Origin of the sequence: Janthinobacterium sp. CG_23.3 (genome assembly GCF_046115965.1) — a bacterium.
In the GTDB taxonomy this organism is placed as follows: Bacteria; Pseudomonadota; Gammaproteobacteria; order Burkholderiales; family Burkholderiaceae_D; genus Janthinobacterium.
Map to the genome: position 1 here is coordinate 1 of NZ_JBJXIB010000032.1, position 44,793 is coordinate 44,793.

A 44,793-nucleotide genomic window follows, 5' to 3' on the forward strand; every position below is an offset into this window, starting at 1 on the left:
GGAATCGCCAGCAAACGCTTAAAGGCAGGATGGAGCGCCGACTATCTTGCCAAGGTCTTGGGGCTGCCGGCCTGATTCTTCATGCAATCGCCCTGCGTCGCCGGGGCGGCAATCCGTGAGCGCATGGAAAAAGCTTTATAATTCAGGGTTTTGATGATTTTTGCGGAGTTTTGAATGCCGATTTACGCTTACCGCTGTGACGATTGTGGTTTCGCCAAAGATGTCTTGCAGAAGATGTCCGATCCAGTGCTGACGGTTTGTCAGTCGTGCGGCAAGCCTACGTTTAAGAAACAATTGACCGCCGCCGGCTTCCAGTTAAAGGGCACCGGCTGGTATGCGACCGATTTCCGCGGCGGCACGCCGCCGAGCACGGCGCTGCCGACCGGCCCGGCCGACGCGGCGCCGGCGAAGGACGCCGCGCCCGCCGCAGCGGCAGCCGCGCCCGCCGCCGAGGCCAAGAGCGCCGCGCCGGCCAAGGCCGACTGAGGTTTTACCACGGCGGACGGCGCGAGCCGCCTGCCCGTCACCAAGAACAGAGAGACCGATGCGTAAATATTTCATTACCGGATTGCTGATTTTGGTTCCGCTGGCAATCACGGCCTGGGTCTTGAACCTGGTGATCAGCACCATGGACCAGTCCCTGTTGCTGGTGCCCGGCAGCACCCAGCCGATGACGTTGTTCGGCCGCGACTTCCCGGCGCTGAGCACGATTCCCGGCCTCGGCACGGTGTTGACGGTGTTGATTGTGTTCGTCACCGGCTTGCTGACCAATAACCTGGTCGGCAACTACGTGGTGCGCGTGTGGGAAAAGCTGTTGCAGCGCATTCCCATCGTCAATTCCTTGTATTCAAGCGTCAAGCAGGTTTCCGACACGCTGTTTTCCTCGTCCGGCAACGCCTTCCGCAAGGCCGTGCTGGTGCCTTATCCGCACCAGAACTCGTGGACCATCGCGTTCCTGACCGGCGTGCCGGGCGGCGACGTGCGCAACCACCTGGTGGGCGACTATGTCAGCGTGTACGTGCCGACGACGCCGAATCCGACCTCCGGTTTCTTCCTGATGATGAAGCGCGGCGACGTCGTCGAACTCGACATGAGCGTCGACGTCGCCCTCAAGTACATCGTCTCGATGGGCGTGGTGGCGCCCGAACCGGCGCCGCCGGCCAAACATTAAACCGACAATAAACGGGCACGCGTCCGCGAAGCAGGGCGCGGCCATCTGAATAATCTAACCTGGACTGAGAAATTTATGTCAATGCGTACACATTACTGCGGCCTCACCACCGAAGCCCTGCTTGGACAAACCGTCAACCTGTGCGGCTGGGTGCATCGCCGGCGCGACCACGGCGGCGTCATTTTCATCGACTTGCGCGACCGCGAAGGCCTGGTGCAGATAGTCTGCAACCCCGAGCAGGCTGAAGTCTTCAAAGTGGCCGAAGTGGTGCGCAACGAGTATTGCCTGCGCGTCACCGGCGTCGTCAGCAACCGCCTCGAAGGCACCGTCAACAACAACCTGAAGTCGGGCAAGATCGAAGTGGTCTGCTCCAACCTGGAAGTGTTGAACGCCTCGGTCACGCCGCCGTTCCAGCTGGACGACGACAACCTGTCCGAAACCACCCGCCTGACCCACCGCGTGCTGGACCTGCGCCGTCCGCAGATGCAAAACAATCTGCGCCTGCGCTACAAGGTGACGATGGAAGTGCGCAAGTACCTCGACGAACTGGGCTTCATCGACATCGAAACGCCGATGCTGACCAAGTCGACCCCGGAAGGCGCGCGCGACTACCTGGTGCCGTCGCGCGTCAACGCCGGCAACTTCTTCGCGCTGCCGCAATCGCCGCAGTTGTTCAAGCAGCTGCTGATGGTCGCCAACTTCGACCGTTACTACCAGATCGTCAAATGCTTCCGCGACGAAGACTTGCGCGCCGACCGCCAGCCTGAATTCACCCAGATCGATTGCGAAACCTCGTTCCTGTCGGAACAAGAGATCCGCGACCTGTTCGAGAACATGATACGCATCGTCTTCAAGAACACCCTCGACATCGACCTGCCGAACCCGTTCCCGGTGATGGACTTCGCCACCGCGATGGGCCTGTACGGTTCCGACAAGCCGGACATGCGCGTCAAGCTGGCCTTTACCGACCTGACCGCCGTCATGAAAGACGTCGACTTCAAGGTCTTCGCCGGCGCGGCCAACATGGAAGGCGGCCGCGTGGTCGGCCTGCTGGTACCGGGCGGCGCCAAGGAAGGTTCCGGCATGCCGCGTTCGGAAATCGACGCCTACACCCAGTTCGTCGCCATTTACGGCGCCAAGGGCCTCGCTTACATCAAGGTCAACGAGAAGGCCAAGGGCCGCGACGGCCTGCAATCGCCGATCGTCAAGAACCTGCACGACGCCGCGCTGGCGCAGATCGTCGAGCTGACCGGCGCCCAGGACGGCGACTTGATCTTCTTCGGCGCCGACAAGGCCAAGGTCGTCAACGACGCCATCGGCGCGCTGCGCGTGAAGATCGGCCACAGCGAATTCGGCAAGAAAGCCGGCCTGTTCGAGGACAGCTGGAAGCCGTTGTGGGTGGTCGACTTCCCGATGTTCGACTACGACGAGGAAAACGACCGCTGGACCGCGACCCACCATCCGTTCACGGCGCCGAAAGACGGCCATGAAGACATGCTGGAAACCAATCCGGGCGCCTGCATCGCCAAGGCCTACGACATGGTCTTGAACGGTTGGGAGTTGGGTGGCGGTTCGATCCGCATCCACCGCGAAGAAGTGCAGAGCAAGGTGTTCCGCGCCTTGAAAATCGACGCCGAGGAAGCCCAGTTGAAGTTCGGCTTCCTGCTCGACGCGCTGCAATACGGCGCGCCGCCGCACGGCGGCCTGGCGTTCGGCCTGGACCGCATCGTCACGATGATGACCGGTTCCGATTCGATCCGCGACGTGATCGCCTTCCCGAAAACCCAGCGCGCGCAGTGCCTGTTGACCCAGGCGCCGTCCGAAGTGGACGAGAAGCAATTGCGCGAACTGCACATCCGCCTGCGCGCCGCCGAGCCGAAAGTCGCTTAACCGTCGTCCGGCCCGCCTGCACGGGGGGCCGCATGCTGTGAAAAAAGGCGCGGGAGACTGCGCCTTTTCTTTTAATATGAGCCATAAAATCCCCGAATCCGTCCTGGTCGTGATCCACACCGCCGCGCTGGAGGTGCTGCTGCTCGAGCGCGCCGACCGGCCCGGCTTCTGGCAATCCGTGACCGGCTCGCTCGACGCGCCCGACGAGCCGCTGCTGGCCACCGCCGCCCGCGAGCTGTTCGAGGAAACCGGCATCGTCGCCGACGCCGCGGCGCTCCGCCTGCGCGACTGGCAGTTGTCGAACATCTACGAAATCTACCCGGTCTGGCGCCACCGCTACGCCCCCGGCGTCACGCACAACACCGAGCACGTGTTCAGCGTCGAGGTGCCGCGCGACATCGCCGTCACGCTCAGCCCGCGCGAACATCTGCGCCACGTCTGGCTGCCCTACCTGGAGGCGGCCGACCGGTGTTTCTCGTCTTCCAACGCGGAAGCCGTGCTGCAACTGCCGCAGCGCTTGAAATAGCCCCGGCCCACGAAAACCGCGCGCGCTTAAACGGTATTGCGCCGCCGCGCGGGCGCCGTTGTGGCGGCGATGCGAAGCTTTCACCGCCGCACAATTGAAGTCGTGCGGAAATGGCGGCTATGGGGTTAAAATCAAGCCATGAAAATCCGCGTAGCAACTTATAACATCCACAAGGGCGTCTCCTCGATGCGCGGCCAGCCCCGCGTACACGCCTTGAAACAGGCGATTGCCCTGTTCGAGGCCGACGTCGTCTTTTTGCAGGAAGTCCAGGGCCGGCACGACCGCAACGCCGCCCAGTTCGGCGCCGAAAGCCACGGCCACAAGCACTGGCCGGAGACGGCCCAGCACGAGTTCTTCGCCGGCGCCTCGCACCATTCGGCGTACGGCATGAACGCCGTGTACGACCACGGCCACCACGGCAACGCGCTGCTGAGCGCGTTTCCGATCGGCTCCACCCGCAACCACGACGTCTCCGACCACGCCTACGAGCAACGCGGCATCCTGCACTGCGTGCTGCAGACCGAGGGCGTCGACGTGCATTGCTACGTGGTCCACCTGGGCCTGTTCGAGGCCGGCCGCGGCCGCCAGACCGAGGCGCTGATCGAGGCCGTGATGGCGTCCGCGCCGCACGGCGAGCCGGTCATCATCGCCGGCGACTTCAACGATTGGCGCAACAACCTCAGCGACAAGCTGCGCAACGCGCTCGGCGTGGTCGAGGTGTTCGACCAGCGCGCGTCGAATTCGGCGATCGGCGACCTGGTGCGGCAACTGGCGCGGCGCAAGGCGGCGACGCCAACGCTGACGCCGGCGCGCACCTTCCCGGCGGCCCTGCCCTGGTTCCGCCTCGACCGCATCTACGTGCGCGGTTTCCAGGTCGAAACGGCCCAGGTGATGCACGGCACGCTGTGGGCCAAACTGTCCGACCACGCACCCATCGTCGCCACGTTGAAACTGGCGTAGACTGGACCCATGCGATCCGTCACCTATATAGCCGATAACGACATCACACTGCTGCATTGCGGCACCGACTATTTCCCCGCGCTGATCGCGGCGATCGACTCGGCCCGCTACGACATTTATTTCGAAACCTATATCTTCGCCGACGACGACACCGGCAACGCGGTCAAGGCCGCGCTGATACGCGCCGCCGGCCGCGGCGTGCAGGTGTTCATGATCACCGACTGGTTCGGCACCGGCAACGCGCGCGCCAAGCGCATGCACGCCGAGTTGGAGGCGGCCAAGGTGCACCACCGCATCTTCAACCCCTGGTTCCGCCGCGGCGTCACGCGCACCCACCGCAAGATCTGCGTCGTCGACCGCGACGTGGCGCTGGTCGGCGGCATCAACATCAACGACGACATGTTCTGCGACTACGACCACCGCATCGCGCTGTCGGCGCCGCGCTGGGACTTCGCGGTGCAGGTGCGCGGCCCGCTGGTGGGCGCGATCCACCAGGAGGCCCAGGCGCAGTGGGCGCGGCTCGGCAAGATGGGGCTGCTCAAGCGCATCCACCTGTACCGCGAGCTGCGCGCCGTCAACAAGGCGCAGGCGCGCAGCGTCGTCAAGGCCGGCTTCGTGGTGCGCGACAACCTGCGCAACCGCCGCACCATCCAGCGCGCCTACCTGCAGGCGCTGGGCCAGGCCAGGCACAGCGTGCTGTTGGCCAACCCGTATTTCGCGCCGGGGCGCAAGTTCCGCGAGGCGCTGGCCTCGGCCGCGCTGCGCGGCGTCGAGGTGGTGCTGTTGATCGGCGTCGGCGAAATCTGGCTGCAGGACGCCGTCGCCCATTCCTTCTACCCGAAGCTGCTCGACGCCGGCGTCAAGCTGGTCGAATACCACAAGACCCAGTTGCACGCCAAGGTCGCGGTGGTCGACGACGACTGGGCCACGGTCGGTTCGAGCAACGTCGACGGCCTGAGCCTGTTCCTGAACCAGGAAGCCAACGTCGTCGTCAAGGACGCCGCCTTCGCGCTGGCCCTGCGCGGCCACATCGAGCGCGCCATCGCCGACGGCGTGGTGGTGCACAAGGACGATTTCGCCCACGTCGGGCGCTTGCGCCGGCTCGGCTACGAAGCCGCCTTCATCCTGTATAAACTGGCGATGCGCGTGTTCGCGATGGGTAAATACGCTTGAAGTAGTGCGTTTAAATGAGTACGCTTACATCAGTGCGCATAAACCAGTGCGCTTAACCGTCCCGTCCAACCATCACGCTGAAACCACCATGACCGACACCGTACGAATCGACAAATGGCTGTGGGCCGCGCGCTTTTTCAAGACCCGTTCGCTGGCCACCGACGCGGTCGACAACGGCAAGGTGCGCGTCGGCGGCGAGCGCGTCAAGCCGGCGCGGCCGCTGCGCCTGGGCGACGAGCTGCTGGTCGACAACGGCGCCGACAACTGGGAGCTGCGGGTGCTGGGCCTGTCGGACCAGCGCGGCAGCGCCCCGGTGGCGCGCCTGCTGTACGCGGAAACGCCGGCCAGCATCGCGCGCCGCGCCAACGAGGGCGAGCAGCGCAAGTTGTTCCGCGAGCCAGGCGCCGCCATCAAGGGCCGCCCGACCAAGCGCGACCGGCGCCAGTTGAGCAAGGCCAGCGGTGCCGACTAGGCGGCAAACCGGGCGCGCCCGGAACAAAATCCCCGATGCTGCGTTGCAGCAATAGAACCTCGCCTCTAATGTTCCCGTTTGACTTTTATGCCCCGGTGGATAATAGTACGAGCGTTCGGAATTCTTTTCAACTGAAGTGGGTTCACATCGTTGCCGACGTACTGTTCCTGTGAATTCGAAACTAGCTTTGAACGGAAATATCATCAATACATCAATTAAATTCATGCGCAAAGGCGAGTTGACCCGCGCGGCCATCCTCGACGTGGCGTTGGACTTGTCCAGCCGCGACGGGCTGGAGGGCCTGACCATCGGCCTGCTCGCCGACAGGATGAACATGAGCAAATCGGGCGTGTTCGCGCATTTCGGCTCGCGCGAAGACCTGCAGATGGAGGTGTTGAAGCTGTACCACCATCGTTTTGAGCAGGAAGTGTTTTTCCCGAGCATGAAGGAGCCGCGCGGCATCTTGCGCCTGAAATCGATGTACGCGCGCTGGATCAAGCGCGTCAGCGTTGAAATCGCCTCCGGTTGCATCTACATCAGCGGCGCGGTCGAGTACGACGACCGGCCCGGGCCGATCCGCGAGGAGCTGGTCTCGATGGTGCGGGCATGGCAGGGCGCGTTGTTGCGCTGCGTCCAGCAGTCGATCGAAACGGGTGATTTAAAACCCGACACCGACCCGCAGCAGCTGGTGTACGAGATGTACGGCCTGATTTTGGGCTTGCACCACGATGCGCGTTTCCTGCGCATCCCCGGTAGCGTGGAACGGGCCCGGCTGGGCTTCAACCGCCTGATCGACAATTACCACAACCCGCGGCCGGGCGCCGCGCCGGCCGCACAGAAGACTTCGTAAGCCGTTGCGCGCGCCGCCTGCGCGCAACTTGAGAATCACATTTAGAGCTATTTAGCCGCCAGGAGAAAAATTATGGGTCAATACGTCGCGCCAATCCGGGACATGCAATTCGTGCTGCACGAGTTCCTGCAAGTTGAGCAAGAGTTGAAACAAATGCCGCACTACGCTGAAGTCGACGCCGACATCATCAACCAGGTTCTGGAAGAGGGCGGCAAGTTCACGTCCGAGGTGTTGTTCCCGTTGAACCACTCCGGCGACCGCGAAGGCTGCCGCCACGACAACGTCGCGCACACCGTGACGACGCCGAAGGGCTTCAAGGACGCCTACAAGCAGTACGTCGACGCCGGCTGGGGCGCGCTGTCGTGCTCGCCGGAATACGGCGGCCAGGGCTTGCCGCTGGTGCTGAATAATTCGTTCTACGAAATGCTGAACTCGGCCAACCAGGCCTGGACCATGTACCCTGGCCTGTCGCACGGCGCCTACGAGTGCCTGCTTGAGCACGGCACCGACGAACAAAAACGCCTGTACCTGCCGAAGCTGGTCTCGGGCGAGTGGACCGGCACCATGTGCCTGACCGAAGCGCACTGCGGCACCGACCTGGGCATGCTGCGCTCGAAAGCGCTGCCGCAGGAAGACGGCTCGTGGTTGATCACCGGCAGCAAGATCTTCATCTCGGCCGGCGAGCACGACATGTCGGAAAACATCCTGCACCTGGTGCTGGCCCGCGTGCCGGACGCGCCGGAAGGCTCGAAGGGCATCTCGCTGTTCCTGGTGCCGAAGTTCCTGCCGAACGCCGACGGCAGCGTCGGCGCGCGCAACCCGATCACCTGCGGCGCGATCGAAGAGAAAATGGGCATCCACGGCAATTCGACCTGCCAAATGAACCTGGACGGCGCCCGCGGCTGGATCATCGGCCAGCCGAACAAGGGCTTGAACGCCATGTTCGTGTTCATGAACGCGGCCCGCCTGGGCGTGGGCATGCAGTCGCTCGGCCTGACCGAAGTGGCTTACCAGAACGCCCTGGCCTACGCCAAGGACCGCATCCAGATGCGCAGCCTGTCGGGCGTCAAAGCCCCCGAAAAAGCCGCCGATCCGATCATCGTGCATCCGGACGTGCGCCGCATGCTGCTGACGTGCAAGGCCTACGCCGAGGGCGCGCGCGCCTTCACCTCGTACGCCGCGTTGCAGATCGACCGCGAACTGCACCACCCGGACGAGGAAGTGCGCAAGGAAGCGGCCGACGAAGTGGCGCTGCTGACGCCGATCATCAAGGCGTTCATCACCGACAACGGCTGGATCGCCACCTCGGAAGCGATGCAAGTGTTCGGCGGCCACGGCTACATCGCCGAATGGGGCATGGAGCAGTACGTGCGCGACGCCCGCATCAACCTGATCTACGAAGGCACCAACACGATCCAGTCGCTCGACTTGCTGGGCCGCAAGGTATTGATGGACAACGGCGCCAAGCTGCGCAAGTTCGGCGCCAAGATCCAGGCCTTCGTCGAAGAGAACGGCACCGACGAGGCGATGAGCGAATTCGTCACGCCGTTGGGTGAGCTGGGCGCGAAAGTGTCCAAGCTGACCATGGAAATCGGCATGAAGGCGTTCCAGAACCCCGACGAAGTCGGCGCCGCGGCGGTACCTTACCTGCGCGTGGTCGGCCACCTGGTCTACAGCTACTTCTTCGCCCAGATGGCGAAGATCGCGCTGGAGAAGGAATCGTCCGGCGACAATTTCTACAAAGCGAAACTGGCCACGGCGCGTTTCTACTTCGCCCGCCTGCAACCTGAAACCGCCACCCTGATCCGTCAGGCGCGCTCCGGTTCGGCCAGCCTGATGGCACTCGACGCCGACTTGTTCTAAGAGATAGAGGATTATTATGACCAATTTCATCGTGAAAAAAGTAGCCGTGCTCGGCGCCGGCGTGATGGGCGCGCAAATCGCCGCCCATTGCATCAACGCCAAAGTGCCGGTCGTGCTGTTCGACCTGCCGGCCAAAGAGGGTGCCAAGAACGGCATCGTGCTGCGCGCCATTGACAACCTGAAAAAGCTCAGCCCTGCGCCGTTCGGCAACAAGGACGACGCCGCCCTGATCCAGGTCGCCAACTACGAGGACAACCTGGACCTGTTGGCCGGTTGCGACCTGATCATCGAAGCCATCGCCGAGCGCATGGAATGGAAGCACGACCTGTACCAGAAGGTCGCGCCGCATATCGCGCCGAACGCGATCTTCGCCTCGAACACCTCGGGCCTGTCGATCAACAAGCTGGCCGACGGCTTCGACGACGAACTCAAGGCGCGCTTTTGCGGCGTGCATTTCTTCAACCCGCCGCGCTATATGCACCTGGTTGAACTGATCCCGACCACCTCGACCAAGCCGGAGATCCTCGACCAGCTGGAAGTGTTCCTGACCACCACGCTGGGCAAGGGCGTCGTGCGCGCCAAGGACACCCCGAACTTCATCGCCAACCGCGTCGGCGTGTTCGGCATGCTGGCCACCATCTACGAAGCCGAAAAATTCGGCCTGTCCTGCGACGTCGTCGACGACCTGACCGGCGCCAAGCTGGGCCGCGCCAAGTCGGGCACCTTCCGCACCGCCGACGTGGTCGGCCTGGACACGATGGGCCATGTCATCAAGACCATGCAGGACAACCTGGCGGAAGACCCGTTCTTCGCCATCTACAAGACCCCGGCCGTGCTGGCCAAGCTGGTCGAAGCGGGCGCGCTGGGCCAGAAGTCGGGCGCCGGCTTCTACAAAAAAGTCGGTAAGGAAATTCAGCGCCTGGACTTCGCCACCGGCGAATACGTCGCCGGCGGCGGCAAGGCCGCCGACATCGTCGCCCGCATCCTGAAGGAAAAGGACCCGGTCAAGAAAATGAAGGCCTTGCGCGAATCGACCAATCCACAGGCGCAGTTCCTGTGGGCGATCTTCCGCGACGCCTTCCACTACATCGCCGTGCACCTGGACACGGTCGCCGACAACGCCCGCGACATCGATTTCGCGATGCGCTGGGGCTTCGGCTGGAACGTCGGCCCGTTCGAAACATGGCAGGCGTCGGGCTGGACCCAGATCGCCACCTGGATCAACGAAGACATCGCCGCCGGCCACGCGCTGTGCAACGCGCCGCTGCCGGCCTGGGTGCTGGAAGGCCCGGTCGCCGAAAACGGCGTGCACACGCCGGCAGGTTCGTACTCGGCCGCCTCGAACAGCTTCGTGCCGCGTTCCAGCCTGGCCGTGTACGAGCGCCAGCAGTTCCGCGCGCCGGTGTTCGGCAGCGGCGCCATCGACGGCAAGACCTTTGGCACCACCGTCTTCGAAGACGACTCGGTACGCCTGTGGCACAGCGACGACGAAGTGCTGGTGATCTCGCTGAAAACCAAAATGCACGTGATCGGCGAAGGCGTCATCAACGGCCTGAAAATGGGCCTGGCCGAAGCCGAGAAGAATTTCAAGGGACTGGTGATCTGGAACGCCGACGCCGCCGACGGCGGCGCGTTCTCGGCCGGTGCCGACCTGCAAGCTGCCTTGCCATTGTTCATGCAAGGCGGCGCGAAAGCGATGGAGCCGGGTATCAAGCTGCTGCAAGATACCTTCATGGCGATGAAATACTCGAACGTGCCGGTGGTCGCCGCGGTGGCCGGCCTGGCCCTGGGCGGCGGTTGCGAGCTGGCGCTGCACGCGTCCAAGCGCGTCGCCTCGATCGTGTCCTACATCGGCCTGGTGGAAGTGGGCGTCGGCCTGATTCCCGCCGGCGGCGGTCTGAAGGAAGCGGCGGTGCGCGCGGCCAAGGAAGCCCAGGGCACCGACATCCTGCAATTCCTGAAAACCGGCTTCACCAACGCGGCCACCGCCAACGTGTCGAAATCGGCGCTGGAAGCCAAGAAAATGGGTTATCTGTCGGCTTCCGACGTCATCGTCTTCAACCCGTACGAGTTGCTGCACGTGGCCAAGGTGGAGGCGCGCGCCATGTTCGACGCCGGCTTCCGTCCGCCGCTGCAGACCCCGGTCGCGGTCACCGGCCGTTACGGCTGGGGCACCATCAAGGCGCAGCTGGTGAATATGCGCGACGGCGGCTTCATCTCCGCGCACGACTTCAAGCTGGGCGAGATGATCGCCGAGATCGTCTCGGGCGGCGACGTCGACCAGGGCAGCCTGGTCAACGAACAGTGGTTCCTCGACATGGAGCGTAAAGCCTTCCTGGAACTGCTGAACCACCCGAAAACCCAGGAACGGATCATGGGCATGATGCAAACCGGCAAGCCGGTACGCAACTAAGCCGGGTCGATACGGAAAGAGCGCCGCAAGACTGGCCCCGGGACGCCGAGCGCGGCATCGCCGTCGCCGCAACAACCCCGGGGTCGGGTCTCGCTACGACGGTCGTTCCGAAGCACCGAACTTCGATCAAAAATTTTTGAAAGAACACAATGAGCAAACAACTTCAAGACGCCTACATCGTCTCCGCAACCCGCACCCCGATCGGCAAGGCGCCGCGCGGCATGTTCAAGAACACCCGCCCGGACGACCTGCTGGTGCGCGTGCTGCAATCGGCCCTGGCGCAAGCGCCGGGCCTGGACCCTTCCTTGATCACCGACGCCATCATCGGCTGCTCGTTCCCGGAAGCGGAGCAGGGCTTCAACATCGCCCGCCAGGCCGTGCTGCTGGCCGGCTTGCCGAAAACCGTCGGCGGCGTCACCGTCAACCGTTATTGCGCCTCGGGCATCACCGCCATCGCCATGGCCGCTGACCGCATCCGCGTCGGCGAATGCGACGCCATGATCGCCGGCGGCATCGAGTCGATGTCGATGGTGCCGATGATGGGCCACCACCCGTCGATGAACCTGAACATGTTCACCGACGAAAACGTCGGCATGGCCTACGGCATGGGCCTGACCGCGGAAAAAGTCGCGACCCAGTGGAAAATCTCGCGCGAAGCGCAGGACGCCTTCGCCGTCGAATCGCACCGCCGCGCCATCGCCGCGCAGCAAGCCGGTTTCTTCAAGGACGAGACCACCCCGGTTGAAATCATCACCCGCACGCCCAACCTGGCCACCGGCAAGATCGACGTCAGCACCCGCGTCGTCGACACCGACGAAGGCGCGCGCGCCGATTCGAGCGTCGAATCGCTGGCGAAACTCAAGCCGGTGTTCGCCGCCAAGGGTTCCGTCACCGCCGCCAACAGCTCGCAAATGTCGGACGGCGCCGGCGCGCTGCTGATCGTCAGCGAAAAATTCCTGCGCGAGCACAACCTGACCCCGCTGGCGAAGTTCTCCTCGTTCGCGGTGCGCGGCGTGCCGCCGGAAATCATGGGCATCGGCCCCAAATTCGCCATTCCCGACGCCTGCAAGGCGGCCGGCATCACCCAGGATCAACTCGACTGGATCGAGCTGAACGAGGCGTTCGCCGCGCAAGCGCTGGCCGTCATCGGCGACCTCGGCCTGGACCCGTCGAAAGTGAACCCGATGGGCGGCGCGATCGCCCTCGGCCACCCGCTGGGCGCCACCGGTGCGATCCGCGCCGCGACCGTGATCCACGGCCTGCGCCGCAACAACCTGAAATACGGCATGGTCACCATGTGCGTCGGCGCCGGCATGGGCGCCGCCGGGATTTTCGAACGCATGTAATCTTGAGTTAACATTAACATCAAAGGGCGCGCCAGGAATTCCTGGGCGCCCTTATTTACATTTGGAGACAGCATGGATATTTTGTGCAGCAAGGCCGACGGCGTCCTGACGATTCAATTCAACCGCCCGGAGCGCAAGAACGCGATCACCACGACGATGTACCAGGCGATGGCCGACGCCATCAACGACGGCGAGCAAGACGCCGCCGTGCGCGCCATCCTGATCATCGGCCAGCCGGAGATTTTCACCGCCGGCAACGACCTCGACGATTTCGCCAAGACCGCGCGCCCGAGCGCCGGCGAAGTGTTTGAAGAGCGCCCGGTGTTCCGCTTCATGCGCGCGCTGAACGGCGCCAGTAAGCCGGTGGTGGCGGCCGTCTCCGGCGCCGCGGTCGGCATCGGCACCACGCTGCTGATGCATTGCGACCTGGTCTACGCGGCCGACAACGCCAAGTTCTCCATGCCTTTCGTGCAACTGGGCCTGTGCCCGGAATTCGCCTCCAGCCTGCTGTTCACGCAACTGGCCGGCTACCCGCGCGCGGCCGAAAAGCTGATGCTGGGCGAAGCCTTCCTGGCCGACGAGGCGCTGCAAATGGGCCTGGTGGCTAAGGTGCTGCCGCTGGCCGAATTGCTGCCGTTCGCCCGCGGCCAGGCCGCCAAGCTGGTGGCGTTGCCGGCGGCGTCGATCCGCGCCACCAAGCAATTGATGAAAAACCACCGCGCCGCGCCCATCGTCGACACGATGGCCGAGGAAAACAAGCTGTTCGGCGCCATGCTGCTGGCGCCGGAGGCGAAAGAGGCGTTCACCGCCTTCTTCGAGAAGCGCAAGCCGGACTTCAGCAAGTTCGCCTGATTCCGCGTGCACGGCGGCGCGCTGGAAAACGGTTGTTAAATACCGTTTGACGCGCGCATCGACTTGTCGCAGAATCGCGTCTCTGAAGTTTGACGAACCCTACTTTTTATGAAAGGACCGAGCATGCCACGTACGGCTATCAGCAATGCGCACCACCCATAGCCTCGGGCATGACTGCCCGGGGTCGTCGGCCATCGTTGCCGATCCCGAGCCGGTCGTTCCATACTTGAACCCCGGTGAGGAAACTCGCCGGGGTTTTGCGTTTCCGGGCACGTTTTCCGCGTGCCGCGCCCACCCCGGCATAACAAACCATGAAAGAAATTGTTATGCCAACCAAGATTAAAATCACATTGCCGAAGCCGCGCAACCCATTGGCGGTGGCGGCCAAGAGCCGGCGCGCCGGTTCGCACCAGGGCGAGCAGCCGCAGCGGCTGGCGCGCCGCGCCGAAAAGCACCAGTTGCATTTGCTGCTGGCGGGGCGCAAAGGGGCGGGCGGCGACGACGCGTGACGTCAGTAAAATCGGCGGCGTAAGCCAAAGGGCAGACCCTCGGGGTCTAGCCCTAATGCCGCCAAGTGAAGATTGCGTAGGTCGGATGAGCGGAACGCGTAATCCGACGACGAGCCGCTGCCGACGGATGGTTGCTGCGCCCGGTACGGCCCTTGGCTTATTTCCAAATTGTATATACAAGCTGGTTTTAATTCGTTCGTGGAATGAAAACCGGCCCTTATAGTGGTTTCTCCCTGGCATTACCCGTGCCCCCGGTCCACAAGGCCGGATGGCGCCCGTACGCCCCCTTTACCCAAAAGGGGGGCTTCCAATCCCAACAAGAGGAACCCATGTTCAAACCACTCAGTATCAGTCTGGCCATCGCCGCCGCCTTTCCCTCGTTCGCCGCCGCCGCCGACACGCTGGAGCGGGTCGTCGTGACCGGCTCGAATATCCGCGTCACGCAAAAGGAGGGCGCCAGCGCGGTCCAGGTGATCAGCGCCAAGGAACTCAGGGCCAGCGGCAAGGCCAGCATCGCCGACGTCATCCGGTCCATTTCCGCCAACAGCGGCAATAGTTACAACGAGCAGTACACCGGCAGTTTTTCGGCCGGCACCGCCGGTTTGTCGCTGCGCGGCATCGGCCAGAAAAACACCCTGATCCTGGTCAACGGCAAGCGCGTCAGCAGCTACGCCACCGCGCAGGATTTACAAGAGACCTTCGTCGACCTGAACAGCCTGCCGATGGCGGCGGTGCAGCGCATCGAGATCCTGAAGGACGGCGCCTCGTCGGTCTACGGCTCGGACGCGGTGGCCGGCGTGGTCAACATTATTTTGTACAAGGAATTCAGCGGCACCAAGCTGGGCGCCCAGGCCGGCGTGTCGACCGAAGGCACCGGCCAGAACGAGCGCAGCGCCAGCCTGCAAACCGGCTTCGGCACACTGCGGGACGACGGCTACAGCGTGGTCTTGTCGGTCGACGCGCAGCAGCGCGACAAGTTGCAGCAGAGCGATGTCGGCTGGATGCGCGCGGCCGACTTCCGCGGCCAGAACGGCGGTACGCTGTCGTGGCCGGTCACCAATTACACCGGCGGCCAGCCGACCCAGTTGCTGGGCGGGGCGCAGGGGCCGCTGCAATTGACGCCCTACGACAGCATCAATCCGGACAAGAGCGGCACGGTGCTGGCCTACAATCCGGCGCCCTACAGCACGCTGATCCCGGGCATCAAGCGGGTCCACTCCTCGCTGCGCGGCACGCTGCGTCTGGACGCCGACAGCGAGGCCTACGCCGAGCTGCTGCACAGCTATTCGCGCGCCGACCAGACCTTCGCCGCGCCGCTGTCGGTCAGCAGCAGCCTGCGCGCGTGGAACCAGGACCGCCAGGCGCTCGATACGATCCCGACGGTGCTACCGGTGGGCCATCCGAACAATCCCGGCGCCACGCCGCTGCCCTTCGTCGCCACGCTGTTCGACCTCGGGCCGCGCCTCAAAAGCGACCAGGTCACCTTTTACCGTGCGCTGGCCGGCGCCAAGGGCAGCCGCGCCGGCTGGGACTGGGACGCCTCGCTGGGCCGCTCCGGCAGCCGGCTGGAGGAGACGGTGCAAAATTTCGTCAACCGCTATGCGTTCGAGAAGGTGCTGGCGGATGGTAGCTACAATTTCGCCGACCAGTCGCACAACAGCGAGGCGCTGCGCCAGCGCCTGCGCCTGTCGACGCTGCGGCCGGCCGCCTCGACCCTGAGCACGCTCGACCTGTCGGCCTCGAAAGATTTGCTGGCGTTGCCGGCCGGCCCGCTCGGCTTCGCCGCCGGCGCCCAGTGGCGCCGCGAACGGATGGATTCGCAGACCTCGACGGCGGTGTTGTCGGGTACCGAGTTGCGCCCGGCGCTGAACATCATCGACGGCAGCCGCGACGTCACGGCCCTGTTCGCCGAGTTCAACGTGCCGGTGGTGGCCAAGCTGAACCTGAACCTGGCCGGGCGCGCCGACCATTACAGCGACTTCGGCCGGGCCTTTTCGCCGAAGGCGGCGCTGCGCTACCAGGGCGCCGACTGGCTGCTGCTGCGCGCCACCGTCTCGCGCGGTTTTCGCGCGCCGTCGCTGCCGGAAATCACCAACAGCAGCGCCGTCAGTTACACCAGCGTGCTCGATCCGCGCGACCCGATCTCGCCGACCCAGACCCGCGGCGTGACGCAGATCAGCAAGGCCAACACGGCGCTGCGGCCGGAGCGCTCGAACAACCTGAACCTGGGCGTGGTGATCGCGCCGAGCGGCAACAGCAGCGTCGGCGTCGACTACTACCGCATCAAGCAGCACGGCATCATCGGCACCGAGCGTTCCGACACCATCATCGCCAACGAGGCGCGCTTCCCGGCCCAGATCGCGCGCGACCCGCAGGGCCGCATCAGCACCTTGTACGTGCAATACGGCAACCAGGGCGACCGCGACGTGTCCGGCCTCGACATCGACCTGCGCCAGCGCTTCCTCGGCGGCGCTTGGGGTAATTTGACGCTGAACGGCCAGCTCAGCCGGGTGCTGCGCTTCGCCGCGCCCTTGTCCGAGGGCGAGGCGCCGACCAACGGCGCCGGCAACAACCACTTCGGCTCGATCCCGACGTGGCGCGGCGTCAGCGGCGCCACCTGGGACATCGGCGCCTGGTCCAACACGCTGACCTGGAACTACGTCGGCGCCTACCGCCAGGGCAAGCGCCCGCGGGAGCGGGTGGCGGCGTTCAGCACGCTCGACGCGAATCTTGCGTGGAAGGTGACGCCGGCGGCCAGCGTGAGCTTCATCGTGCAAAACCTGGGCAACAAGCGGCCGTCGTGGGACAGCTCGACCGACTTCTTCGACTATACCCAGGCCGACCCGCGCGGCCGCTTCGCCTCGGTCAAGTTGAACTACAAGTTCTGACGCTTGTCGTAGGTCGGATGGGCGCAGGGTAATCCGACGCGGAGCCGCTGCCGGCGCCAGTCGGGTTACGCCGTTGCGGCTAATCCGACCTACGCAAAGCGCGCCAACTGCACCGCATTAAGTGTTGGCGGCGCTTTCCTGCTCGGCCAGTTGCTGGCGGTAGGCGCTGGGCGTGACGCCCGCTTTGCCGCGGAAGGCGGTGGCGAAGTTGCCGGCGTTGTTGAAGCCGACCAGCAGCGCGATATCCTGCACCTCGATGTCGGTCTCGCGCAGCAGCGCCATGCTGCGCTCGATGCGCGCCTCGCGGATAAAGGCGAACACCGTCATGCCGGTCTGGGCGCGGAACATTTGCGACAGTTTTTCGCGGTAGGTGCCGACGCGGCGGGCGATTTCGGCCAGGTCGGGCAGGGTCGCCAGGTTGTCCAGGATCAGGCGCTTGACGGCGTTCACGTAAACCTCGTCGGGCTCCTGCACCGGCGCCGGGGCGGCCGGGCGCGGCGGCTCGACGCGCAGCATCAGGTTCAGGTGCACATGGATGCGCGCGGACAGCTCGGCCGGCGTAAACGGCTTCGACACATAGTCGACCGCCCCCACCGACAGGCCCATCAGGCGTTCCTCGTCGGCGTCGGCGCCGCTCAGGAAGATCACCGGGATGTCGTGCGTGCGCGGATTCGCCTTCAGCAGGCGGCAGGCGGCGTAGCCGTCCATCTCCGGCATGCGCACGTCGAGCAAGATCAGGTCGGGGCGGGTGCCCAGGGCCAGCTGGTATCCCTGGAAGCCGTTGAAGGCCACGCTGGTGCGGTACGGCCCTTCGCTGAGCAGGTCGACCAACATGCGCTGCTCGAACGGCGAGTCGTCGACAATCAGGATGTTCTTTTCGCTGGTGGCGTGTGCCGTATGCATGGTTTGCTCAATACAGATGCGCGATGTGGTCATTATGCCTTTGTTTTTATTGTTTTATGCTTTTCTGTCGCCGGAAAATCGTCGCTTCGGATTGGCGCCCGATCTTAGATGTTTTTTTTGCACATTTTCTCGTCTTTCAAAAGCTTTTCCGCCGCAAGTAAAGGCGCGCATTTTTTAGATGCCTAATAATCGGCCCATGCATGTGTGGCGTACGCCCGAAAAAAAAGAGTCGGCGCCAAATCATGTCAATCTTGGAGGGGCTTATGAAACATACGGATTTCGGCAGCATGCCTTGCCCGATCGCGCGCAGTCTGGGCCGGGTCGGCGAGTGGTGGAGCATCCTGATTTTGCGCGAGGCTTTCTATGGCAAGACGCGTTTCGACGAATTTGAAAAGAGCTTGAAGATCGCGCCGACCATCCTGACGCGGCGCCTGGCCGATCTGGTCGACGGCGGGCTGATGGCGCGCCGCCTGTACTGCGCCAAGCCGCCGCGCTACGACTATGTGCTGACCAAGTCCGGCTTGTCGTTCAAGCCGGTCCTGCTGGCCTTCATCGCCTGGGGCAACGAGCAATTCGCGCCCGAGGGCGCCAGCCTGGTGATCGCCAGCCGCGACACCGGACTGGCCGCCGATCCGGTGCTGGTGGACGCCATGACCGGGTTGCCGATCAACGACGAATACTATGGCTTCGCGCCGGGGCCGGCGGCCAGCGACAGCATGCGCCGCATCATCTCGGACGCGGAAAAAGGCCACGCCGCCTAAATCCGGCCCGGCGCTAGCGCCGCACGCAATAATGGCTGAGCGGTTCCGCGGCCAGCTGGGCGGCGATGCCGGCCCACGCGCCGGACGCCACCACGCGGCCGATATGGGCCTGGTGCAGCGCCGCGCTGTCCCACTCTTCCAGCAGCGTGAACAGGCAAGGATCGCCGGCCCCGGCGAACACCTGCACGCCCCTGCAGCCTTCCACCTCCGGTAAATCGCGCTGCACCTGCGCCAGCAAAGCCGAAAAACCGGCCGCCGCTTCGGCCTTGGTTTGAAACGTGACGATGACGTGAATGCCGCTCATATAGTGCCTTGCCTTATGCAGTTGGGGAGCACAAAGTGTAGCGGCGCGCGCATGCCGCCACAATGACGCGCCCTGCGGCAACGTTGATCACCACTGCGGATCGGCGGCGGCCATGCGGCGTTGGTACTCGCCCGGGGAGAGTTCGAAGCGGCGCCGGAACTCGCGCGTGAAATGCGCGCTGCTGTCAAAGCCGGCCCTGGCCGCCGCCTCGCTGGGGCGCGCGCCGGCGCCCAGCAGCAGCGTGCGCGCCAGGTCGAGGCGGGCGTCGCGCACATAGCGCATCGGACTCACGCCGGCGACCGCGCGAAAGCTGTGCGCATAGTGGGACGGGCTCATCGCCGCCTGCCCGGCCAGCTGCGCCACCGACAAGGGCCGCGCCACATGCGCCTGGATGAACTGCATCGATTGCTGGATGCGGATCGCCGAGCGCGTGACGGCGGCGGCGTCGCGGATCGCCGCCGCCGCGCCGCCGCGCAGCAGGCGCACGACGATTTCCTCCACCACCAGCGGCGCCAGCATGGCGCGGTCGAGCGCCGCGTCGGTCGCCGGCAGCAGACGCGCCAGCGCGTCGAGCAAGTCCGCCTCCAGCGGCGCGACGTAGTGTTCGCGCAGCGGCCGCGGCGCCCCTGCGGCCTGCCGCTCCAGCGCGATCAGCGTCTTGACCAGCATCTCGGGCGGCAGGTCGAGGTGGATGGCGAGATAGGGCAGCTCCGGGCTGGCCTGCACCACCGTGCCGTGGCAGATGGCCGCGCCGCCCAGCACCAGGCACTGCATCGCCGCGTAGGTGAGCGCGCGGCCGGCCAGCTCGATGGTCTTGCGTCCTTGCAGCACGACGACGACGCCCGGCACCAGCAGCTGGGTCTTGCGGTACGCGGTCGGCGTGGAAAAGCGGTAATAGCGCAGCCCCGGATAGGGCGAGTCGGTGCGGCCTTCGGCGCTGGCGCGGGCGGCGACCCGCGCGCGCAGCTCGGCCCCGGCCGATTGCGCGGCGCCGGTGGCGGCCGAAGGGGAGGGCACGGCGTGGTCAGGTATCAAGGGAGATGGGACAGTAAGTGCCGGCGCGTTCAACGTTGGAGTATAGCGCAGCGCCGGCGCGAAGATGTCGCTGCGCATATGCGGCCAAGCGGGAGCCACTGAACTTGTCATTCCGGCGCCGGTCAAATTGGTGCGGGCGCGGCGGCATGGGCCGCCACGCATTCATTCCATTTATCAGGAGAAGCAAGATGACTAAAGCGAGAATAGGCCAGCGGCTGTTCGCGGTGGCGGTGGGGGTGATGCTGTTTGGCGCCGCCGCGGCGCGGACCCCAGCGGCCGCGGCGCCGATCGGCAAGGGCGACCAGGCGCTGCTGATTCAAATGGCGCAGGCGAACCGGGCGGAAATCGACGCGGCCAAACTGGCGCAGGGGAAAACCCAAAACCAGGAGGTGAAAAATTTCGCCCAGAAAATGATCGACGACCATACCGCGGCGCTGCAAGAGGTGCAGCAACTGGCGCAGGCGAAGGGCGTCGGCCTGCCGGCCGAGGCCGACGGCAAGCACAAGAAAATGGAGCAAAAGATGAGCGCCTTGTCGGGCGACGCGTTCGACCGCCGCTATATGGCGCAGGCCGGCGTCGCCGACCACCAGAAAACCCATGCGCTGCTGCGGCGCGTGCAGACGCGCGCCAAGGACGCGGACGTCAAGGCGCTGGCGGCAAAGCTGCAACCGACGGTCGAGGAACATTTGAATTCGGTGCGGCAAGTGAACGCCGCGCTCGGCAAGGGCGCCGGCACCGCTTCCGGCAACTCCGGCACGGCGGGCAGCCAAGGCAGCGGCAACACCGCCCCCGCCACCAAGCCCAAGACCGGCGGTTGAGCGGCGGCCATGCCCGGGGCGCAAACCGAAGAAACATTCTGATCGGCGTCATGCCGGAGTCATAATATTTTTTTATCATCGCTGATTCTTTCTTATTGGAATCAGCCAGATGAGCACTCCACATTCACGCCGCCAGTTCATCCGCGGTTTTGCACTGGGCACCGCCGCGGTGTCGCTGGCCGCCTGCGGCGGCGGCAACGGCGCGACCTTTTCCGCCAGCTTCGCGCATGGCGTCGCCAGCGGCGATCCGCAGGCCGACCGCGTCATCATCTGGACCCGCGCGACGCCGTCCGAGCTGCGCGATTTCGAGGTGCGCTGGGAAGTGGCCAGCGATGAGCAATTCGCCGGCGTCGTCAAAAGCGGCAGCGTCAACACCGGCGCCGCGCGCGACTTCACGGTTAAGGTCGACGTCACCGGGCTGGGCGCCGGCAGCGTGTATTTCTACCGCTTTTGGGTCGGCGACAGCCGCTCGCCGACGGGGCGTACCAAGACGCTGCCGTCGGGCAAGGTCGAGCAAGTCAAGCTGGCCGTGTTCACCTGCTCGAATTATCCGGCCGGCTACTTCAACGTCTACGCCGAGGCGGCCCGGCTGAACGACATCGACGCCGCCGTGCACCTGGGCGACTACATCTACGAATACCCGCGCGACGGCTACGCGTCGAAGGACGCGGCGGCGCTGAAGCGCGAGGTCGAGCCGAAAAACCAGATCGTCACACTGACCGACTACCGCAGCCGCTACGCGCAATACCGCGGCGACGCCGACCTGCAGGCGCTGCACGCCAAGCTGCCATTTATCGCCGTCTGGGACGACCATGAATTCGCCAACGACACCTGGACCGGCGGCGCCGAAAACCACAATCCGGCCACCGAGGGCCCGTTCAGCGCGCGCCGCGGCGCCGCCTTGCAGGCCTACCACGAATGGATGCCGATCCGCCTGCCGGACGCGGCCCGGCCCGACCGCATCTACCGCTCCTTCGACTTCGGCGCCCTGGTCTCGCTGCACATGCTCGACACCCGGGTGATCGGGCGCGACAAGCAACTGAGCTACAGCGACTACACCGGCGCGGCGGGTTTCGACGCGGCCAGGTTCGGCGCCGACATGGCCGATCCAGGCCGCCAGTTGATGGGCGCGGAGCAAACCGCGTGGTTGCAACAGCAGATGCGCGCCTCGACGGCGACGTGGCAAATCCTCGGCCAGCAGGTGCTGATGGCGCGCATGCACATTCCGGCGCCGCTGGCGCTGCAACAGATCGGCTTCGGCGACTACCTGGCGCTGGCCGGCAAGGCGCAACAGGACCCGGCCAGCCTGACGCCGGCGCAACGGCTGATGCTGGCGCAGCCGTCGGTGCCCTACAACCTCGACGCCTGGGACGGCTACGGGGCGGCGCGCGAAACCGTGCTCGGCATGGCCAGGGCGATGGATAAAAACCTCATCACCTTGGCCGGCGACACCCACAACTCGTGGGCCAGCGACCTCGCCGACATGCACGGCAAGGCGGTCGGCGTCGAATTCGGCGTCACCTCGGTGACGTCGCCGGGCTTCGAGTACATCTTCCCGAACGAGAGTCCGGCCACGGTGGCGGCGGGACTGGAGCAGGTGATCGGGCCGCTGGTGTACGCCGAAACCGAGCACCGCGGCTTCATGATCGTCACCGCCACGCAGTCGCAGGCCTGGGCCGAGTGGCGCTACGTCAGCACGGTCAAATCACAGACCTACACGGCGCTGCCGGGCAAGACGCTGCGTACGCTGCCGGGCGCGGCGAACCGCAAACTGCTGGCGGTGTGACGCCGGCGGCGGGCGATTTTCGGCGGGCGTAACCCGACAAGCTTGGCCCGGAGCAGCCCGACTCGCTTCGGCCAACATTGCCGGACGACGCGTCCCGCTCATCCGACCGACGACACGCAACTTCAGCGCATGCACGCCACCCGCGGTTACGCCGGTGGCGTGGATTTTTTCAGTGCGCTCGTTGCTGAACTTTTGTTACATCTGCGCGCTTTGCTTTTTTTCCTCCGAGATATAAAATAAGCCATCTTTTCTAAAGCGTAATTCGACATGCGCAAGTGATGCTGTCGTCCCGTTACGGCCTTGCACGTGCCCGCACATCCGGGTTTCATAGCCTGGCTTCAGGAGCATTCCGCATGCCCAATACGTCCCCGTTCAATGTACTTTCCCACAACGCCGACGCCTGGGACTTGCAGGCGCGCGCCAACGGCGCGTGGTCGCAGCCGGTCAGCAGCGCCGTCATCGCCGCCGCCAAGCTTGGCCATTGGCACATCTACTTAACGCCGGGTCCGCTGCCGTCCGACTGGCTGGGCAACGTCGCCGGCAAACGCGTGCTCTGCCTCGCCGCGGCCGGCGGCCAGCAAGCGCCGGTGCTGGCCGCGGCGGGCGCCGACGTCACCGTGTTCGACTTGTCGAACGAGCAGTTGGCCAAGGACGCCATGGTGGCCCGGCGCGACGGCTTGTCGCTCACCCTGGTGCAGGGCGACATGCGCGACCTGTCGTGCTTTGCCGACGCGTCGTTCGACCTGGTGGTGCACCCCGTGTCGAACCAGTACGCGCCGGTCATCGAACCGATCTGGGAAGAGTGTTACCGCGTGCTGGACCACGGCGGCGCCTTGCTGTCGAGTTTTTTCAACCCGGCCGTCTTTATCGCCGACCGCGATCCGGCCTATGCCGCCGAGGGTTTGATACGACCGCGCTATCAGGTACCCTATTCCGACCTGATCGACCTGGACCAGGCGGCCATCGCCGGCAAGCGGGAACAAGGCCAGCCAATGTTGTTCGGCCACAGCCTGGCCAGCCAGATCGGCGGCCAGCTGTCGGCCGGCTTCGTGATCGCCGGCTTCATCGAGGAAATGCACACGCCGGCGCGCTTCGAGATTGAAAAATTCATGCCAAGCTTCATTGCCACGCGCAGCCTGAAATTATAACGCCCGGGCGTCCGGGCGCGCAAACGCAGGGGAACGGCTACAATCGTTTCCCATGCTTACCATTCTCACCGTCACCTTTCCCTTTTTCGCGCTGGTGCTGTGCGGCTACGTCGCCGTGCGGCGCAGCATGCTGCCGCTGGTCGCGATTCCCGGCCTGAACACCTTCGTGCTGTTTTTCGCGCTGCCCTGCATGTTGTACCGCTTCGGCGCCGTCACGCCGCTGGCGCAGTTGCTCGACCCCGGCGTGTTCAGCGTCTACCTGCTGTGCGCGCTGGTGATGGTCGGCGTGACCATGGCCGCCACGCTGAGCCACCGCATCGACTGGAACAACGCCGCCTTCGGCGCGTTGGTCGCGGCCTTTCCGAACACCGGCTTCATGGGCGTGCCGCTGCTGCTGGCGCTGCTCGGACCGCGTTCGTCGGGGCCGGTGATCGTCACCATCGTCGTCGATATGGTCATTACCAGTTCGCTGTGCATCGCGCTGTCGCGGGTCGGCGGCGCCGACGGGCAGGGCGGCCGGGCGGCGGTCGGCAAGGCGCTCAAGGGCATGCTCGGCAATCCAATGCCGTGGGCCATCGTGTTGGGGGCGTTGACGTCGTGGCTGGGGCTGGCGCTGCCCAAGCCGTTGATGCAGACCGTCGGCCTGCTGGCGGACGCGGCCTCGCCAGTGGCGCTGTTTACCATCGGCGCGGTGCTGGCGCGCTCGCAGATGAGCAGCGCCGACGCTTCGCCGCTGGGCGAGTTCGTGCCGGTCGCGCTGAAGAAGTTGATCTTGCACCCGCTGCTGGTGCTGGGCGTGGGCAACGCGGCGATCGCGCTGGGACTGCCGCTGGAGCGCTTCGCGCTGACCGTGCTGGTGCTGGTGGCTTGCCTGCCGAGCGCGAGCAACGTGGCGATGCTGTCGGAGCGCTTCGGCGCCAACACCGGGCGCATCGCGCGTATCATCCTGGTGTCGACGGCCTTGTCGTTTTTGACGTTTTCGGCGGCGGTGGTGGTGCTGACTTGACGCCAAGGACGCAACCCCGGGGTCGGACGGGGACAGCGCGTCCCCGGGGGGGGGGGGGGCCGGTTATTTACATTGCCGGCCGCACCAGCGGCGCCATCGGGTGGTCCGCGCCCAGCCCGGCGGCGATGCTGCGCTTGTCGCGCGCCGAACGATTCTGGCTGGTCTTCCATTTTCCTTCGATGCGCGTCAGCGGGATTTCGATGCCGACGATGGCCGCCAAGGTCTTGGCGATGAAATCGGGCGGCGCGTCGTCGACGCGCCACGGCGCCGCCTGCGCCGCCTCGTGGCGCGCGGTCAGCCGCTCCAGCATCGCCAGCAGCCACTGCGGGTCGTCGATCGCGCGCAGCCGGCCGTAGCCGTGCACCACCGCGTAGTTATAGGTTGGCACCACCTTGCCGGTGCGCGCCTTTTCCTCGTACCACGCCGGCGTGATGTAGGCTTGCGCGCCCTGGAACAGCACCAGCGTGTCGGCCTCGTGGCGCCACAGCGGATTGGCGCGCGCGACGTGGCCGCGCAGCACGCCGAACGGCGCCTCGGCGGTCGGCGCGCCGACCTCGAACGGAATGTGGTCGGCGCCCAGGCCGGCGGCGCCGTGCGTCACCACCGCGCCGAGCGGGTGGGCGTCGATCAGCGCGTGCAGCACGTCGAGGCGGGATTCTTCAAACAGGGCCGGTTGGTACATGCTCAGCCCTCCGCTTCGGCGACGACGATGTCGGTCTTGAGCGAGTTGGCGATGTAGCACTTCTGGTGCGCCAGGTGGTGTATCGCGGCGCGCGCGGCGGCGTCCGGCAGCGCCGCGCCGGAGAAGGCGATCGACGGGCGCAGCGTGATGCGGGTCATCGCCACGCGGCCCTCGGCGTTGCGCGCCAGCTCGCCCACCGCGTGGTCGCTGTAGCGGTCGACAACGAAGCCGCGCTGCGCCGCGATCGACAGGAAAAATAGCATGTGGCAGCTCGACGCGGCCGCCACCAGCGCCTCCTCCGGGTCGAGGTTGGCCGGGTTCGACATCGGCGGCGGCACCGATAGCGGCGACGACGAGGCCGGCACCCGCAGGCCGCCGTCGAAAGACCATTCGTGGGCGCGGCTGTAGCGCTGGTCGGCGAACCCTTGTTGGCCCCGTTCCCATACCAGTTTTGCTTCGAATTGCTGCATGATTGCTCCTATTGGGGTTGACGGATGATGCAGCCCTGGTCCACGGCGGCGAAGCCGATCTTGGGCGTTGGATGGACGGTAAGCCATCTTAGTGGTCAATTTGGCTTTTTAAAAGATCCAATAAGTGCTATTTTAAAAATACCAATTCAACGAGGCCGCACCATGCACACCACCGCGATCCTGACCGCGCTGCCGCTTGACCGGGCCGATCCGGCGCCGCTGTTCCGCCAGCTGTACGCGGCCATCAAGGACGCCATCCTGCGCGGCGCGATCGGCCCCGGCATGCAGTTGCCGCCGACGCGCGAGTTCTGCCGCCTGCTGGCGATTTCGCGGCAAACCGTGCTGAACGCCTACGCCCAGCTGAGCGCCGAGGGCTACCTGAGCGGCAGCGTTGGCAAGGGCACCTTCGTCAGCGCCGACCTGCCGATCGCCGGCGCCGGCGCCGGCGCGCCCGGGCTGCTGCGCCCGCTGTCGGCGCGCGGCGAGGGCTATCTCGCGGCGATGCGCCAGGTCGCCTACCACCGCGGCAAGCTGCGCGCCTTCCGGGTCGGCATGCCGGCCATCGAGCATTTCCCGTTCGACGTTTGGAGCCGGCTGGAGGCGCGCCGCTGGCGCCGGCCCGACCACCTGATGGGCTACAGCGACCCGGCCGGCTACCTGCCGCTGCGCGAACTGCTGTGCGTGTACCTGAAGGCGTCGCGCGGGGTCAACTGCACGCCGCAGCAGATCGTCATCACCTCCGGTTCGCAGCAGGCGCTGTACCTGCTGTCGACCATGCTGCTCGGCCCCGGCGACGCGGTCTGGATGGAGTCGCCCGGCTACCGCGGCGCCAGCGGGCCGTTGCACGCCGGCGGCGCGCGCGTGTTCCCGGTGCCGATCGACGCGCAAGGGTTGGACGTGGCCTACGGCGCCGCGCGCTGCCCGCAGGCGAAGCTGGCCTACGTGACGCCGTCGCACCAGTTGCCCCTGGGCGTGAGCATGAGCCTGCAGCGCCGGCTCGAGCTGCTGGCCTGGGCCGCCAAGGCCCGGGCCTGGGTCATCGAGGACGACTACGACAGCGAATACCGTTACACCGGCGCGCCGCTGGCCTCGCTGCAAAGCCTGGACCGGGCCGGCTGCGTGGTCTACGTCGGCACGCTGTCGAAGGTGCTGTTCCCCGGACTGCGGCTGGGCTACCTGGTGGCGCCGCCGGCGCTGGCCGGCGCGCTGGTGCAGGCCAAGGCGGTGCTCGACCGCCACACCGCGATCGTGCCGCAGATGGTGCTGGCCGACTTCATCGCCGAGGGCCACTTCGGCCGCCACATCAAGCGCACGCGCGAACTCAACGCGGGGCGGCGCGCGCTGCTGATGGACGGCATCGCGCGCGACCTGGGCGACTTGCTGGCGTGCGGCCCGGCCGACACCGGGCTGGAACTGTGCGTGCATTTCCGCCGCGGCCACGACGAGGAGGCGGTGGCGCGGGCCGGCCTGGAGCGCGGCATCGAATTGCGCCCGCTGGGCCACTATGCCGACGCCGGCGCGGCCGCCGAATGCCGCGCCGCGCCCGGCCAGCTGCTGGGTTTTTCGGCGATTCCCGAAGCCGAGATCGCGCACGGCCTGAAGGTGCTCGGCGCGATCCTGCGCGGCGAATAGAGCGGATACCCGCGCGCCGCCGCGGCTTGCTGATTTATACTGTGCGTCCCCACTTTGATCAGGCTCCGTCATGACCGTCACCCGCTGCAGCTGGGCCAACCCTGCCAACCCGCGCTATCTCGCATACCACGACAGCGAATGGGGCGTGCCCTGCCACGACGAGACGCGCCTGTTCGAGATGCTCAACCTGGAGGGCGCGCAGGCCGGCCTGAGCTGGGAAACCATCCTGAACAAGCGCGAAACCTACCGCGCCGCCTTCGACAACTGGGACGCGACCACAATCGCCGCCTACGACGCCGACAAGGTGGCCGAGCTGCTGGCCAATCCCGGCATCGTGCGCAACCGCCTGAAGGTGGCCGCCGCCATCACCAACGCGCAGGCCTACCTGCGGCTGGTACGGGAGGGCGGCAGCCTGGACCAGTTCCTGTGGTCTTATGTCGACGGCGAGCCTATCGTCAACAGCTGGCAGCCGGGCCAGTTCCCGGCCAAGACCGAGCTGTCCGAGCGCCTGTCGAAAGACCTGGCCAAGCGCGGCTTCAAGTTCGTCGGCTCGACCATCGTGTACGCCTACATGCAGGGCATCGGCATGGTGAACGACCACGCCACGACCTGCTTTTGCCGCGCGCCGCGCTGACCCCGTGAGCGCCTACCTGGACGGCAACGGCTTGCCGACGCGTTGGGCCGGCATGGCGCGCTGCGTCATCCTCGACACCGGCTTCGGCGCGGGCCAGCAGTTCCTGGCGACGCTGGCGGCGTGGCGCGCCGACCCGCGCCGCGCGCGCCGCCTGCACTACATCGCGCTGGCGGTGGCGCCGGACGCCGTCGCCGCCATGCCGGCCGAGCTGCGCGAACAATGGCCGCCGGCGCTGCCGGGCCTGCATCGCCTCAGCCTGGAAGGCGGCGACGTCACGCTCGACCTGATGTCCGGCCAGCCCGACGCCTGCCTGGCGCAGGTCGAGGCCCGCGTCGACGCGGTCTACCTGGCCGCGCCGCTGCGCTCGGCCACGGCGCTGGCGCGGCTGGCGCTGCCGGGCGCCACGCTGGCCGCGCCGGCGGCGCTGGAGCCGGCGCGGCGCGCCGCCCTGTCCGCCGCCGGCTTCGCCTTCGCGGCCGGGCAAGGCACGGCCCGCGCCGTGTTCGCCAGCCGCCAGCCGCGGCCGGCGCGGCCGGCGCCGACCGAGCGCCGCGCCATCGTCATCGGCGCCGGGGTGGCCGGCGCCGCCGCCTGCGAGCGCCTGGCCGCGCGCGGCTGGCAAGTCACCCTGGTCGAGCGGCACGCGCTGCCGGCGCAGGAGGCGTCGGGCAACCTGGCCGGCATCTTCATGCCGCTGCTGTCGAGGGACGACAACCCGGCCACGCGCCTGGGCCGGGCCGCCTACCTGTTCGCGCTGCGCCACTGGCAGCGTCTGGGCGGCGTCGGCGGCGCCTTCACCGGCGCGCGCTGCGGCGTGCTGCAACTGGCGCGCGACCCGGCCCACGCCGGCTTGCAACGGCAGATCGCGGCGGCCGCCGGCTATCCGCCCGAGTACGCGCGCTGGCTGGAGCGGGACGAGGCCGGCGCGCTGCTGGGCGCGCCCGCGCCGGACGGCGGCTGGCTGTTCGGGCAGGGCGGCTGGGCGCGCCCGTCAACGGTGTGCCAGGCCATGCTGGACGCCTGCGGCGCGCGCCTGGAGCGGATTTTTTCAACCGGCGTGCGGGAGCTGGAGCGGCGCGGCGGCGAGTGGCTGCTGCGCGACGCCGGCGGCGCCGTGATCGCGCGGGCGCCGACGGTGGTGCTGGCCAACGGCTGCGGCGCGACGGCGCTGGCGCAGGCGGCCGGCCTGCCGTTGTTGCCGGTGCGCGGCCAGGTGACGCACCTGGCCGAGGGCAGCCTGCCGCAGCCGCCGCTGGTGGTGTGCCGGGAGGCTTACATGACGCCGGCGTTCGACGCCACCGTGTGCGTCGGCGCCACCTACGACGCCGACGCCGATCCCGGGTTGCGCGCCGCCAGCCAGCGCGAGAACCTGGAAAAAATCGCCGACATCCTGGCGCTGCCGGTGCTGGACGCGCCGCTGGCCGGGCGCACCGGCTTTCGCTGCGTGGCGCCGGACCGCCTGCCGCTGGTCGGCGCGCTGCCCGACGCCGGCGCGGCCGCGGCGGGGCGCCGCGAGCGCCTGCGCGACGTGCCGCGCTGGCCCGGTTTGTACGGTTTGCTCGGTTACGCCTCGCGCGGGCTGATCTGGGCGCCGTTGGCGGCCGAACTGCTGGCCGCGCAGCTTGACGGCGAGCCGCTGCCGCTGGAGGCCAAGCTGGCCGCCGCGCTCGACCCGGCGCGCTTCCTGCTCAAGGAGCTGCGGCGGCGGTCTTGAGCGCCGTGCGTTGGCGCGGCCGCGCGCCGCCCGTGCACGTCAACGACGAAGGCTGGGGGCAAACCTCCGGGTCGCTGGCGGAATGTGTCGCCGGGTGTAACAGCGGTTGCGCTCGCTTGCCGTATTAACTATATTGGTATTTTTTACATGGCGGTCGACATGGATAAGCGGGTAGCCGGGTACGACCTGGCGCGGGCCTTGGCGGTGATCGGCATGGTCGTCGTCAACTTCAAGATCGCCATGCACGCGAAGGTGGCCGGCGCGCCGGGCTGGTTGCGCCTCTTCGACGTCATCGACGGGCGCGCCTCGGCGACGTTCGTGATACTCGCCGGCGTCGGCTTGTCGCTGCTGTCGGCGCGCGGGCGCGCCAGCAACGACGCCGCGCAGATCCGCGCCGACCGCGTGACGCTGCTCAAGCGCGCCGCCTTCCTGTTCGCCGCCGGCCTGTTGTACGTGCAGATCTGGCCGGCCGACATCCTGCATTTCTACGGCGCCTATCTGCTCATCGGTGCCGCCGCGCTGACCTGGCGCAGCGGCGCGCTGCTGGCCGCGGCGGCCGCCATGGTGCTGGGTTTCGCGCTGCTGGCCAGTTTCCACAACTACGAGCAGGGCTGGAATTGGCAGACGCTGGCGTACGCCGATTTCTGGCGTCCCGCCGGCTTCCTGCGCAACCTGCTGTTCAACGGCTTCCACCCGGTCTTGCCGTGGGCCGGCTTCCTGCTGCTGGGGCTGGCCCTGGGCCGCCTGGATCTGCGCGCGCCGGCGGTGCGCGCGCGCGTGTTCGGCGCCGGCCTGCTGTTGGCGCTGGCGGTCGAGGCGGCGGTCTGGTGGGGCGCCGGCCACGCCGCTCCCGGCGCCGGCGTCTGGGCCGTGGCGTGGTCGTCGCAGCCGATGCCGCCGCTGCCGCTGTACTGGCTGGCGGCCGCCGGCAGCGCCTGCGCCGGCATCGCCGCCTGCGTCGCCGCCGGCGAGCGCTGGCGCGACGCGCGCTGGTTGGCGCCGCTGGTGCACACCGGCCAGGTCGCGCTGACGCTGTACGTCGCCCACGTGGTGGTCGGCATGGGCCTGCTCGACGCCGCCGGCCGCCTGGAGGACCAGAGTTTCGCCTTCGCCGTCGGCAGCGCGCTGCTGTTTTGCCTGGCCGCCGTGCTGTTCGCCCACCTGTGGCGGCGCCGCTTCCGGCACGGCCCGCTGGAATGGCTGATGCGCCGCTGCGCCGGCTGATTCCGGGCCGCGCGCTTGCCGCACAGGCTATAATTTGACTTTGGCAATGTTGCATGCCGGCCCAGTGGAGCCCATCAAAATGGAAGACCAAACCAGCTCGCCCGAGCTTTTCCTGTTCCTGGCGTCGACCGTGCACGACATGAAGAACTCGGTCAGCGTGGTCAGCGGCACGCTCGAATCGCTGCTGGCCGCCAACCCGGCCGCGAGCGCGACGCCGTACCCGGAAATGGCGCAGATGCTGTACCAGACCAAGCGCCTGAACGACAACCTGATCCAGCTGCTGGCGCTGTACAAGCGCGTCGGCAAGCCCGGCTACCCGTTCGACGTCAACCCGCAAATGGTCGGCCAGCTGGTCGAGCAGGTGGTCGCGCAGGAGCGGGTGCTGCTGGCCTCGAAGGGCATCGCGCTGCAGACCAGCTTTCCGCCGGAGTTGATCTGGTGCCTGGACGAGGACTTGATCATCGGCGTGCTCGGGCACGCCATCAACAACGCCATCCGCTACACCCGCGACACCATCCGCCTGTCGCTCGCGCAGGTCGGCGACATGCTGGAAATGCGCGTCGAGGACAACGGCGGCGGCTTTTCGCCGGCGCTGTTGGCGGCCGGCGCGGCGGCCATGGACGGCGGCTCCGGCGGCGTCAACTTCTCCACCAACAGCACCGGCCTGGGCCTGTATTTCGCCAGCGAGGTGGCGAAGATGCACAAGCACCGCGAGCGCAGCGGCGCCATCGCGCTGGAAAACGGCGGCGCGCTCGGCGGCGGCTGCTTCATTCTGCGGCTGCCCTGATGCGCGCGCCAGCCGCCGCGCCGGGCAAGCCCGACGCCGCCGCCCAGCCGGAAACGGCGGTGCTGAGCGCCGCGCCGACCGCCTGGGCCGACAAGCACTACCTGCTGGTTGACGACTTCGTCGGCATCCGCATCCTGCTGCGCGAATCGCTGCGCAACCTGGGCGCGCGCCATATCGACCAGGCCGCCAGCGGCGGCGAGGCGATGAAGATGCTGGCCAAGACGCGCTATGACGTCGTGCTGTGCGACTACAACCTGGGCGAGGGCAAGAACGGCCAGCAGGTGCTGGAGGAAACCCGGGTGCGCAACCTGACCGCGCCCAGCGGCATGTGGCTGATGGTGTCGGCCGAGAAGAGCGTCGAGTCGGTGATGGGCGCGGCCGAGCACCAGCCGGACGCCTACCTGATCAAGCCGATCACCGAGGGCGTGCTGCTGACGCGGCTGAACCGGGTCTGGCACAAGAAGCAGGTGTTCCGCGAGATCGACCAGGCCGTGCTGGAAAAGGACTACCTGCGCGCGGCCAGGATGTGCGACGCGCAGATCGAGCACAATAAAATCCATGAAACCGATTTGCTGCGCATGAAGGCCAGCCTGCTGCTGAAAAGCGGCGAGCCGGAGAAGGCGCGCGCCGTCTACGAACGCGTGCTGGCCGAGCGCGACTACAACTGGGCCAAGGCCGGGCTGGCGAAGATCCGCATGAACAACGGCGAACACGAGGCGGCGCGGCAGATGTTCCAGGGCGTGATCGTGGAGAACCGCTACTACATCGACGCCTACGACCAGATGGCCACGGCGTTCCAGCTGATGGGCCAGGACGAGGAGGCGTGCAACGTGCTGGAGAAGGCCGCCAAGCTGTCGCCGAACTCGGTGCCGCGCCAGCGCAAGCTGGGCTTGCTGGCGCTCAAGCTGGGCAATACCGCGCTGGCCGAAAAATCCTTCCGCAAGTGCATTGCGATCGGCGAATACTCGGTGATGAAGACGGTCGACGCCTACCTCGGCCTGGCGCGGGTGTGCGGCATCAAGAACGAGGCGAAGGAGGCCTTGCAATGGCTGCTGATGGCGCAGCGCGAATTCGGCGGCGAGCAGATCGATTTGCGCCTGAAAATCACCGAGGGCCTGGTGCACCACGAAAGCGGCGACTACCGGCGCGCCCGCAAATGCGGCGACGAGCTGGAGGAAATGCTCAAGCAAGACCCGGCCCGGCCCGACACGTCCATCTGCATGGAATTGGCGACGCTGCTGTTCGCCGTCGGCGTCAAGGACGCGCCGGCCGAGCTGCTGTGCTACGTCATCAAGAACAACCACGACAACCAGGTGCTGCAGGACGACGTGCAAAAAATCTTCGATAAGGCGCGCATGGCCGAGGAGGGACTGGCGCTGATCCTGGCGTCGCGCAAGGAGGCGTCGGACTTGATGAACAAGGGCGTGCTGTTGTGGAAGACCGATAAATTGGGCGAAGCCGTCGCGTGGATGCGCGCGGCGCGCCTGAAGCTGCCCAACAATATGCGCATCCTGTTCAACAGCGCGCAAATTATCATCTCGCACCTGCAACAGCACGGCTTCGAGCGCGCCTTGTCGGACGAGGCGGTGGGCGTGCTGCTGCACGTCGACCGTATCGCGCCGGGGCAGCAGCGTTTCGCCCAGTTGATGGAGCAATTGGCCGCGCTGGCGCCGGTTGGCGAGGCCGCGCGCGAGGCCGAAGCGGCGGCCGAGGCCGCCGCAGCTGTGGCGCAGGAGTAGGCTTGTTGACGAGAAATCGTGTTTCTGGCGTGTCGAGTGATAAACTACGCTTCAGCGCGGGCTGGCCCGCGCTTTCAGTGTTTCACAACGATAAGGAAGAAAATATGCGTGATGTCGCCAAAGAAGTGTATCAAAAGATGAAGGTAGGCAGCATGGCTTGGGTCCGTCCCGTCGCCGCCAAGGGCGATACCCTGCCCTCGTTCCAGACCGCGCACGACAGCGCCAAGCAACTGGAAGAAGAGGGATTGATCACGATCGGCGAAGTCAAACGCCAGGACGATGGCCTGATCGAGGCGATCCGCATCCAGCGCCTGGCTTAAGCCGGCGCAGGTAACGCTAGCGTGTCGTCAACGCTAAAAATCTAACAACGGCAAGGAGCCGGGGCCGGACCCCAGCCTTTGCCGCTGGTTTTCGCGGGCAGCCGCTTACGCCTTGGCGGCCTTGACCGCTTTCGGTTTGGCCGGCGCGCGTTTGGCCGGCGCCTTGACGCTGGCCTTGTCGACCGCCGCCGCCGCCGCCGGTTTCGCCGGTTTGTTAGCGGCGTTCAGCTTGGCCGCCGCGTCGGCCGCCGGCGCGCCCGCGCCCGCGCCCGTCACGGCGTCGGACGCCATGGCGGTGCTCACGGCGTTCTTGAACTGATCCTGCAGCAGATTCCACCAGGCGGTGGGATTGGTCATCGGCGCCGCCGCCGCCGCGTCCGTCAATGGCGGCGCAAGCGGCGCGGGCGCCGCCTTCGCTTCGGCTTGCTTTACTTCGGCCGCCTTCGCCGGCGCCGCCGGGGTAGCCGGTTGCTGGAAGAACGCCGATGCGTACGGCACCGATTCAAACAAGGATTTTTCGCTGGCGCCCGGCTGTTTCACGGCGGCGGCGAACGAGGCGCCCATCGACTTCAGCGTGACGATGGTACCGCGCTGCACTTCCAGCGCCTGGATGCTGCCGCGCAGCATGCTCATGTTCAAGTTGAGCCAGGCTTCGACCGCCTTCAAGTCGCTGATTTTCTTGTCCAGCTCCTCGACCGACAGCGTCGGCGCGGTAATGCCCGGAATGCTCATGCCCGGCACGCCCATGCTGCCCCACAGGTTTTTGACGAAATCAAGGGTGTCCGTCATGACCGCGGCGCCTGGGATGTTGGGCATTTGAGGTGTTGCCATATTGAGTCTCCGTTGGGGATGGTGTGCCCTTAGCGTAGCAGATAAAACGGCACCCTTCACAAATAGTTGGCCCTATTGATCTGGCGCAAATGCGGCCCCCGCGACGGCGCCCGGCCCGAACGCGTTAAACTAGCGCCATGACGATTGCCCCCCTCTTTCCCGCCCGCCGCCGCCGCGCGTTGTTGCTGTGCGCGGCCACCGTTGCGCTGCATGTCCTGGCGCTGGACTGGGTCGCCGCCCGCATCGGCCCGCCGCGCGACGCGCCGGCGCCGACGGTCACGGCGCAGTTGCGCCTGGCGCCGCCGCCGACGGCCGTCGCCGCCGTGCCGGCGCCGCCGGCCGAGCCGGCCACGCCGACGCCGCGCCGGCCACGGCCGCAACCGCGGCCGCCGGCGGCGCCGGCGCCGGCGCCGCAACCGCCGCTCGGCGCCGCCGGCGCGTCCGGCCAGCCTGAGCCCGAGTCCGAGCCGGCCGCGCCGGCGGCGGCGCCGCGCGTGGCGGGCGACGGCGAAGCGGCGCCCGCTGTACAATCGGCGCCGGCCGCCAGCGCCGCCGAGCCGCCCGGCGCGCCGGCCGCCGCGCCGCCGCAGTCGGCGCGGCGCTACAAGGTCGCGCTGCCGCCGGCGGCCGATTTCGAACTCGACGTCAAACGCGTCGACGCCGACGGCACCAAATGGAGCGGCGTGGCGGCGATGGCGTGGCGGCGCGACGGTCCGCGCTACACCTTGTCGCTCGAGGCCGGGCTGAGCGTGCTGGTCACGCGGCTTAATTTGCTGGTGCTGAGCAGCGAGGGCGGGGTCGACGACTACGGCATCGCGCCGGTGCGCGCGACCGAAAAACGCAAGGGCAGGGCGCTGACGGCGACCCATTTCAACCGCGCCGACAAACGCATTACCTTCTCGTCGAGCGAGCGCGCCTATCCCCTGCAGCCGGGCACGCAGGACAAGGCGACGCTGCCGTTCCAGCTGGCCGGCATCGGCCGCGCCGACATCAACCAGCTGGCCGGCGACATCGACCTGTTCGTCGGCGAGGACAAGGAAGCGAACATCTTCCGCTTCGTGCTGGTCGGCGAGGAGGAGGTCGACACCAAAATGGGCCGGCTGGTGACGATGCACCTGAGCCGCCCGCCCAAGCCCGGCACCTATTCGTCGCGCCTGGATATCTGGCTGGCGCCTGGCCGGCACTGGTATCCGGTGCAGATCCGCAACACCGAAGCGAACGGCGCCGTGACCACGCAAACCGTTTCCAGTATTACCTTAACTGAACCATCGGGACAATAAGACATGTCGATCACCACCTTGCAACGCACCCTGGCCGCCGCCCTGCTGGCGGCGGCGCTGGCGCCTGCCGCCGCCGCCGACCAGCACCCCAGCGTGAAACGCGCCTTCAGCGTGCCGCCGTCCGCCGACCTGAGCTATTCGATCAAGGCGCGCCAGCGCGGCCTCGGCCTGGCCGGCGACTCCACCACCGCCTGGCGCGCCGGCGACGGCAAGTACTCGGTCGCGTCGGAAACGCGCTCCGCGCTGTTCGGCAAGATCCTCGAGAACAAAAGCGACGGCGCCATCGACGACTACGGCCTGGCGCCCAGCCAGTACTACGAAAAACGCTACCGCAAGGAGCCGGGCACGGCCACGTTCAAGCGCGACAGCAAAACCATCGTCTTCGGCGGCTCCGAGCAAAGCTATCCGCTCAAGGGCGGCGAGCAAGACCGCAACAGCGCGCCATGGCAACTGGTGGCGGTGGCCCGCGGCGCGCCGGACAAATTCACGCCCGGCTCGGAATGGGCGTTTTTCGTGGCCGGCCGGCGCGACGCCGAGGCGTGGGTCTTCAAGGTGCTCAACCAGGAAAGCGTGCACACCGGCGAGGGCGAGGTCAGCGCCGTCCACCTGGTCAAGGCGCCGCCGCCGAACGACCAGGGCCAGCAGGTGGAAGTGTGGCTGGCGCCGTCGCTCGACTGGTTCCCGGTCAAGCTGCGCTTTTCCGACAACGACGGCGACTACGTCGAGCAGACGCTGGAAAAAATCACCAAGAAGTAAGCGCCCACTTCAATGACGCCGGGGACAGACCACGTTTTCCGGGAAATTCTTTCCCGAAAAACGTGGTCTGTCCCCGCTGGCGCCCGAGCCGGCCCCTCCCGCTTCGGGATTGCATGGCGGAACTGATATACTGACGCCCCCGCGAACAGTGACGCGCCGAGCGCGAATAGCAGCTATGCCCGCTCCGCCGCGAACCCAGAATGGCATCCGGAACAGAATGATTGATTTAATGGCAAGTGCGGCTGCGGCCGCGGATCCAAACCAGGCAGAGCAAGAGCACCACGACTCCCTGCAAGCCCATTTCCAGCCCAACGTATCGGCCGACGAGATCGAGCAGGTATTCCATCTGAAGCGCGCGCAGCCCTTGCTGCAGGTGTTTACCGCGCTGTTCCACGGCGGTTTCGACGGCGTGCTGGTGCGCCTGCTGGTATTGCGCGAGTTGGCGGCCGACACGGCGTCGACGGCCTTCACGCGCCCCGACATCAACCAAAAACTGGCCTACCTGCTGCCGGAAAGCCTGGAAACGGTGCTGATGCGCCTGCGCAGCAACCAGTTGCTGGCCTGGGACGCGCAGCAGGCGGTCTACCGCGTCACGCCGATGGCGCGCAACGTGCTGTCGGCCATCGACGCGCTGCTCAGCCTGGGCCAGTCCGAGGACCAGGCCGAGATGGGCTTCCTGCTGTCGCAGGTGGCCGGCGCCCAGGCGGTCGGCGGCGTCTCGGTCGAGCAGTTGCAGCATCTGCTGGGGCGCCTGATGGACCTGACCGAGGAGTTCGCCGACGCCATCGCCTCCGGCTCCGAGTTCCGCCTGCGCACCGCCCAGGCGAAATGGAATATGGCCTGCGACTGGGTCGAAAAGGGTTCCGAGATCATTATCGCCATCACCGGCGACGAGCACGCCGACTCGGCCACCCACCGCGCCGCCCAGGCCATCGGCCGGGCCCAGAGCACGCTGTTGAACATGCAGGGCATGTTCTCGCGCGCCCTCAACCAAATCGAGCGCCAGCGTGTCCACCTGGGCCAGTCCGGCCTGTCGACCACGGACATCAAGCGCTGGCTGCTGCAGCACGACGACCTGGCCTCGCTGGCCGACGGCGCCATCGACCAGCCGGTGATGCCGCTGTTCTCGACCCCGGCCGAGATGATCGACGTCGCCGAAACCGAGCTGCTGGTCGAGCGCGCCGCCGGCGTCGCCCAGACCGGCCTGCCGACCGGCCAGGACGCGCCGACCACCATCAACGACGCGCCGGCGATGCAGCTGGAGCTGGACGACTGGCTGGCGCGCCTGTCCGACTTCGCCGACCTGGCCAGGCTGCCGGGCCCGGACGGCGCCGCGCCGCGGCCGCTGCCGATCCACGAGGCGCTGCTGCCGGCGACGTTCGCGGTGGCCTCCTACCGCGCCTCGATGCTGCCGCTGCTGGGCGACGCCTCCGAGGCCAGCCTGCAGGGCGCGACCGCCAAGCTGGCGCGCCTGCCGGTGAGCTTCACGCCGACCGACGAGATGATCGAATTGCCGGACCTGCACGTGGCCGCCATGTCGATCGCCTCCCTCTCACTTGATTTGGAAAGCGGCCCGGCCGATGAATGACGACTCACAAATTCTGATTGCGCGCCTGCTGACGCACCACACGCTGCGCCGCGACGACAAGCTGGTCAAGCGCGTGCTGTCGGACGAGCTGTTCCGCGCCGAAATCGACGCGCGCCTGCTGGCCTGCGGCCTGAAGCTGCTCGACAACGTCTACGCCGACCACGTCACGCTGGCGCTGACGCGGGCCATCGAGCCGAAGATTTTCGGCGCCCGCGACGTCTGGCAAAACAATAACTTCGGCCTGGCGCGCGACGGCGTGGCCCTGCTGGTGGTGCTGTGGGCGCAGATCATCCTGCCCAAGCGCGAGCGCCAGGAGACCCACCAGCACGCCGAGGACGACCAGAACGACATGTTCGACAAGGACAAGCCGCTGCCGCGCGCCGAGGACACCTCGATCGGCATTTCGTACAAGGCGCTGCTGTCGGACTTCGGCGACAAGCTGGGCAAGAAAACCCGCATGGACATGAACCTGGGCACGCTGGCCAAGCTCGGTTTCATCGAGCGCCGCGGCGACGTGCTGGTCGAAGGGCCGCTGCTGGACCTGATGATGGACACCGACACGCTCAAGGAGCGCATCATCAACGGCGCCCTGGCCGACGTGTTCAAGCGTCCGCTGACGGCGGTGGCGGTGGCGGTGGCCGCGCCGGACGAGCCGCTCGACGTGGCCGAATTGATCGACGCCGGGCCGGCCTTCGAGCCGGCCGATTCGGCCGCGCCGGCCGCGGCGGACTTGGGCGCCGCCGCCCCTACCGATACCCCAACCTAAGAGCCCGCCATGTTTCATATCAAATCGCTCGAACTGGTCCACTGGGATTACTGGCAGCGCATCAAGAACATTCCGCTCGACGCCAAGATCATCACGATCGCCGGCCAGAACGGCTCCGGCAAGACCACCTTGCTCGACGCGCTGCGCACCCTGTTCGGGCTGGACTGCTCGATGGGCCGCACCTACAAGCACTACGCGCGCCACTCCGGCCAGCAGACGGCCTGGTTGCGCGCGGTGGTCGACAACAAGAACGTCGGCAAGCAGTTGTCGAACCGGCCGTTCCGCAGCTCCGGCTTTTTCAGCGACGACGAGGTGACGCTGTTCTGCCAGATCCAGAAGAACGGCGGCGACTGGAAGCGCCAGTACCTGATGCGCCCCGGTAACGTGCAGATCGAGGAAATCCAGGACGCCAACGACTGGCTCGGCGTGGAAAACTACCGCAAGCGCCTGGCCAACGCCGGCCTGTCGCCGGCGATGGCGAAAGTGCTGGCGCTGGAGCAGGGCGAGACCGACAAGCTGTGCGAATACGCGCCGCGGCAACTGCTCGACCTGGTGTTCCAGGTGTTCGGCGACAAGGAGGTGCTGGACGCCTACGACGAGGCCAAGCGCCACCAGCGCGACACCGAGACCGAGTTGAAGCGTTTTGAAAGCGAGCTGGAGGCGTCGAAGACCAACCTGGAGGGTTTGCGCCTGCGCGTGGCCAACTACCACCAGTGGGAAGGCTTGCACAAGGAGCGCCGCAACCTGATCGAGGAAGTGCTGCCTAGTTTGCAGTACCACGAGGCGCGCGAGAAGGCCGGCGCCGCCAGCCGCCAGTTGCGCGACGCCCGCAAGCCGATGGCGCAGGCCGACCAGCAACTGATCGACAAGCGCAACGGCCTGGCCGCGCAAGCGAAGGCGCTGAGCGACGCGCAGCAGCAGGAGACGCTGCTGGAGCAGGAGGCGACCGCGCTGCAAAGCCGCCTGTTGCTCATCAACGGCAAACTGAAGCCGCTCGACAGCCTGCTGGAGCAGCGCGAGCGCCTGCAAAAACTGGCCGCCGAATCGGGCAGCGACATCGCCGAGGTGTCGGCCCAGCTGGAGCAGAAGGAGTCCGAGCTGCTGCGCCAGCGCCAGGCGCGCGAGACGCTGACGACGCGCATCGCCGGCGAGCACGCCACCATCGCCGCCTTGCAGGGCAAGACCGCGATGCCGGAACCGGACGCGGTGCGCGGCATGCGCCGGGCCTTGCGCGACGAGGGCATCGGCCACGCCATGCTGTCGGATATTATCGAAGTCACCGACAGCCGCTGGCAGGGCGCCGTCGAGGGCGTGCTGGGCGGCTTCGCCTCGGTGGTGCTGCTGGAAAAGGCGCGCGACGCCGCCAGCGCCTACCGCCTGGCCGAGAAGGAGCGCTACCGCCACTTCATCGTGCCGGAGCTAGTCACCGCGCCGGTGGTCAAGGACGACAGCCTGCTGTCGGTGGTGCGTTTTTCGGCGAAGGCGCCGGCCTGGTTGATCGACCAGTTGTCGCGCATTTCGCGGGTCGACTCGGTCGAAGCCGGCTTCAAGCTGAGCAACACCGAGGAATGGATCACGCCGGACGCCTACCACCGCGAACGGCGCGGCGGCCGCTCGCTGTTCATCGAGGCGTCGCGCTACCGCTTCGGCCAGGCCGGCCGCACGCAGCGCCTCGAAGCGCTGCAAAAAACGCTGCCGGGGCTGGAGGCGCAGGAAGACAAGCTGACGCTGGCGATCAGCAAGCTGGCGTCGGAAGTGGGCGCCTTGAAGGGCCGCATCGCCGGCGTCGACGCGGCCAAGGAACTGGCCGCGCGCCAGGTCGAGTTCGACGAGGCCGGGCGCAACACCCTGCCGCTGCGGGCCGAGCGCCTGCAAGTGGGTTCGCGCCTGGGCGAACTGCAAACGCTGACGAAGAACGCCACCGTCGCGCGCACCCGCGCCGACACGGTGTGGCAGAACGCGCGCATGGCCTTGTCGGAGGCCGAAGCCGGCCTGCGCCTGGGCCACAAGCGGCAGATCGAGCAGCGCGCCGAACACGCCAAGGCGCTGCTGGAGCTGCGCCGCAACTGGCGCCACCTGGCGAAAAGCTGGCGCCGGCCGGCGCGCCGCGGCGCGCTGGTGGCCGAGCACCAGAACGCCCACCAGGTCGATTTGCGCGTCGCCAGCCTGCAGCACAGCCTGGCGCGCGACGACTGGGAACTGGACGCGACCGTCATCGACCAGCACCACCGCCTGGCCGACCAGTTGAACGGCCGCCAGTCGGAGACCGACGAGCGGCGCTACCAGAACAACCGCGCCATCGAAGCCACCGGCAACGCCCGCGGCGCCTATATCGAGCGGCTGCGCTACACCGTCAAGACCTACAGCCGCAACATCAAGGAGCTGGGCGAACTGGCCGGCATCGAAGTCCACGCCGACCCGGTGCGGTTGGAGAACGACGACGTGCAGTTGTCGCAGGCCGGCCTGCACGTGCGCTTCAAGTTCGACGGCAAAGGGCCGATCGGCATGAACGACGGCGAGGCGTCGGGCGGCCAGCAGGTGATGAAGTCGCTGGTGTTGCTGATTGGCCTGCTGAAGTCCGAGGACGGCTCCGGCGGTTTCGTCTTCATCGACGAACCGTTCGCCCATCTGGACATCCGCAACATCCAGCTGGTCGGCGAGTTCCTCAAAAACACCGAGGCGCAATACCTGATGACGACGCCGCTGACGCACAACACCGACGTCTACGACCCGTCCGAGCTGACCCTCATCACCAGCAAAAAGAAGAAGGACAGCGAGTGGGCGCAGCCGATCTTCGTGCTGCAGCGGCGCCTGCCGGGCGCCGCCAAAGTGGCATAACAGCCATAATGCCTTTCAATTGAGGCGCCGCCAAAGCAAAACAAAAGCACCGGCATAGGGCCGGGTCAGACGGGGACAGCGTGTCCCCGAGGGTCTGCCCCCGGTTTTACGCCGGTGTTTTTTTGCTTCCATTCCCACTGGACAACCATGGAAAAACCCACCCCGCGCTGCTGCTGGCATGCGTCGCGCCGGCGTTCAAGAAGATAATCCAAGCGCCAGCGCCAGGCGCGAACGGCCGGACGGCGTCGCGGCGCGGGCCGGTTTCATTTCCTACATCCTCAAAACGGGTAACACCTGGAAGAACGGCATCGAGGACTTCACCTTGAACGTTCCGGCTAACCCGACCGACGCAAACCGCGCGAGCCTATCCCTATGTATTCGCCAAATTCATGCCGGCGATCTGCCCGAGAATGGCGGCCAGCACGTCGAGCTGCTCCGGCGCCGTGTCCTTCAGCAACTCCTGGCTGATCATGTGCGCGGTCGTGACGGCGTGTCGTAGCAGCGTTTGGCCGGCCTCGGTGATGGCGGCGTAGCCGACGCGGGCGTCGCGCGGGTCGGGCTGGCGCGACACCAGGCCGATTTTTTCCAGCGGCAACAGCGCGCGCGTGACGCCGGACGCGGTCAGCGCCAGGCGTTCGGCGACGTCGACCCGGCGCAGGCGTGCGCCCGGCGCGCGGTTCAGGTGGTACAGCAGCTGGAAGTCGCTGAAGCTGATGCCGTGCAGGTTGCCCAGGGTATTGTCGAGCCGGCGCACCAGCACCGCCTGGGCCCGCGCCAGGCGCAGGCAAAAGTCGAGCGCGCCGTCGGCGGCCTGGGTCTGCGGGGTGGTATGCGTCGCTGTCATCTTATCCAATTCGATTGCCTTGTACGTGGGCGCGCAAGTTTACGTCAATACGCGGCGGCGCTGGCAGGTTTTTGCTCCACCCCTTCATAGGTACGACTGCGCCGAGCCGCGCGGGCACTGCTCCAGGTGCATGGCGAGCAGGGTATCGAGTTCGGCCGCCGCGTCGAAGGCCGGATCGGCCGACGGCTGCACCGTGTCGACCTCCTCGAAGCTGAAGCCGGCCTCGCCATAGCGCTTCCAGTCGGCCTGCAGGTCGGCGTTGTGGTGCTTGCCCAGCTTGAGTTCGAAGCGGTGGCGGTTGATGATGCCGGGCAGGTTGGTGCTGCGCCCGATCAGCGCGCGGCCCGTCGCCAGGTTGCGGATGGCGAACACGCCCATCGCCGGCGGATGCAATTTATAGCCCGATTTCAAGGCCGCGTGGCGGGCCTGGCTCATGCTTGTTCCATCTGCGCGAGCAGGGGGCGGCGAGCGGGTCGCATTGCGCCGCAAAAGTCGAGTTCGGCGTGTGGGTTGCGCGGCGTGTGGGCGGTTGTCATGGTCGTCCTTTTAATTGTTTAATGCTTGAGCGATCAAGTATATGGCAATTATTAGAAAGAGTGGTGGAATTTTTGTTGGCGTGGCGGGTGCGGCTTCGGCGTTGAATGCGTTAAAACCAAGGGCGTAACCCCGCGGGCGAACCCCGGTTCTTCGCCTTTGGTTGATTTTCAGCGTTGCCAGCGCGCATACTGTCGGGCGACGCCCATCCACCTAGAATCACCATGAAAAAAACCGACGACATCGCCCGTCAATATTTGGGCCGGCCCTACGAATCGCTCGACGAGCAATCGCAAAAAGTGGCGCGCCACATCGCCGGGCGCCAGCATATCGCCAAGAACACGGCGCTGGCGTTTGACGAGGCAATCAGCGTCGGCCAGCGCGCCGCCGACGCCGTCGCCAGGTTCGGCGGCTCGTGGACCTTCATCATTCTGTTCGCCGTCGTGCTGGTGTGCTGGGTTGGTTTGAACTCCTACCTGCTGGCGAACATCGGCAAGCACAGCTTCGATCCCTATCCGTATATTCTGCTGAACCTGTTCCTGTCGATGCTCGCGGCGATCCAGGCGCCGATCATGCTGATGTCGCAAAACCGGCAATCCGAAAAGGACCGATACAACGCCGAGCATGATTACGAGGTCAATTTGAAGGCCGAACTTGAAATCATGCTGTTGCATGAAAAAATCGATTTGCTGCGCGAGGGGCAGTGGGGCGAGCTGCTGGCGATCCAGAAGGAGCAGTTGCGGCTGCTGGGCTGTTTGATAGAGAAGCGCGGCGGCGCCGCTTAGGCAGCCAGCGGTTTCTGGCTGCGGCGCCAGCGCAGCAAGCCATAGCCGTAGGCGGCGTAGTAGGCGGCCAGCAGGCCGAAGCTCAGCAAGGTCACCGGGCTCTGCGCGAAGTCGCCCTGCGGCACCGGCACGGCGACGCGGGTGTTCATGTACAGCTCCATGCCGCGGTACAACACGCGCGCCACGAACAGCATCGACACCAGCATGCCCAGGCGCAGGTTGGGCGTGTAGAAGTAGCCCTTGTCGGTGCTCTCGAAGCGCGTCAGCTTGACGCCCCAGACGCCCAGCCAGGCGCCCGCCAGCGCGCCGGCGCCCAGGCACGACAGCGCCAGCACCTCGCCCTTGGTGGCAACGGCCAGCGCGGCCAGCAGCAGCGGCAGCAGCAGCGTGGCGGCCCAGTGGCGCCACAGTTGCGACGCCTGCCGCCCCATCATGCGCTTCAGGCGCGAATAGATGCGCCAGACCAGCAGCGGAATCAGGACCAGCAGGGCGAGCGTTGTTGTTTCCATCGAGGGTATCCGGGGGCCCGCGGGCGGGCGCAATTAAAACCGCGATTGTAAGCCAGATTGCGGCGCGGCGGCCGGCGCCCGCTTGTCTTGCCAGGGCGATTGCATGAAGGATCAGATGGCCAGGCCCAACACCTTGCCAAGGTAGTCGGCGTTCCAGCCCGCCTTTAGGCGCTTGGAGGCGACGCC

General features: G+C 66.5%; 41 protein-coding genes. 32 read left to right on the forward strand and 9 right to left on the reverse strand.

Annotated features, from left to right (window positions below):
* Positions 1-174 precede the first annotated feature (174 nt).
* The 14 genes from ACFDR9_RS10250 (at position 175) to ACFDR9_RS10315 (ending at position 16,913) form a co-directional block, all read left to right on the forward strand.
* Complete coding sequence (locus tag ACFDR9_RS10250) at positions 175-486, forward strand: FmdB family zinc ribbon protein (RefSeq protein WP_409030936.1); 312 nt, start codon at positions 175-177, stop codon at positions 484-486.
* A 58-nt stretch (positions 487-544) separates the two neighbouring features.
* Entirely contained in the window at positions 545-1,171 is a 627-nt protein-coding gene (locus ACFDR9_RS10255; protein WP_409030937.1) for a DUF502 domain-containing protein, read from the forward strand.
* Between the two features lie 75 nt (positions 1,172-1,246).
* Positions 1,247-3,061 carry an aspartate--tRNA ligase gene (gene aspS / locus ACFDR9_RS10260; RefSeq protein WP_026133120.1) on the forward strand — a complete coding sequence of 605 codons (1,815 nt, stop codon included), beginning with the start codon at positions 1,247-1,249 and terminating at the stop codon, positions 3,059-3,061.
* Positions 3,062-3,137: 76 nt separating this feature from the next.
* The gene (gene nudB / locus ACFDR9_RS10265) at positions 3,138-3,587 is read left to right on the forward strand and encodes a dihydroneopterin triphosphate diphosphatase (protein ID WP_409030938.1); all 450 of its coding nucleotides are present in this window, start codon (positions 3,138-3,140) and stop codon (positions 3,585-3,587) included.
* Between the two features lie 138 nt (positions 3,588-3,725).
* On the forward strand, positions 3,726-4,547 hold the full coding sequence (locus tag ACFDR9_RS10270; protein WP_409030939.1) for an endonuclease/exonuclease/phosphatase family protein: 822 nt from the start codon (positions 3,726-3,728) through the stop codon (positions 4,545-4,547).
* A 9-nt stretch (positions 4,548-4,556) separates the two neighbouring features.
* Positions 4,557-5,720 (forward strand): phospholipase D-like domain-containing protein, encoded by a 1,164-nt coding sequence (locus ACFDR9_RS10275; RefSeq protein ID WP_409030940.1) that lies wholly within the window; start codon positions 4,557-4,559, stop codon positions 5,718-5,720.
* An 88-nt stretch (positions 5,721-5,808) separates the two neighbouring features.
* On the forward strand, positions 5,809-6,192 hold the full coding sequence (locus tag ACFDR9_RS10280) for an RNA-binding S4 domain-containing protein (protein WP_017877763.1): 384 nt from the start codon (positions 5,809-5,811) through the stop codon (positions 6,190-6,192).
* A gap of 223 nt (positions 6,193-6,415) precedes the next feature.
* Positions 6,416-7,042 (forward strand): TetR/AcrR family transcriptional regulator, encoded by a 627-nt coding sequence (locus ACFDR9_RS10285; RefSeq protein WP_017877762.1) that lies wholly within the window; start codon positions 6,416-6,418, stop codon positions 7,040-7,042.
* A 72-nt stretch (positions 7,043-7,114) separates the two neighbouring features.
* The gene (locus tag ACFDR9_RS10290; RefSeq protein WP_026133118.1) at positions 7,115-8,905 is read left to right on the forward strand and encodes an acyl-CoA dehydrogenase C-terminal domain-containing protein; all 1,791 of its coding nucleotides are present in this window, start codon (positions 7,115-7,117) and stop codon (positions 8,903-8,905) included.
* Positions 8,906-8,921: 16 nt separating this feature from the next.
* On the forward strand, positions 8,922-11,318 hold the full coding sequence (locus tag ACFDR9_RS10295; protein ID WP_409030941.1) for a 3-hydroxyacyl-CoA dehydrogenase/enoyl-CoA hydratase family protein: 2,397 nt from the start codon (positions 8,922-8,924) through the stop codon (positions 11,316-11,318).
* A 149-nt stretch (positions 11,319-11,467) separates the two neighbouring features.
* Positions 11,468-12,664, forward strand: coding sequence for an acetyl-CoA C-acyltransferase (locus ACFDR9_RS10300; RefSeq protein WP_017877759.1), 1,197 nt, complete (start codon positions 11,468-11,470; stop codon positions 12,662-12,664).
* Positions 12,665-12,736: 72 nt separating this feature from the next.
* Complete coding sequence (locus ACFDR9_RS10305; protein WP_017877758.1) at positions 12,737-13,516, forward strand: enoyl-CoA hydratase; 780 nt, start codon at positions 12,737-12,739, stop codon at positions 13,514-13,516.
* A 326-nt stretch (positions 13,517-13,842) separates the two neighbouring features.
* On the forward strand, positions 13,843-14,025 hold the full coding sequence (locus ACFDR9_RS10310) for a hypothetical protein (protein ID WP_157406701.1): 183 nt from the start codon (positions 13,843-13,845) through the stop codon (positions 14,023-14,025).
* A gap of 329 nt (positions 14,026-14,354) precedes the next feature.
* A complete protein-coding gene (locus ACFDR9_RS10315; RefSeq protein WP_409030942.1) occupies positions 14,355-16,913 on the forward strand; it encodes a TonB-dependent receptor in 2,559 nt (852 codons plus the stop codon).
* Positions 16,914-17,030: 117 nt separating this feature from the next.
* On the opposite strand, the gene ACFDR9_RS10320 is transcribed toward ACFDR9_RS10315, so the two are convergent.
* On the reverse strand, positions 17,031-17,816 hold the full coding sequence (locus ACFDR9_RS10320; RefSeq protein ID WP_017877755.1) for a response regulator: 786 nt from the start codon (positions 17,814-17,816) through the stop codon (positions 17,031-17,033).
* A gap of 263 nt (positions 17,817-18,079) precedes the next feature.
* Here ACFDR9_RS10320 and ACFDR9_RS10325 point away from each other — a divergent pair, with 263 nt between their 5' ends.
* Entirely contained in the window at positions 18,080-18,577 is a 498-nt protein-coding gene (locus ACFDR9_RS10325) for a helix-turn-helix domain-containing protein (protein WP_017877754.1), read from the forward strand.
* 13 nt (positions 18,578-18,590) lie between these two features.
* On the opposite strand, the gene ACFDR9_RS10330 is transcribed toward ACFDR9_RS10325, so the two are convergent.
* Together ACFDR9_RS10330 and ACFDR9_RS10335 are read right to left on the reverse strand one after the other, a co-directional pair.
* Positions 18,591-18,881, reverse strand: a complete 291-nt coding sequence (locus tag ACFDR9_RS10330) for a putative quinol monooxygenase (RefSeq protein WP_017877753.1) — start codon at positions 18,879-18,881, stop codon at positions 18,591-18,593.
* An 87-nt stretch (positions 18,882-18,968) separates the two neighbouring features.
* A complete protein-coding gene (locus ACFDR9_RS10335; RefSeq protein WP_409030943.1) occupies positions 18,969-19,898 on the reverse strand; it encodes an AraC family transcriptional regulator N-terminal domain-containing protein in 930 nt (309 codons plus the stop codon).
* A gap of 206 nt (positions 19,899-20,104) precedes the next feature.
* Here ACFDR9_RS10335 and ACFDR9_RS10340 point away from each other — a divergent pair, with 206 nt between their 5' ends.
* The 4 genes from ACFDR9_RS10340 (at position 20,105) to ACFDR9_RS10355 (ending at position 24,674) form a co-directional block, all read left to right on the forward strand.
* Positions 20,105-20,734 carry a DUF4142 domain-containing protein gene (locus ACFDR9_RS10340; RefSeq protein ID WP_409030944.1) on the forward strand — a complete coding sequence of 210 codons (630 nt, stop codon included), beginning with the start codon at positions 20,105-20,107 and terminating at the stop codon, positions 20,732-20,734.
* Between the two features lie 109 nt (positions 20,735-20,843).
* Positions 20,844-22,520: an alkaline phosphatase D family protein gene (locus tag ACFDR9_RS10345; protein ID WP_409030945.1), complete on the forward strand. Its 1,677-nt coding sequence runs from the start codon at positions 20,844-20,846 to the stop codon at positions 22,518-22,520.
* Positions 22,521-22,873: 353 nt separating this feature from the next.
* Positions 22,874-23,668, forward strand: coding sequence for a methyltransferase domain-containing protein (locus tag ACFDR9_RS10350; RefSeq protein ID WP_409030946.1), 795 nt, complete (start codon positions 22,874-22,876; stop codon positions 23,666-23,668).
* A 52-nt stretch (positions 23,669-23,720) separates the two neighbouring features.
* Positions 23,721-24,674, forward strand: a complete 954-nt coding sequence (locus ACFDR9_RS10355; protein ID WP_409030947.1) for an AEC family transporter — start codon at positions 23,721-23,723, stop codon at positions 24,672-24,674.
* 67 nt (positions 24,675-24,741) lie between these two features.
* Here the strand turns inward: ACFDR9_RS10355 and ACFDR9_RS10360 are convergent, their stop codons facing one another.
* Positions 24,742-25,356: an FMN-binding negative transcriptional regulator gene (locus ACFDR9_RS10360; RefSeq protein WP_017877747.1), complete on the reverse strand. Its 615-nt coding sequence runs from the start codon at positions 25,354-25,356 to the stop codon at positions 24,742-24,744.
* A 2-nt stretch (positions 25,357-25,358) separates the two neighbouring features.
* On the reverse strand, positions 25,359-25,826 hold the full coding sequence (locus tag ACFDR9_RS10365) for an OsmC family protein (RefSeq protein ID WP_017877746.1): 468 nt from the start codon (positions 25,824-25,826) through the stop codon (positions 25,359-25,361).
* A gap of 162 nt (positions 25,827-25,988) precedes the next feature.
* On the opposite strand from ACFDR9_RS10365, the gene ACFDR9_RS10370 reads away from it, so the two are divergent.
* The 7 genes from ACFDR9_RS10370 to ACFDR9_RS10400 all read left to right on the forward strand — a co-directional run bounded on the left by ACFDR9_RS10370 (position 25,989) and on the right by ACFDR9_RS10400 (position 33,876).
* Positions 25,989-27,458 carry a PLP-dependent aminotransferase family protein gene (locus ACFDR9_RS10370; RefSeq protein WP_409030948.1) on the forward strand — a complete coding sequence of 490 codons (1,470 nt, stop codon included), beginning with the start codon at positions 25,989-25,991 and terminating at the stop codon, positions 27,456-27,458.
* A gap of 70 nt (positions 27,459-27,528) precedes the next feature.
* Positions 27,529-28,092 (forward strand): DNA-3-methyladenine glycosylase I, encoded by a 564-nt coding sequence (locus ACFDR9_RS10375; RefSeq protein ID WP_017877744.1) that lies wholly within the window; start codon positions 27,529-27,531, stop codon positions 28,090-28,092.
* A 52-nt stretch (positions 28,093-28,144) separates the two neighbouring features.
* Positions 28,145-29,806, forward strand: a complete 1,662-nt coding sequence (gene mnmC, locus ACFDR9_RS10380; RefSeq protein ID WP_409030959.1) for an FAD-dependent 5-carboxymethylaminomethyl-2-thiouridine(34) oxidoreductase MnmC — start codon at positions 28,145-28,147, stop codon at positions 29,804-29,806.
* A gap of 159 nt (positions 29,807-29,965) precedes the next feature.
* Complete coding sequence (locus ACFDR9_RS10385) at positions 29,966-31,030, forward strand: DUF418 domain-containing protein (protein WP_026133115.1); 1,065 nt, start codon at positions 29,966-29,968, stop codon at positions 31,028-31,030.
* Positions 31,031-31,109: 79 nt separating this feature from the next.
* The gene (locus tag ACFDR9_RS10390) at positions 31,110-31,817 is read left to right on the forward strand and encodes a sensor histidine kinase KdpD (RefSeq protein ID WP_026133114.1); all 708 of its coding nucleotides are present in this window, start codon (positions 31,110-31,112) and stop codon (positions 31,815-31,817) included.
* Positions 31,817-33,556 (forward strand): response regulator, encoded by a 1,740-nt coding sequence (locus ACFDR9_RS10395; RefSeq protein ID WP_409030949.1) that lies wholly within the window; start codon positions 31,817-31,819, stop codon positions 33,554-33,556. The genes ACFDR9_RS10390 and ACFDR9_RS10395 overlap by 1 nt, the downstream gene beginning before the upstream one ends.
* Before the next feature lie 2 nt (positions 33,557-33,558).
* Positions 33,559-33,876, forward strand: a complete 318-nt coding sequence (locus ACFDR9_RS10400; RefSeq protein ID WP_409030950.1) for a hypothetical protein — start codon at positions 33,559-33,561, stop codon at positions 33,874-33,876.
* A gap of 105 nt (positions 33,877-33,981) precedes the next feature.
* On the opposite strand, the gene ACFDR9_RS10405 is transcribed toward ACFDR9_RS10400, so the two are convergent.
* Positions 33,982-34,707 (reverse strand): PhaM family polyhydroxyalkanoate granule multifunctional regulatory protein, encoded by a 726-nt coding sequence (locus ACFDR9_RS10405; RefSeq protein WP_409030951.1) that lies wholly within the window; start codon positions 34,705-34,707, stop codon positions 33,982-33,984.
* A gap of 137 nt (positions 34,708-34,844) precedes the next feature.
* On the opposite strand from ACFDR9_RS10405, the gene ACFDR9_RS10410 reads away from it, so the two are divergent.
* The 5 genes from ACFDR9_RS10410 (at position 34,845) to ACFDR9_RS10430 (ending at position 41,935) form a co-directional block, all read left to right on the forward strand.
* Positions 34,845-35,987, forward strand: coding sequence for a DUF3108 domain-containing protein (locus tag ACFDR9_RS10410; RefSeq protein ID WP_409030952.1), 1,143 nt, complete (start codon positions 34,845-34,847; stop codon positions 35,985-35,987).
* 3 nt (positions 35,988-35,990) lie between these two features.
* Positions 35,991-36,743 (forward strand): DUF3108 domain-containing protein, encoded by a 753-nt coding sequence (locus ACFDR9_RS10415; protein WP_409030953.1) that lies wholly within the window; start codon positions 35,991-35,993, stop codon positions 36,741-36,743.
* A gap of 229 nt (positions 36,744-36,972) precedes the next feature.
* A complete protein-coding gene (locus ACFDR9_RS10420; RefSeq protein ID WP_085945298.1) occupies positions 36,973-38,331 on the forward strand; it encodes a hypothetical protein in 1,359 nt (452 codons plus the stop codon).
* Complete coding sequence (locus tag ACFDR9_RS10425; RefSeq protein ID WP_409030954.1) at positions 38,324-39,097, forward strand: hypothetical protein; 774 nt, start codon at positions 38,324-38,326, stop codon at positions 39,095-39,097. The genes ACFDR9_RS10420 and ACFDR9_RS10425 overlap by 8 nt, the downstream gene beginning before the upstream one ends.
* A 9-nt stretch (positions 39,098-39,106) precedes the next feature.
* Positions 39,107-41,935, forward strand: a complete 2,829-nt coding sequence (locus ACFDR9_RS10430) for an ATP-binding protein (protein WP_409030955.1) — start codon at positions 39,107-39,109, stop codon at positions 41,933-41,935.
* Between the two features lie 370 nt (positions 41,936-42,305).
* On the opposite strand, the gene ACFDR9_RS10435 is transcribed toward ACFDR9_RS10430, so the two are convergent.
* On the reverse strand, positions 42,306-42,779 hold the full coding sequence (locus tag ACFDR9_RS10435) for a MarR family winged helix-turn-helix transcriptional regulator (protein ID WP_409030956.1): 474 nt from the start codon (positions 42,777-42,779) through the stop codon (positions 42,306-42,308).
* A gap of 84 nt (positions 42,780-42,863) precedes the next feature.
* Positions 42,864-43,214 carry a GIY-YIG nuclease family protein gene (locus ACFDR9_RS10440; RefSeq protein WP_409030957.1) on the reverse strand — a complete coding sequence of 117 codons (351 nt, stop codon included), beginning with the start codon at positions 43,212-43,214 and terminating at the stop codon, positions 42,864-42,866.
* Positions 43,215-43,537: 323 nt separating this feature from the next.
* On the opposite strand from ACFDR9_RS10440, the gene ACFDR9_RS10445 reads away from it, so the two are divergent.
* Complete coding sequence (locus tag ACFDR9_RS10445) at positions 43,538-44,098, forward strand: DUF1003 domain-containing protein (RefSeq protein ID WP_409030958.1); 561 nt, start codon at positions 43,538-43,540, stop codon at positions 44,096-44,098.
* Here ACFDR9_RS10445 and ACFDR9_RS10450 read toward each other — a convergent pair.
* Positions 44,095-44,607 (reverse strand): hypothetical protein, encoded by a 513-nt coding sequence (locus ACFDR9_RS10450; RefSeq protein WP_017877728.1) that lies wholly within the window; start codon positions 44,605-44,607, stop codon positions 44,095-44,097. The genes ACFDR9_RS10445 and ACFDR9_RS10450 overlap by 4 nt on opposite strands.
* Between the last annotated feature and the right edge of the window lie 186 nt (positions 44,608-44,793).

Coding starts and splice junctions, on each gene's coding strand:
- ACFDR9_RS10250 (WP_409030936.1), top strand. CDS start 175: ATGCCGATTTACGCTTACCGCTGTGACGATTGTGGTTTCGCCAAAGAT.
- ACFDR9_RS10255 (WP_409030937.1), top strand. CDS start 545: ATGCGTAAATATTTCATTACCGGATTGCTGATTTTGGTTCCGCTGGCA.
- aspS (WP_026133120.1), top strand. CDS start 1,247: ATGTCAATGCGTACACATTACTGCGGCCTCACCACCGAAGCCCTGCTT.
- nudB (WP_409030938.1), top strand. CDS start 3,138: ATGAGCCATAAAATCCCCGAATCCGTCCTGGTCGTGATCCACACCGCC.
- ACFDR9_RS10270 (WP_409030939.1), top strand. CDS start 3,726: ATGAAAATCCGCGTAGCAACTTATAACATCCACAAGGGCGTCTCCTCG.
- ACFDR9_RS10275 (WP_409030940.1), top strand. CDS start 4,557: ATGCGATCCGTCACCTATATAGCCGATAACGACATCACACTGCTGCAT.
- ACFDR9_RS10280 (WP_017877763.1), top strand. CDS start 5,809: ATGACCGACACCGTACGAATCGACAAATGGCTGTGGGCCGCGCGCTTT.
- ACFDR9_RS10285 (WP_017877762.1), top strand. CDS start 6,416: ATGCGCAAAGGCGAGTTGACCCGCGCGGCCATCCTCGACGTGGCGTTG.
- ACFDR9_RS10290 (WP_026133118.1), top strand. CDS start 7,115: ATGGGTCAATACGTCGCGCCAATCCGGGACATGCAATTCGTGCTGCAC.
- ACFDR9_RS10295 (WP_409030941.1), top strand. CDS start 8,922: ATGACCAATTTCATCGTGAAAAAAGTAGCCGTGCTCGGCGCCGGCGTG.
- ACFDR9_RS10300 (WP_017877759.1), top strand. CDS start 11,468: ATGAGCAAACAACTTCAAGACGCCTACATCGTCTCCGCAACCCGCACC.
- ACFDR9_RS10305 (WP_017877758.1), top strand. CDS start 12,737: ATGGATATTTTGTGCAGCAAGGCCGACGGCGTCCTGACGATTCAATTC.
- ACFDR9_RS10310 (WP_157406701.1), top strand. CDS start 13,843: ATGCCAACCAAGATTAAAATCACATTGCCGAAGCCGCGCAACCCATTG.
- ACFDR9_RS10315 (WP_409030942.1), top strand. CDS start 14,355: ATGTTCAAACCACTCAGTATCAGTCTGGCCATCGCCGCCGCCTTTCCC.
- ACFDR9_RS10320 (WP_017877755.1), bottom strand. CDS start 17,816: ATGCATACGGCACACGCCACCAGCGAAAAGAACATCCTGATTGTCGAC.
- ACFDR9_RS10325 (WP_017877754.1), top strand. CDS start 18,080: ATGAAACATACGGATTTCGGCAGCATGCCTTGCCCGATCGCGCGCAGT.
- ACFDR9_RS10330 (WP_017877753.1), bottom strand. CDS start 18,881: ATGAGCGGCATTCACGTCATCGTCACGTTTCAAACCAAGGCCGAAGCG.
- ACFDR9_RS10340 (WP_409030944.1), top strand. CDS start 20,105: ATGACTAAAGCGAGAATAGGCCAGCGGCTGTTCGCGGTGGCGGTGGGG.
- ACFDR9_RS10345 (WP_409030945.1), top strand. CDS start 20,844: ATGAGCACTCCACATTCACGCCGCCAGTTCATCCGCGGTTTTGCACTG.
- ACFDR9_RS10350 (WP_409030946.1), top strand. CDS start 22,874: ATGCCCAATACGTCCCCGTTCAATGTACTTTCCCACAACGCCGACGCC.
- ACFDR9_RS10355 (WP_409030947.1), top strand. CDS start 23,721: ATGCTTACCATTCTCACCGTCACCTTTCCCTTTTTCGCGCTGGTGCTG.
- ACFDR9_RS10360 (WP_017877747.1), bottom strand. CDS start 25,356: ATGTACCAACCGGCCCTGTTTGAAGAATCCCGCCTCGACGTGCTGCAC.
- ACFDR9_RS10365 (WP_017877746.1), bottom strand. CDS start 25,826: ATGCAGCAATTCGAAGCAAAACTGGTATGGGAACGGGGCCAACAAGGG.
- ACFDR9_RS10370 (WP_409030948.1), top strand. CDS start 25,989: ATGCACACCACCGCGATCCTGACCGCGCTGCCGCTTGACCGGGCCGAT.
- ACFDR9_RS10375 (WP_017877744.1), top strand. CDS start 27,529: ATGACCGTCACCCGCTGCAGCTGGGCCAACCCTGCCAACCCGCGCTAT.
- mnmC (WP_409030959.1), top strand. CDS start 28,145: ATGGCGCGCTGCGTCATCCTCGACACCGGCTTCGGCGCGGGCCAGCAG.
- ACFDR9_RS10385 (WP_026133115.1), top strand. CDS start 29,966: ATGGATAAGCGGGTAGCCGGGTACGACCTGGCGCGGGCCTTGGCGGTG.
- ACFDR9_RS10390 (WP_026133114.1), top strand. CDS start 31,110: ATGGAAGACCAAACCAGCTCGCCCGAGCTTTTCCTGTTCCTGGCGTCG.
- ACFDR9_RS10395 (WP_409030949.1), top strand. CDS start 31,817: ATGCGCGCGCCAGCCGCCGCGCCGGGCAAGCCCGACGCCGCCGCCCAG.
- ACFDR9_RS10405 (WP_409030951.1), bottom strand. CDS start 34,707: ATGGCAACACCTCAAATGCCCAACATCCCAGGCGCCGCGGTCATGACG.
- ACFDR9_RS10410 (WP_409030952.1), top strand. CDS start 34,845: ATGACGATTGCCCCCCTCTTTCCCGCCCGCCGCCGCCGCGCGTTGTTG.
- ACFDR9_RS10415 (WP_409030953.1), top strand. CDS start 35,991: ATGTCGATCACCACCTTGCAACGCACCCTGGCCGCCGCCCTGCTGGCG.
- ACFDR9_RS10420 (WP_085945298.1), top strand. CDS start 36,973: ATGGCAAGTGCGGCTGCGGCCGCGGATCCAAACCAGGCAGAGCAAGAG.
- ACFDR9_RS10425 (WP_409030954.1), top strand. CDS start 38,324: ATGAATGACGACTCACAAATTCTGATTGCGCGCCTGCTGACGCACCAC.
- ACFDR9_RS10430 (WP_409030955.1), top strand. CDS start 39,107: ATGTTTCATATCAAATCGCTCGAACTGGTCCACTGGGATTACTGGCAG.
- ACFDR9_RS10435 (WP_409030956.1), bottom strand. CDS start 42,779: ATGACAGCGACGCATACCACCCCGCAGACCCAGGCCGCCGACGGCGCG.
- ACFDR9_RS10440 (WP_409030957.1), bottom strand. CDS start 43,214: ATGAGCCAGGCCCGCCACGCGGCCTTGAAATCGGGCTATAAATTGCAT.
- ACFDR9_RS10445 (WP_409030958.1), top strand. CDS start 43,538: ATGAAAAAAACCGACGACATCGCCCGTCAATATTTGGGCCGGCCCTAC.
- ACFDR9_RS10450 (WP_017877728.1), bottom strand. CDS start 44,607: ATGGAAACAACAACGCTCGCCCTGCTGGTCCTGATTCCGCTGCTGGTC.